The 47,863-nt window shown below is 64.1% G+C and carries 49 protein-coding genes and 5 tRNA genes; 44 read left to right on the forward strand and 10 right to left on the reverse strand.

Annotated elements, in window-relative coordinates:
- The 3 genes from DUGA2_RS30280 to clpB form a co-directional block, all read left to right on the forward strand.
- On the forward strand, positions 1 to 1,646 hold a 1,646-nt coding region (locus DUGA2_RS30280; RefSeq protein WP_070273046.1), incomplete at its 5' end, for a DUF349 domain-containing protein.
- Complete coding sequence (locus tag DUGA2_RS30285; RefSeq protein WP_070273047.1) at positions 1,643 to 2,110, forward strand: molybdenum cofactor biosynthesis protein MoaE; 468 nt, start codon at positions 1,643 to 1,645, stop codon at positions 2,108 to 2,110. The genes DUGA2_RS30280 and DUGA2_RS30285, both read left to right, overlap by 4 nt.
- 100 nt (positions 2,111 to 2,210) lie before the next feature.
- Positions 2,211 to 4,799: an ATP-dependent chaperone ClpB gene (gene clpB / locus DUGA2_RS30290; protein WP_070273048.1), complete on the forward strand. Its 2,589-nt coding sequence runs from the start codon at positions 2,211 to 2,213 to the stop codon at positions 4,797 to 4,799.
- Here the strand turns inward: clpB and DUGA2_RS30295 are convergent.
- A complete protein-coding gene (locus tag DUGA2_RS30295; RefSeq protein WP_070273049.1) occupies positions 4,796 to 5,719 on the reverse strand; it encodes a GGDEF domain-containing protein in 924 nt (307 codons plus the stop codon). The two genes, clpB and DUGA2_RS30295, sit on opposite strands and share 4 nt — an antisense overlap.
- A 98-nt stretch (positions 5,720 to 5,817) precedes the next feature.
- Positions 5,818 to 6,606 carry a helix-turn-helix transcriptional regulator gene (locus DUGA2_RS30300; RefSeq protein ID WP_070273050.1) on the reverse strand — a complete coding sequence of 263 codons (789 nt, stop codon included), beginning with the start codon at positions 6,604 to 6,606 and terminating at the stop codon, positions 5,818 to 5,820.
- A 93-nt stretch (positions 6,607 to 6,699) separates the two neighbouring features.
- Between DUGA2_RS30300 and DUGA2_RS30305 the strand changes: the two genes are divergently transcribed.
- The 4 genes from DUGA2_RS30305 (at position 6,700) to aceA (ending at position 10,761) form a co-directional block, all read left to right on the forward strand.
- The gene (locus DUGA2_RS30305) at positions 6,700 to 7,920 is read left to right on the forward strand and encodes an MFS transporter (RefSeq protein WP_070273051.1); all 1,221 of its coding nucleotides are present in this window, start codon (positions 6,700 to 6,702) and stop codon (positions 7,918 to 7,920) included.
- 36 nt (positions 7,921 to 7,956) lie between these two features.
- Positions 7,957 to 8,454, forward strand: coding sequence for a ribonuclease E activity regulator RraA (rraA, locus tag DUGA2_RS30310; RefSeq protein WP_070273052.1), 498 nt, complete (start codon positions 7,957 to 7,959; stop codon positions 8,452 to 8,454).
- Between the two features lie 123 nt (positions 8,455 to 8,577).
- Positions 8,578 to 9,180 (forward strand): PEP-CTERM sorting domain-containing protein, encoded by a 603-nt coding sequence (locus DUGA2_RS30315; RefSeq protein ID WP_070273053.1) that lies wholly within the window; start codon positions 8,578 to 8,580, stop codon positions 9,178 to 9,180.
- Positions 9,181 to 9,465: 285 nt separating this feature from the next.
- The gene (gene aceA, locus DUGA2_RS30320) at positions 9,466 to 10,761 is read left to right on the forward strand and encodes an isocitrate lyase (RefSeq protein WP_070273054.1); all 1,296 of its coding nucleotides are present in this window, start codon (positions 9,466 to 9,468) and stop codon (positions 10,759 to 10,761) included.
- Between the two features lie 45 nt (positions 10,762 to 10,806).
- Here the strand turns inward: aceA and DUGA2_RS30325 are convergent, their stop codons facing one another.
- Both DUGA2_RS30325 and DUGA2_RS30330 read right to left on the reverse strand, forming a co-directional pair.
- Positions 10,807 to 11,034 (reverse strand): hypothetical protein, encoded by a 228-nt coding sequence (locus tag DUGA2_RS30325; RefSeq protein ID WP_008449942.1) that lies wholly within the window; start codon positions 11,032 to 11,034, stop codon positions 10,807 to 10,809.
- Positions 11,031 to 11,288, reverse strand: a complete 258-nt coding sequence (locus DUGA2_RS30330) for a hypothetical protein (protein ID WP_008449939.1) — start codon at positions 11,286 to 11,288, stop codon at positions 11,031 to 11,033. The genes DUGA2_RS30325 and DUGA2_RS30330 overlap by 4 nt, the downstream gene beginning before the upstream one ends.
- A gap of 177 nt (positions 11,289 to 11,465) precedes the next feature.
- Between DUGA2_RS30330 and DUGA2_RS30335 the strand changes: the two genes are divergently transcribed.
- Positions 11,466 to 12,395, forward strand: coding sequence for a 23S rRNA (adenine(2030)-N(6))-methyltransferase RlmJ (locus DUGA2_RS30335; RefSeq protein ID WP_070273055.1), 930 nt, complete (start codon positions 11,466 to 11,468; stop codon positions 12,393 to 12,395).
- A gap of 104 nt (positions 12,396 to 12,499) precedes the next feature.
- Positions 12,500 to 13,768: an EAL and HDOD domain-containing protein gene (locus DUGA2_RS30340; protein WP_070273056.1), complete on the forward strand. Its 1,269-nt coding sequence runs from the start codon at positions 12,500 to 12,502 to the stop codon at positions 13,766 to 13,768.
- 7 nt (positions 13,769 to 13,775) lie between these two features.
- Here the strand turns inward: DUGA2_RS30340 and DUGA2_RS30345 are convergent, their stop codons facing one another.
- Positions 13,776 to 14,501, reverse strand: coding sequence for an SAM-dependent methyltransferase (locus DUGA2_RS30345; protein ID WP_070273057.1), 726 nt, complete (start codon positions 14,499 to 14,501; stop codon positions 13,776 to 13,778).
- Between the two features lie 8 nt (positions 14,502 to 14,509).
- Positions 14,510 to 15,100, reverse strand: coding sequence for a Maf-like protein (locus DUGA2_RS30350; protein WP_070273058.1), 591 nt, complete (start codon positions 15,098 to 15,100; stop codon positions 14,510 to 14,512).
- A gap of 128 nt (positions 15,101 to 15,228) precedes the next feature.
- Between DUGA2_RS30350 and DUGA2_RS30355 the strand changes: the two genes are divergently transcribed.
- From DUGA2_RS30355 to DUGA2_RS30490, 29 genes are all read left to right on the forward strand, one after another.
- On the forward strand, positions 15,229 to 15,726 hold the full coding sequence (locus DUGA2_RS30355; RefSeq protein WP_070273059.1) for a DUF177 domain-containing protein: 498 nt from the start codon (positions 15,229 to 15,231) through the stop codon (positions 15,724 to 15,726).
- Between the two features lie 198 nt (positions 15,727 to 15,924).
- Positions 15,925 to 16,107: a 50S ribosomal protein L32 gene (gene rpmF / locus DUGA2_RS33020; RefSeq protein WP_008449924.1), complete on the forward strand. Its 183-nt coding sequence runs from the start codon at positions 15,925 to 15,927 to the stop codon at positions 16,105 to 16,107.
- A 194-nt stretch (positions 16,108 to 16,301) separates the two neighbouring features.
- A complete protein-coding gene (gene plsX, locus DUGA2_RS30360) occupies positions 16,302 to 17,363 on the forward strand; it encodes a phosphate acyltransferase PlsX (protein ID WP_070273060.1) in 1,062 nt (353 codons plus the stop codon).
- A gap of 16 nt (positions 17,364 to 17,379) precedes the next feature.
- Positions 17,380 to 18,366, forward strand: coding sequence for a beta-ketoacyl-ACP synthase III (locus DUGA2_RS30365; protein WP_070273061.1), 987 nt, complete (start codon positions 17,380 to 17,382; stop codon positions 18,364 to 18,366).
- 100 nt (positions 18,367 to 18,466) lie between these two features.
- Complete coding sequence (fabD, locus tag DUGA2_RS30370) at positions 18,467 to 19,408, forward strand: ACP S-malonyltransferase (RefSeq protein ID WP_070273062.1); 942 nt, start codon at positions 18,467 to 18,469, stop codon at positions 19,406 to 19,408.
- Between the two features lie 43 nt (positions 19,409 to 19,451).
- Entirely contained in the window at positions 19,452 to 20,198 is a 747-nt protein-coding gene (gene fabG / locus DUGA2_RS30375; RefSeq protein WP_070273063.1) for a 3-oxoacyl-ACP reductase FabG, read from the forward strand.
- Between the two features lie 156 nt (positions 20,199 to 20,354).
- Positions 20,355 to 20,594 carry an acyl carrier protein gene (gene acpP / locus DUGA2_RS30380; protein ID WP_008449912.1) on the forward strand — a complete coding sequence of 80 codons (240 nt, stop codon included), beginning with the start codon at positions 20,355 to 20,357 and terminating at the stop codon, positions 20,592 to 20,594.
- Positions 20,595 to 20,624: 30 nt separating this feature from the next.
- Positions 20,625 to 21,872: a beta-ketoacyl-ACP synthase II gene (gene fabF, locus DUGA2_RS30385; protein WP_008449908.1), complete on the forward strand. Its 1,248-nt coding sequence runs from the start codon at positions 20,625 to 20,627 to the stop codon at positions 21,870 to 21,872.
- 163 nt (positions 21,873 to 22,035) lie between these two features.
- Positions 22,036 to 22,461 (forward strand): protein YgfX, encoded by a 426-nt coding sequence (locus tag DUGA2_RS30390; protein ID WP_070273064.1) that lies wholly within the window; start codon positions 22,036 to 22,038, stop codon positions 22,459 to 22,461.
- A 77-nt stretch (positions 22,462 to 22,538) separates the two neighbouring features.
- On the forward strand, positions 22,539 to 23,141 hold the full coding sequence (gene rpoE, locus DUGA2_RS30395; protein WP_008449903.1) for an RNA polymerase sigma factor RpoE: 603 nt from the start codon (positions 22,539 to 22,541) through the stop codon (positions 23,139 to 23,141).
- 87 nt (positions 23,142 to 23,228) lie between these two features.
- On the forward strand, positions 23,229 to 23,549 hold the full coding sequence (locus tag DUGA2_RS30400) for a sigma-E factor negative regulatory protein (protein ID WP_070273065.1): 321 nt from the start codon (positions 23,229 to 23,231) through the stop codon (positions 23,547 to 23,549).
- Between the two features lie 133 nt (positions 23,550 to 23,682).
- Positions 23,683 to 25,206 carry a DegQ family serine endoprotease gene (locus tag DUGA2_RS30405; protein ID WP_373994863.1) on the forward strand — a complete coding sequence of 508 codons (1,524 nt, stop codon included), beginning with the start codon at positions 23,683 to 23,685 and terminating at the stop codon, positions 25,204 to 25,206.
- 104 nt (positions 25,207 to 25,310) lie between these two features.
- On the forward strand, positions 25,311 to 25,553 hold the full coding sequence (locus DUGA2_RS30410; protein WP_070273067.1) for a glutaredoxin family protein: 243 nt from the start codon (positions 25,311 to 25,313) through the stop codon (positions 25,551 to 25,553).
- Positions 25,554 to 25,806: 253 nt separating this feature from the next.
- Positions 25,807 to 27,600, forward strand: coding sequence for a translation elongation factor 4 (gene lepA / locus DUGA2_RS30415; RefSeq protein ID WP_008449896.1), 1,794 nt, complete (start codon positions 25,807 to 25,809; stop codon positions 27,598 to 27,600).
- The gene (gene lepB, locus DUGA2_RS30420; RefSeq protein ID WP_070273068.1) at positions 27,597 to 28,514 is read left to right on the forward strand and encodes a signal peptidase I; all 918 of its coding nucleotides are present in this window, start codon (positions 27,597 to 27,599) and stop codon (positions 28,512 to 28,514) included. The genes lepA and lepB overlap by 4 nt, the downstream gene beginning before the upstream one ends.
- 38 nt (positions 28,515 to 28,552) lie before the next feature.
- A complete protein-coding gene (locus DUGA2_RS30425; protein WP_070273069.1) occupies positions 28,553 to 28,942 on the forward strand; it encodes a DUF4845 domain-containing protein in 390 nt (129 codons plus the stop codon).
- Between the two features lie 21 nt (positions 28,943 to 28,963).
- Positions 28,964 to 29,776: a ribonuclease III gene (gene rnc / locus DUGA2_RS30430; RefSeq protein WP_070273070.1), complete on the forward strand. Its 813-nt coding sequence runs from the start codon at positions 28,964 to 28,966 to the stop codon at positions 29,774 to 29,776.
- Positions 29,777 to 29,787: 11 nt separating this feature from the next.
- The gene (gene era / locus DUGA2_RS30435) at positions 29,788 to 30,690 is read left to right on the forward strand and encodes a GTPase Era (protein WP_008449886.1); all 903 of its coding nucleotides are present in this window, start codon (positions 29,788 to 29,790) and stop codon (positions 30,688 to 30,690) included.
- A gap of 9 nt (positions 30,691 to 30,699) precedes the next feature.
- Entirely contained in the window at positions 30,700 to 31,575 is an 876-nt protein-coding gene (recO, locus tag DUGA2_RS30440; protein WP_070273071.1) for a DNA repair protein RecO, read from the forward strand.
- Positions 31,576 to 31,596: 21 nt separating this feature from the next.
- The gene (pdxJ, locus tag DUGA2_RS30445) at positions 31,597 to 32,358 is read left to right on the forward strand and encodes a pyridoxine 5'-phosphate synthase (RefSeq protein WP_070273072.1); all 762 of its coding nucleotides are present in this window, start codon (positions 31,597 to 31,599) and stop codon (positions 32,356 to 32,358) included.
- Entirely contained in the window at positions 32,355 to 32,747 is a 393-nt protein-coding gene (gene acpS, locus DUGA2_RS30450; RefSeq protein ID WP_070273073.1) for a holo-ACP synthase, read from the forward strand. Before pdxJ ends, acpS begins: the two co-directional genes overlap by 4 nt.
- A gap of 21 nt (positions 32,748 to 32,768) precedes the next feature.
- A complete protein-coding gene (uvrC, locus tag DUGA2_RS30455; protein WP_070273074.1) occupies positions 32,769 to 34,637 on the forward strand; it encodes an excinuclease ABC subunit UvrC in 1,869 nt (622 codons plus the stop codon).
- A gap of 96 nt (positions 34,638 to 34,733) precedes the next feature.
- Complete coding sequence (pgsA, locus tag DUGA2_RS30460) at positions 34,734 to 35,318, forward strand: CDP-diacylglycerol--glycerol-3-phosphate 3-phosphatidyltransferase (RefSeq protein WP_008449877.1); 585 nt, start codon at positions 34,734 to 34,736, stop codon at positions 35,316 to 35,318.
- 54 nt (positions 35,319 to 35,372) lie between these two features.
- Positions 35,373 to 37,355, forward strand: coding sequence for a DUF6351 family protein (locus DUGA2_RS30465; protein ID WP_070273075.1), 1,983 nt, complete (start codon positions 35,373 to 35,375; stop codon positions 37,353 to 37,355).
- A 71-nt stretch (positions 37,356 to 37,426) separates the two neighbouring features.
- Positions 37,427 to 37,502 (forward strand) — tRNA-Gly (locus DUGA2_RS30470).
- Positions 37,503 to 37,566: 64 nt separating this feature from the next.
- Positions 37,567 to 37,642 (forward strand) — tRNA-Gly (locus tag DUGA2_RS30475).
- A gap of 45 nt (positions 37,643 to 37,687) precedes the next feature.
- A tRNA-Gly gene (locus DUGA2_RS30480) sits at positions 37,688 to 37,763 on the forward strand.
- Between the two features lie 55 nt (positions 37,764 to 37,818).
- Positions 37,819 to 37,892: transfer RNA gene (locus DUGA2_RS30485), tRNA-Cys, on the forward strand.
- Positions 37,893 to 37,909: 17 nt separating this feature from the next.
- A tRNA-Gly gene (locus DUGA2_RS30490) sits at positions 37,910 to 37,985 on the forward strand.
- A 44-nt stretch (positions 37,986 to 38,029) separates the two neighbouring features.
- Here DUGA2_RS30490 and DUGA2_RS30495 read toward each other — a convergent pair.
- On the reverse strand, positions 38,030 to 38,557 hold the full coding sequence (locus tag DUGA2_RS30495; RefSeq protein WP_070273076.1) for a hypothetical protein: 528 nt from the start codon (positions 38,555 to 38,557) through the stop codon (positions 38,030 to 38,032).
- Positions 38,558 to 38,569: 12 nt separating this feature from the next.
- A complete protein-coding gene (locus DUGA2_RS30500; RefSeq protein ID WP_229214811.1) occupies positions 38,570 to 38,989 on the reverse strand; it encodes a BON domain-containing protein in 420 nt (139 codons plus the stop codon).
- Between the two features lie 266 nt (positions 38,990 to 39,255).
- Here DUGA2_RS30500 and DUGA2_RS34935 point away from each other — a divergent pair, with 266 nt between their 5' ends.
- Positions 39,256 to 39,762 carry a KGG domain-containing protein gene (locus tag DUGA2_RS34935; protein ID WP_083296544.1) on the forward strand — a complete coding sequence of 169 codons (507 nt, stop codon included), beginning with the start codon at positions 39,256 to 39,258 and terminating at the stop codon, positions 39,760 to 39,762.
- A 76-nt stretch (positions 39,763 to 39,838) separates the two neighbouring features.
- The gene (locus DUGA2_RS30510; RefSeq protein WP_070273077.1) at positions 39,839 to 40,999 is read left to right on the forward strand and encodes a zinc-dependent alcohol dehydrogenase; all 1,161 of its coding nucleotides are present in this window, start codon (positions 39,839 to 39,841) and stop codon (positions 40,997 to 40,999) included.
- A 55-nt stretch (positions 41,000 to 41,054) separates the two neighbouring features.
- Here the strand turns inward: DUGA2_RS30510 and DUGA2_RS30515 are convergent, their stop codons facing one another.
- Both DUGA2_RS30515 and DUGA2_RS33885 read right to left on the reverse strand, forming a co-directional pair.
- Positions 41,055 to 41,561 carry a hemerythrin domain-containing protein gene (locus DUGA2_RS30515; protein WP_070273078.1) on the reverse strand — a complete coding sequence of 169 codons (507 nt, stop codon included), beginning with the start codon at positions 41,559 to 41,561 and terminating at the stop codon, positions 41,055 to 41,057.
- Between the two features lie 30 nt (positions 41,562 to 41,591).
- Positions 41,592 to 41,975: a hypothetical protein gene (locus tag DUGA2_RS33885; protein WP_141753433.1), complete on the reverse strand. Its 384-nt coding sequence runs from the start codon at positions 41,973 to 41,975 to the stop codon at positions 41,592 to 41,594.
- Between DUGA2_RS33885 and DUGA2_RS30525 the strand changes: the two genes are divergently transcribed.
- From DUGA2_RS30525 to DUGA2_RS30540, 4 genes are all read left to right on the forward strand, one after another.
- Positions 41,974 to 44,553: an excinuclease ABC subunit UvrA gene (locus tag DUGA2_RS30525; RefSeq protein ID WP_141753434.1), complete on the forward strand. Its 2,580-nt coding sequence runs from the start codon at positions 41,974 to 41,976 to the stop codon at positions 44,551 to 44,553. The genes DUGA2_RS33885 and DUGA2_RS30525 overlap by 2 nt on opposite strands.
- Before the next feature lie 49 nt (positions 44,554 to 44,602).
- Positions 44,603 to 45,043: an FKBP-type peptidyl-prolyl cis-trans isomerase gene (locus tag DUGA2_RS30530; RefSeq protein WP_070273080.1), complete on the forward strand. Its 441-nt coding sequence runs from the start codon at positions 44,603 to 44,605 to the stop codon at positions 45,041 to 45,043.
- 94 nt (positions 45,044 to 45,137) lie between these two features.
- Complete coding sequence (locus DUGA2_RS30535) at positions 45,138 to 47,438, forward strand: bifunctional diguanylate cyclase/phosphodiesterase (protein ID WP_070273081.1); 2,301 nt, start codon at positions 45,138 to 45,140, stop codon at positions 47,436 to 47,438.
- 2 nt (positions 47,439 to 47,440) lie between these two features.
- The coding region (locus DUGA2_RS30540; protein WP_141753435.1) for a response regulator at positions 47,441 to 47,863 on the forward strand (423 nt) is incomplete at its 3' end.

Consider the following 47,863-nt stretch of genomic DNA (forward strand, 5'->3'; position numbering starts at 1 on the left):
CGTCGGCACAGGCCGCGCGTCCACCGAAGCAGCCCGCCGCGCCCAAGGAAACCGACAAGAAATTCCTGGAAACGCTGGATGCGATGGACGCCGCGCTGGCGCAAGGCTTGCTGCACGCCGCCGCCGACCACGACAAATGGCTGAAGGAACACAAGACCCGCCTGACCCCGGCCCAGACCGACCGCCTGAACCACGTGCGCGCCGAGCTCAAACGCCTGGGCGACTGGGCGCGCTGGGGCGGCAACGTCTCGCGCGAGGAGCTGGTCAAGGCGGTGGAAGAACTGCCCGCACTGGGCCTGGCGATGAGCGAACTAGCGAAGAAGGTCGGCAGCATGCGCGAGCGCTGGAAGTCGCTGGACGCCGTCTCCGGCCATGCGCCGAAAAGCCTGTGGGAACGTTTCGACACCGCCTGCACCACGGCCTATGCACCGGCCGCCGCCCATTTCAAGCAACTGGCCGACGAACGCCACGCCAACGCCGCCAAGGCGCAGGCGCTGGTCGAGGAAACCCGCGCCATGGCCGCCAGCGCGGCGGGCGAGGGCGCGGACCTGAAGAACGTGGCCGCCGCCGGCCAACGCCTGCGTCAGATGTGGGGCCGTCTCGGCACCATCGACCGCAAGGAAAAACGTAAGCTGGATCAAGCTTTCGATAAGGCGCTCGGCCAGATGCTGGCGCCATTAGCCGAACAACGCAAGATCGAAACGGCCAAGCGCGAACAGCTGATCGCCGAAGCGGAGCAGATGCAGCCGGGCGACCGCCACACGCTGGACCACCTGCGCCGCCTGCAGGAGCGCTGGCAGGAGCAGGCCAAGGCGCTGCCGCTGGAGCGCAAGGCCGAACAGGCGCTGTGGCAGCGTTTCCGCGCCGCTTGCGACACCATCTTCAACAAACGCAAGGAAAGCGCCCACGCGGCCGACCACGAACGCAAGGCCCACCTGCACGCGCGCGAAGCGCTGTGCCTGGAACTGGAAACTGCCACCTTCAGCGGCGATGACAAGGCCCAGCTGGCGGCCATCGCCAAGACGCTGCGCGACGCGGCATCAAGCTGGCATGCGTCCGGCGGCGTGCCGCGCGCCGCCGAAGCCCGCATCCTGCAACGCTACAACGCGGCGCTGGCGGCGGTGCAGGGCCAGGCTGACGCGATCAAGCGCCGCGCCGGCGCCGCCCAGGCCAACGCGCTGCGCGACAAGCTGCGCCTGTGCCAGGCGCTGGAAAGCGCGATCGGCACGCCGGCCGACGGCGCCGCCATCGACGGTGCCGACTGGCAGTCCCGCTGGTCGGCGTTGCCGCCGCTGGCCGCCGAATACGAGCGCGCGCTGCACGGCCGCTTCAATGCCGCGCTGGCGGCTTTGGACGGCAAGCGCAGCGCCTACGCCGAGCAGCTGGAGCGCAACCGCGCCAAGCTGCTCGACGAAGTGCTGCGGCTGGAAATCGTGGCCGGCGTCGACAGCGGCGCCGAGTTCGCGCGCGAACGCTTGAAGATGCAGGTCGAAGTGCTGCAATCGTCGCTGAAGTCCGGCCAGAAGCCGCAGAGCGCCGGCAGCGCCTACCTGCAACTGTGTGCGATGCCGGCGCTGGCCGACGCCCGCACCGCCAGCCGCATCGAGCAGCTGTTCCGCCGCATCGGCGCCTCGGAGCGCGCATGAGCCTGGTCCAGGTCCGCGTCCAGGCGGAAGACTTCGATCTGAGCGCGGAACTGGCGCGGCTGCGCGCCGACAATCCCAAGGTCGGCGCCATCGTCAGCTTTGTCGGCACCGTGCGCGACCTGAACGAGGGCGCCAGCGTGGCGGAGATGGAGCTGGAGCACTACGCCGGCATGACCGAGCAATCCATCCTCGCCATCATCGGTCAGGCCAGGGCGCGCTGGCCGGTGTTCGGCGCGCTGGTGATCCACCGGGTGGGGCCGCTCAAGCCGCTGGAGCAGATCGTGCTGGTGGCGGTGACGTCGGCGCACCGCGGCGAGGCCTTCGCGGCCTGCGAATTCATCATCGACTACCTGAAGACCGAGGCGCCGTTCTGGAAGAAGGAGCAGACCCCCGGCGGCGCGCGCTGGGTCGACGCCCGCGTCAGCGACGATGTCGCGCTGAAAAAATGGAGCGTTCAGCCATAATTGATGTAGATCATGGATTTGTTAAATAAATAGGCGTCTCCTTGAAAACTGATCGCATATCCCTATGTATGCGATAAGTTAAATATATTGGAGCAATTCCATGCGGCAAGACAAACTCACCACCAAACTCCAGGAAGCCCTGTCGGACTCGCAGAGTCTGGCCGTAGGCAACGATAACCAGTACATCGAACCGGTCCACCTGCTGACCGCACTGCTGAACCAGAACGACGGCAGCGCGCGTTCCCTGTTGCAGCGCGCCGGCGTCAATGTCGGCGGCCTGACCAAGGCGCTGGGCTCCTCGCTGGAGCGGCTGCCCAAAGTCTCGGGCACCGGCGGCGATGTCCAGGCCAGCCGCGAGCTGGTCTCCGTGCTGAACCTGGCGGACAAGGAAGCGCAGAAGCGCGTCGACCAGTTCATCTCCAGCGAGATGGTGCTGCTGGCGCTGACCGAGGACAAATCCGACGCCGGCCAGTTGGCGCGCGAAAACGGCCTGACCCGCAAGTCGCTGGAAGCGGCCATCGACACCGTGCGCGGCGGCGCCAAGGTGGACAACGCCGAGGCCGAAGGCCAGCGCGAAGCCCTGAAAAAATACACGCTGGACCTGACCGAGCGCGCCCGCTCCGGCAAGCTCGATCCCGTGATCGGCCGCGACGACGAGATCCGCCGCGCCATCCAGGTGCTGCAGCGCCGCACCAAGAACAATCCGGTGCTGATCGGCGAACCCGGCGTCGGCAAGACCGCCATCGTCGAAGGCCTGGCGCAGCGCATCGTCAACAACGAGGTGCCCGATTCGCTCAAGGGCAAGCGCGTGCTGTCGCTGGACATGGCGGCGCTGGTGGCCGGCGCCAAGTATCGCGGCGAGTTCGAGGAGCGCCTGAAATCCGTGCTGAAGGAACTGGCCATGGACGAAGGCCAGACCATCGTCTTCATCGACGAGATGCACACGATGGTCGGCGCCGGCAAGGCCGATGGCGCCATGGATGCGGGCAATATGCTCAAGCCAGCATTGGCGCGCGGCGAGCTGCATTGCGTCGGCGCGACCACGCTGGATGAATACCGCAAATACATCGAGAAGGATGCCGCGCTGGAGCGCCGCTTCCAGAAGATCCTGGTCGACGAGCCGTCGGTGGAAGCCACCATCGCCATCCTGCGCGGCTTGCAGGACAAGTATGAGCTGCACCACAAGGTCGCCATCTCGGACGCCGCCATCATCGCCGCGGCCGAGCTGTCGCACCGCTACATCACCGACCGCTTCCTGCCCGACAAGGCGATCGATTTGATCGACGAAGCGGCGTCCAAGATCAAGATCGAGATCGACTCCAAGCCGGAGGTGATGGACAAGCTGGAACGCCGCCTGATCCAGCTGAAGATCGAGAAGGAAGCCGTCAAGAAGGAGAAGGACGAAGGCTCGCGCCGCCGTCTGGACCTGATCGACGAGGAGATCCTGCGCCTGCAGCGCGAGTTGAACGACTACGAGGAAATCCTCAAGGCCGAGAAGGCGGTGGTGCAGGGCAGCACCCACATCAAGGAAGAGATCGAGCGCATCAAGCTGCAGATGGAGCAGGCCACGCGCGACAGCAACTGGCAGCGCGTGTCGGAACTGCAGTATGGCCGCCTGCCCGAGCTGGAGGCGCAGCTGAAGCAGGCCGAGAGCGCGAACCTGACGGCCGGCGACGCCGCCAAGCCGAAGCTGCTGCGCACCGAAGTCGGCGCCGAGGAAATCGCCGAGGTGGTGTCGCGCGCGACCGGCATCCCGGTGTCGCGCATGATGCAGGGCGAGCGCGACAAGCTGCTGCACATCGAAGAGAAGCTGCACGAACGCGTGGTTGGCCAGGACGAGGCGATCGCCGCCGTGTCCGACGCGATCCGCCGTTCGCGCGCCGGGCTGTCCGATCCGAACCGTCCGTATGGCTCCTTCATGTTCCTGGGGCCGACGGGCGTCGGCAAGACCGAGCTGTCCAAGGCGCTGGCGGGCTTCCTGTTCGACACCGAGGAATCGATGATACGCATCGACATGAGCGAATTCATGGAGAAGCATTCGGTGGCCCGCCTGATCGGCGCGCCGCCCGGCTACGTCGGCTACGACGAGGGCGGCTACCTTACCGAGGCCGTGCGCCGCAAGCCGTACAGCGTGATCCTGCTGGACGAGGTGGAGAAGGCGCATCCGGACGTGTTCAACGTGCTGCTGCAGGCGCTGGACGACGGCCGCATGACGGACGGCCAGGGCCGCACGGTGGACTTCAAGAACACGGTCATCATCATGACGTCCAACCTGGGTTCGCACAAGATCCAGGCGATGGAGGATTCCGATCCCGGCGTGGTCAAGCTGGCGGTGATGGCCGAGGTGCGTTCGCACTTCCGTCCGGAGTTCATCAACCGTATCGATGAAATCGTCGTGTTCCACGGCCTCGATGAGAAGAACATCGGCGCCATCGCCAAGATCCAGCTGGCGATCCTGGAGCAGCGCCTGGCCAAGATGGAGATGACGCTGACGATCACCGAAGGGGCGCTGCACAAGATCGCCGAGGCGGGCTACGATCCGGTGTATGGCGCGCGGCCGTTGAAGCGGGCGATCCAGCAGCAGATCGAGAATCCGCTGTCCAAGCTGATCCTGCAAGGCCATTTCGGTCCGAAGGACATCATCCACGTCGACGCCGATCCTGTCAACGGCGAGCTGACCTTCAGCTAGGCGTCAAGGCGGACGATACGGTTGCGGCCGTCGCGTTTGGCGCGGTACAGCGCGTCGTCCGCCCGTTTCAGCACGTCCTCGAAAGAGCTGTCGCCGGGTAGCAGTTCGCTCAGGCCGCCGCTGATGGTGGCGCCGTCGCCCAGCGTGCCCGACGCGCGCAGGGCCGCCGGCACCTTTTGCCGCAGCCGCTCGGCGATCGGCAGCGCCTGATCGCAGCCGGTGTGCGGCATCAGGATCACGAATTCGTCGCCGCCCAGCCGGGCCGGGAAGTCGGTGGCGCGCAGCTCGCGCCGGCAGACCTCGGCCGTGGCCTGGATCGCCTTGTCGCCGCTCAGGTGGCCGTAGGTGTCGTTGATGTGCTTGAACTTGTCGATGTCGAAGATCAGCACCGCGGCCGGCGTCTGGTAGCGGGCGTACAGCTCGTAGTTGTCGGTGAGCGCCTGCATCAGCTTGCGGCGGTTGGCCAGGCCGCTCAAGGAATCGGTCTCGCTCTGCATGCGCAGCAAGGCTTCCAGCTTTTTGCTGGCGGTGATATTGCTGGCCACCCACAGCACCGCCTCTTCTCCCTGCACCCGGTACTCCAGCGCCTGCACGCGGCCTTCGAACCAGATCGTGTCTTCCGGGCCGTCGGCGTCGAGGCCTTTCACATCCTTGCGGTTCAACTGGTATTCGACGACGTGCAAGCCTGTCTTGGCCAGCGCGATGGCGATCTGCGCGATGAACCAGGCGGCCTTTTCGCCGTTCAGCACGTCCGGGATGCTCTTGCCGACCAGGGCGCTGCCGTCGTGGTAGTAGCGGGCGTCGGTGCCGCCGAACAGGGCGGCGTACTTGCCGCTGCGGGTGAGGATAAACGCCGGGTCCGGTAGCGCGGCGAGCAGGGCGGCAATCTGCGCGTTCGAGAAGAGCGACACGTCGGTCATGCGATACCGTTTTTCGAGTTGTTGAGTTTCCACTAATGTACCGTACTTTCGTCCAAGTCAACGTTAACGGTGTATTAAACGAAAACTTGACCGTTTATCTATTTTTCAGCGAAAAAAGATGTCGGCGTGCTGCCGAAGGTTTTCTTGAACATGGCCGAGAAGGCCGACTGGCTGGCGTAACCGAGCTGCGCCGCCACCTGCGACAGCGGCACGCCGCGCGCGATCAGCGGCGCCGCGTGCGCCAGCCTGGCCTGCTGGCGCCACTGGCTGAAGCGCATGCCCAGCTCGCGCTCGAACAGGCGGGTCAGCGTGCGTTCCGAGGCGCCGACCTGGCCGGCCCAGTCCGCCAGCGTGTACTCGGCGCCGGGATCGGCGACCAGGGCGTCGCACAGGGCCTTCAGACGCTTGTCGTGCGGCAGCGGCACGCGCAGCGGACGGGCGGCGCAGCGCGGCAATTCGTCGAGGATCATTTCGCCCAGCAGGCGTTCGCGGCCGGACTGTTCGTCCTGGTCGTGCTGCTCCAGCGCGGCCAGCAGCTCGCGCAGCAGGCCCGACACTTCCACCACCTTGCAGGCGTCCGGGAAGGGCGAGCGGCTGGCGTGCACGCACAGCGGACGCAGCCGGGTCGGCTCCAGCACGGTGATGGCGTGCTCGACGTCCGGCGCGATCCAGATGGCCCGCTGCGGCGGCACGATCCAGCTGCTGTGGTTGGCCGTCACGCGCATCACGCCCTGCATGGCGTAGGTGAACTGGCCCCACGGGTGGTCGTGCGGCTGCAGCACGGCGTCGGCCGGCAGGTCGCGGCCGGACATGGTCAGCGGCCGGGCGGCGGTGGGGAAGTCGCAGTTCCAGTTGAACTGGGTGTGCGTGACGACCGGTATCGGCATGGCGGGATTTCGATAAATGTTGACCTTCTATCTTAAATCAGACGCGGGCGAAATGCTTACACTAGGCCTTCTTTTTTAAAGCAGGGAGGCGGCATGAACGACACTTCGTTGCTGCGGCAGGACGCCCGGGTCATCGGCCTGGTCGGGCTGGCGCACGGCACTTCGCACTTTTACCACGTGATCCTGGCGGCGCTGATACCGTGGCTGAAGCCGGAATTCCACCTGAGCTATGCCGAGCTGGGCCTGCTGATGACGGTGTTTTTCACCGTCTCCGGCGTGGGGCAGGCGATGGCCGGCTTCGTCGTCGACCGCTACAGCGCGCGCGCCGTGCTGTTCGGCGGCATCGGGCTGCTGGGACTGTCTGCGGTGATGCTGTCGAGCGCACACAGCTATGCGCAACTGATGCTGGGCGCCTTGCTGGCCGGCTGCGGCAACAGCGTGTTCCATCCGGCCGACTACACGCTGCTGAACCAGCGGGTGTCCAAAGGGAGGTTGGCGCACGGCTTCTCGGTGCACGGCATCAGCGGCAATATCGGCTGGGCGATGTCGCCGCTGTTCCTGACCTTTGTGGCCAGCCGCACCGATTGGCGCACGGCGCTGCTGAGCGCGGCCCTGCTGCCGCTGGCGGTGCTGGCGCTGCTGGTCTGGAATCGCCACGCGCTGCGGCCCGGTTCGGCTTCGGCGCCTGCGGCCCCGGCCGGAGCAGGCCAGGGCGGGGCGTTCGGCTTCCTGCGCCTGCAGGTGGTGTGGATGTGCTTTGCCTTCTTCCTGATCTCGGCGGTGGCGCTGGCCGGCATCCAGAGCTTCGCCGCGACCAGCCTGGTGAGCCTGTACGGCATGTCGCTGGCCTGGGCCACCACGGCCTACACCGCCTATATGATCGCCTCGGCGGCCGGCATGGTGTACGGCGGCTTCCTCGCGGCGGGCAGCCGCAATCACGACCGCGTCATCATCCTGGCCTTCGGCACGGCGGCGCTGCTGTCGCTGGTGCTGGCCGCCGCCGTGGCCCCTGCGTGGATGGCGGTCGCGCTGATGGGATTGATCGGCCTGGCGACCGGCATTTCCGGCCCGTCGCGCGACCTGCTGATACGGGGCGCGGCGCCGGCCAACGCCACCGGCCGCGTGTTCGGCGTCGTGTATTCCGGCCTGGACAGCGGATTGGCGCTGGGCCCGCTGCTGTTCGGCGCGCTGATGGACGCCCACCATCCGGCCGGCGTGTTCATCGGCATCGGTGCGTTCCAGGCGCTGGTGATCCTGACCGCGCTCGGCGTCGGCAGCAAGACCCGCTTGGTCGCGGCCGCCAAAACAGCATAGAATCATTGTTTCCTTCACCATATGCACGGAACGACAATGAATTTCGCCACCACCGATTTATGCGACGACAACGCCAATCTGCTGGAGGACGGCCGCCTGGCCGTGCTGCCGCCGGTGTTCCGCCACTTTGGCAAGCAGGTGCGGTTTTCGGGCCGCGTGACCACGCTCAAGGTGCATGAGGACAACGCCCTGGTGCGCTCGGTGCTGGAAACCCAGGGCGGCGGCAATGTGCTGGTGATCGACGGCGGCGGCAGCCTGCGCCGCGCGCTGGTCGGCGGCCAGCTGGGCTTGCTGGCCCAGGACAATGGCTGGGCCGGCATCATCGTCGACGGCTGCATCCGCGACACCGACGAGATCAACTCCTGCGAAATCGGCGTGCGCGCGCTGGGCGCCCATCCGCAGAAGAGCAGCAAGAAGGGTGCGGGCGAGCGCAATGTGCGGGTGCACATCCAGGGCGTGCCGGTGCAGCCGGGCGACTGGATCTATGCCGACGCCGACGGCATCCTGGTGGCTCAGCAAATGCTAGTTTCATAATGTTTTCTTTAATGAAAGATTTGTGGTATTTTTGCAATTAATATTGACACTGTTGAGGCTGCATGTAAAAATTACAATGCATCAATTTTTGGTGCATAAGTGCAGGTTCATCAGGAGTCTTCCATGAAGAAACTTACTTTTGCAGTGTTATGCGCACTGGGGCTGTCCGCCCAGGCCGCACCGGTGACGTCGATCCCGGGCGGCACGGTTTTGCCTATGCCGGTATTACAGTATTTTGGCGCCGGTCCACAAGTTTTGGCGCCAGGCGTGATCTGGAGCAGCGCCAACAACAACTCGGTCTACGGCTACGACGCCGGCTACGGCTTTGCCAACAACGGCTTCTGGGCTGGCATGCCGATGGCCGGCACGAACGACAGCTCCAGCACGATGATGCTGGCGTTCTCGCAAGCCGTCAGCGGCGTTGGCGCTTTCCTCAATTACGCCGCACCGCGCGATTACGGTACGGCGACGATTGCGGCCTATGACTCGACATTTACGCTGATCGAGTCGACTACCTTGACCTTCCTGACCAATGGCGGCAACAACCAGGGCGAGTTCCATGGCTTCATGGAAAACACGCCGTCGATCAGCTACTTCACGATGACCGGCGCCTACATCGGTGCGACCGAGTTCACCGTGCTGGCCGTGCCTGAGCCGGCAACCTACGGCATGCTGCTGGCAGGCCTGGGCCTGGTGGGGATGGCTGCCCGCCGCCGCAAAACCTGATACCCATCGCACGACTGCGCCGACACCCCGCAAGCCGCAAGGCTTGCGGGGTGTTTGCTTTTCATCAGGCGCGGCGTTCATTTCACATTGCGGGAAGTGCTGGCGGCGCGTTGCGGAGTTCTCTTTCGTTTTGAGAAATATTGTTCCGCATCATGAAAAATGATAATTATCCCATTGATTTTTATGGATAAATATCTGCTTATATGTCTTATATAAGACTGTTTTCGCGGGCGAAAAAAAGTCTACTATTTGTATAACGGATTTCGTTTTAAATAGGAGAACGCCATGACAACTCGCGAACAGCAAATCGCCGCCCTGCAACAAGACTGGGACACCAACCCGCGCTGGCAGGGCGTCACCCGCAGCTACAGCGCCGAAGACGTGGTGCGCCTGCGCGGTTCCCTGCAGATCGAGCATACGCTGGCCAGGCGCGGCGCGGACAAGTTGTGGAACTTGCTCAACGACGAGCCCTTCGTCAACGCGCTGGGTGCGCTGACCGGCAACCAGGCCATGCAGCAGGTCAAGGCCGGCCTGAAAGCGATCTACCTGTCGGGCTGGCAAGTCGCCGGCGACGCCAACCTGGCGGGGGAAATGTATCCCGACCAGTCGCTGTATCCGGCCAACTCGGTGCCCATGGTGGTCCAGCGCATCAACAACACCTTCCAGCGCGCCGACCAGATCCAGTGGTCGGAAGGCAAGGATGAGATCGACTTCTTCGCGCCCATCGTGGCCGACGCCGAGGCCGGTTTCGGCGGCGTGCTCAACGCCTACGAGCTGATGAAGTCGATGATCGCCGCCGGCGCCGCCGGCGTGCATTTCGAAGACCAGCTGGCATCGGTCAAGAAGTGCGGCCACATGGGCGGCAAGGTGCTGGTGCCGACGCGCGAGGCGGTGGAAAAGCTGACCGCGGCCCGCCTGGCGGCCGATGTCATGGGCGTCTCGACGCTGGTGATCGCCCGCACCGACGCCGAGGCGGCAGACCTGCTGACCTCGGACGTGGACGGCAACGACAGTCCGTTCTGCACCGGCGAGCGCACCGTCGAGGGCTTCTACAAGGTCAGGCCGGGCCTGGAGCAGGCGATAGCGCGCGCGCTGGCCTACGCGCCGTACGCCGACCTGGTCTGGTGCGAGACCGGCAAGCCGGACCTGGCCTTCGCCAAGCGGTTCGCCGATGCCGTGCACGCCAGGTTCCCCGGCAAGATGTTGGCGTACAACTGTTCGCCCTCGTTCAACTGGAAGAAAAACCTGGACGACGCCACCATCGCCCGCTTCCAGAAGGAGCTGGGCGCCATGGGCTACAAGTTCCAGTTCATCACGCTGGCCGGTTTCCACGCGCTCAACTACGGCATGTTCAACCTGGCGCACGGCTATGCGCGCCGCCAGATGTCGGCCTTCGTCGAGCTGCAGGAGGCGGAATTCGCCGCCGCCGAGAAGGGCTTCACGGCGGTCAAACACCAGCGCGAGGTGGGCACCGGCTACTTCGACGCCGTCACCCAGTGCATCCAGAACGGCCAGTCGTCGACCACCGCCTTGCACGGTTCGACCGAGGACGAGCAATTCTTCGACAGGAAGGTGGCCTGATGCCGCGCACGCGGCGGTGATGCCTACGCGTGCGCGGCGCTTGCTTCAGGGCTGCTTGCCCAGGTGCTGATGCAGGTGCTGCTTCAGGCGCCGCTGGAAGTCATCCACGTCGTGGATGGTGGCCAGGTCGTCGTCGACCTCCAGCATATGGGTCTTGTGGCCCGGCGCGAACGACACGTTCACTTCCATCTGGCCTTGTTTCGCCGACAGGGAATGGCCCTGCACGGCGCCCAGGATGTTGTTCTGGTCGTCGGTTACGATGGTCATCTTCATGACATGCCTCCACCTTGCAGGTTGTGGAAGGCGCCGCCTATGCCCTGGTTGTGGATCTGGACGAAATAGGTGGCGTCGCCATTGTTTTCCTTGCGCTTGCTTTGCTGGTCGGCCATGTGGACCGCGCCCTGGTTGGGCGCCTTGACGTCGGCCGAGGCGAACTGCGTGCCATGGTCGCTGGGATAGCTGTAGCTCCAGAACGCCGTCTGCCCCGGCGCCAGGAAGGTCAGCGGACCTACGTTGTTGAATGCCATAATGTCCTCCATGAAAGGTCGCCGCGCCTGCGGATGCAGAACGGCCGTTCCATGTTAGTCACCATGGCGGTGCACGCTTTGATGCAAACGATATGGGCGCATTTTTGGCTGGCGGCGCTTTCTAGTGGATAATGCGGGATTGTTCTGCAACGCCACTATTTAGGAAGTACCAAGCTTATGTTGAGTTACCGCCACGCCTTTCATGCGGGTAATCACGCCGATGTGTTGAAGCATTTCGTGACCATCCAGTTGATGCAGTATCTGAATCAGAAAGATACCGCCTACAGCTACATCGACACCCACTCCGGCGCCGGCGTGTACGCGCTCGACGGCTCCTTCGCCTCCAAGAACGCCGAATACGACACCGGCATCGGCCCGCTGTGGGAGCGCACCGACATGCCCGCGCCGCTCAAGGAATACGTCGACCTGATCCGCGCCATGAACCCGAGCGGCAAGATGCGCTACTACCCCGGCTCGCCCTACATCGCCGACCAGGTCGCGCGCGAGCACGACCGCCTGCGCCTGTTCGAACTGCATCCGGCCGATTCCAAGCTGCTGGCCGATAACTTCCGCAAGCTCGACGAGCACGCCGCGCAGCAGGGCATCCGCCCGACCACGCGCGGCAAGCGCGTGCTGGTGACGCGCGGCGACGGCTTCCAGGCGCTGAAGGCGCTGCTGCCGCCGCCGTCGCGCCGCGCGCTGGTGCTGATCGATCCGCCGTACGAAGACAAGCAGGACTACAAAAAGGTCAAGGACACGCTGGCCGAGGCGCTGGTGCGCTTCCCGACCGGCACCTATGCGGTCTGGTATCCGCTGCTGCAGCGCATGGAATCGCGCCAGTTCGCCGACAAGCTCAAGCAGCTGCAATGCAGCGACTGGCTCAACGTCGTGCTGACCACCAATACGCCGATGCCGGACGGTTTCGGCCTGCACAGCAGCGGCATGTTCATCCTGAACCCGCCGTACACGCTGGAGCCGATGTTGAAGGAAGTGATGCCCTACCTGGTCAAGGTGCTGGGCAAGGATGCCGGCGCCCGATTCACGCTGGAAAGCGGCAAGCCGACGGGTACGCGCAACACTGCGGTGCGCCGGCCGGTCAGTCGCTAGAAAAATGTTGTCAGGACGGTATAGCAGGGTATAGTCTGCTAGTTAGCGGGTTGCCGCTTGAGACGGCAACCCGAATTAAGCAGATTGCAGATGGGGAGCTTCCCATGATGATGACGTCGTCAACGGTGCCGTCCAAGCTTGCTGACAACTTCTTTCTCGCGCGCCAGCCCATCCTCAACCGGGGACAGCGGCTGGTGGCATATGAGCTGCTGTTCCGCGACGCCCGCTTGCGCAACGAAGCCAGCATCACCGACGACGCCGAGGCCACCGCCACCGTGATCGCCCACGCCTCCGAGCTGGGCATGGAGCACGTGGTGGGCGACCAGATGGCCTTCGTCAACGTCGACGCCATCGGCCTGATGAGCGATTTCATCCGCTTCCTGCCGAACGACAAAGTCATCCTCGAAATCCTCGAAACCGTCAAAGCCACGCCGGAAGTGCTGGACCGCATACGCGAGCTCAAGCAGGCCGGCTTCAAGTTCGCGCTGGACGATGTGATCGGCCAGTCCGAGGACGTGCAGAAATTCCAGCCGCTGTGCGACGTCATCAAGGTCGACATCAAGGAAATGCAGCCCGGCACCTTGCCGGCGCTGGCGCGCGTGCTGAAGAACCCCAAGCAGAAGCTGCTGGCCGAGAAGGTCGAGACGATGGAGGAGTTCCAGCAATGCATGGAGCTGGGCTTCGAATACTTCCAGGGCTATTATTTCGCGCGGCCCGTCATCCTCAGCGGCAAGAAGATCTCGCCGTCGCAGCGCAGCGTGCTGCATTTGCTGGACCTGCTCAACACCGACGCCAGCAGCCATGAGATCGAACGCAGCGTCAAGCACGACGCGCTGATCACGCTGAACCTGCTGCGGCTGGTGAACACGCCGGCGGTCGGCGCGCGCTACCGCATCAACTCGGTCGGCCATGCGCTGATGGTGCTGGGGCGGCGCCAGCTCAGGCGCTGGCTGCAGATCCTGCTGTACGTGAAGGGCGGCGGCACGCAGGAGTTCACCTCGCCGCTGCTGCAGCTGGCCACCACGCGCGGCAAGACCATGGAATTGATGGTCGAACATTTGCGGCCGGGGCAGCGCGTCAGCGCCGACATCGGTTTCACGGTGGGCGTGATGTCGCTGATGGATACGCTGTTCTCGATCCACATGCGCGACGTGCTGGAAAGCGTCAACGTGCTGGACGAGGTGCGCGCCGCGCTGCTGCACCGCAGCGGCGACTACGGCAGCATGCTGAGCCTGATCGAGCACATCGAGCGCAACCGCGACGGCAAGCTGCTGGCGCAGATGCTGCACCAGCTGGAGCTGACGCCGGCCGAGCTGTACGCGATCCAGCTGGCCGCGATCGAGTGGGTGACGGACTACACCCGCGGCGTCTGACCCCGGATTACTGGCCCAGCAGCAGGAACACGGTGGGCTTCTTGTGGAAGTCCGGCGCCTTGGCGCTCTTCCATTGCGACGCGCTCATGGTGCGGATGGTTTCCGATGGCAGGCTGAGGTCGGTCGCCACGCAGAGCAGCGTGCCCGGCGCGCACGCCGCCGTCAACGCTTCCAGCATGGCGGCGTTGCGGTAGGGCGTTTCAATGAACAGCTGCGTTTGCTTTTCCTTGCGCGAGCGCTGTTCCAATTCCTTGATGCGGGTGGCGCGCTGCGCGGCGTCGGTCGGCAGATAGCCGTTGAAGGCGAAGCTCTGTCCGTTCAAGCCGCTCGCCATGACCGCCAGCAGCAGCGACGACGGTCCAACCAGCGGCCGCACCGGGATGTTGTGCTGATGCGCCAGCCGCACCAGGTCGGCGCCCGGGTCGGCCACCGCAGGCACGCCGGCTTCCGACACCAGTCCGCCATCCTGCCCGGCCAGCAGCGGCGCCAGCAGGCCCGCCAGCGCGGCGGCCGGGGTGTTGACGTTGAGTTCGGAGATGGCGATTTCCTGCAGCGGCTTGGCCAGCGGATGGTTGGCGTTGACCAGCTTGAGGAAGGCGCGCGCGGTCTTGGCGTTCTCGGCGACAAAGTAATCGAGTTGCGAAGTGATGCGCTGCACCTGTTCGGGCAGTACGGAGGAGAGCGCTTCAGTCTCGCCCAGGGTGTTCGGTATTAAGAAGAGGGTGCCGGTCATAAAAACAGTCAGGTAGTAAAGAAGGAAACGCCGATGTTGCGCAGCATGCCTGTCAGCGCGATCAAAGGCAAGCCGGTGAGGGCGGTCGGGTCGCTGCTGTCGATGCGTTCCAGGATGGCGATGCCGAGCGCCTCGTTCTTGGCGCTGCCGGCGCAGTCGTAGGGCTGCTCGATGCGCAGGTAGGCGTCCAGCTCGGCGTCCGGCAGGTCGCGGAACTTGACCACGGTCCGGATGTCTTCCACCTGTGCCGTGCCGTCGCGGCCATCCCACACGCACAGCGCGGTGTGGAAGATCACTTCGCGGCCGCGCATCTTCTGCAGCTGGGCCAGCGCGTTGGCATGGTTGCCCGGCTTGCCGATCTGCTCATCGTCCAGCGTGGCGACCTGGTCGGAGCCGATGACGATGCAGCCCGGCAGCTTGGCGGCCACGGCGGCGGCTTTTTCGCGCGCCAGGCGCAGCGCGGTGGCGCTGGGCGTCTCACCGGGCAGCGGGCTTTCGTCGATATCGGGCACCGCCACGTCGAACGGCAGTTGCAGCCGTGATAAGAGTTCGCGGCGATACGCGGAACTGGAGGCGAGTACGAGTAAACTTGATGTCATGAGGGGAATGTTATATGCTCTGTCGCCGGACGTGCCAGCGGCAAAAAAGAACGAAAAATACGCTAAGGCTTTGACTTGACGATGAAAACCCTGTTATTATCGCAGGTTTTCCGGGGAAATTTTCTGTAATGAATGCTATTGTGATCGACGCCTTTGAATTTTGTCGGAGCAACGGCAGCCAGCAAGGCGTGACGCCTGTTGCCGAAATGACCCGTTTGACCAAGGATTGTGCCGATACGTCGGGTACGATCGCCTGGAAAGCAGTAGGGGGCACCAGCAAGATGGGCTTCCCGCAGATGACGCTGTCGGTTTCCGGCACCGTGCAACTGGTCTGCCAGCGCTGCCTGACGCCTTACGCGCACACCATCGACGCACAAACCGTGCTGATGCTGGGCAAGGACGACGAGCAAGCGGACGAGATCGAAGAAATGATCAACGACGAGACGATCGATGTGATCGTCGGCAGCCGCAGCATGGAGCTGATGGACTTGGTGGAAGACGAAGCGCTGCTGGCCCTGCCGCATACGCCGAAACATGATGTCTGCCCCGACTCCGCTCTGCTGGACAAGGCAAAAAGCGCGAAGTTGTCGCCGTTCGACGCCCTCAAGGGCCTCAAATCCGAATAAAGCAGTACCGAATAAGTAGTGTTGTAAAGAACGTGTCAAACGCGTGTAGTAAATCGAGTATGGCAAGTCAGCAGTGAAATGTAGTAAATCTCAGTTTAACTATGCCGGTTCAGTTTTGCCGGCAGGATACTCGATTCGCATGTATTTGCTGGTCGAATGTGTTAAAATTTTAGAACTTATGTATTAGGAGTCATTAACATGGCAGTTCAACAGAACAAGAAGTCCCCTTCGAAGCGCGGTATGCACCGTTCGCACGATTTCCTGGTTGCTCCACAACTGGGTATCGAGCCAACCACCGGTGAAACCCACCTGCGTCACCACATCAGCCCTAACGGCTTCTACCGTGGTCGTAAAGTCCTGAAAACCAAAAACGACGAGTAATCGACGCTTTTGCTGGACCCGGAAATAGGCGGTGCTACGTGGATAACTCGCGGAGCATCGCTTTTTCTTTATCATCGGCTGCAATCCTCTTTTGCACACCGTCATTTTGAAACGCGTAGACCTGGATGTGGTTGGTCCGCAGCTTGCCGCAGCTTGCCCCGCATGGGCTGGAGCGTGGTACTGAATCAAAACAAATGACAATCAAAATTTCTATCGACTGCATGGGTGGCGATCACGGCCCGTCGGTCACTATCCCCGCAGCAGTTTCCTTCCTCAAACGTGAGCCTGACGCTGAACTGATCCTGGTCGGTTTGGAGGACGTCATCCGTGCGGAACTGAAAAAGCAGCACGCCGAGGCGCATCCGCGCATCACCGTGCAACACGCCTCCGAACAAGTCACCATGGACGATCCGCTCGAAGTGGCCCTGCGCCGCAAGAAGGATTCGTCGATGCGCGTCGCCATCGAGCAAGTCAAGGACGGCAAGGCCCAGGCCTGCGTCTCGGCCGGCAATACCGGCGCGCTGATGGCGGTGTCGCGCTACGTGCTCAAGACCATGACCGGCGTCGACCGTCCGGCCATCTGCGGCATCATGCCGAACCAGAAGAATGGTCCGACCTATATGCTGGACCTGGGCGCCAACGTCGATTGCGAACCGCATCACCTGCACCAGTTCGCCATCATGGGTTCGGTGCTGGTCTCGGCCATGGAAAAAATCGCCCGCCCCACCATCGGCCTGCTGAACGTCGGCACCGAGGACATCAAGGGCAATGAAGTGGTCAAGGCCACCAGCAAGCTGCTGCAGGCCGACCACGAGCGCGGCGCGCTCAACTTCCACGGCAACGTCGAAGGCAACGACATCTTCAAGGGCACCACCGATATCGTGGTGTGCGATGGCTTTGTCGGCAATGTGACCTTGAAGGCGGTGGAGGGCGTCGCACGATTCTTTGGCGACACCCTGCGCACGGAATTCAAGCGTAACCTGTTGACCATGCTGGGCGCTTTGCTCGGCGGTGGTGCGCTGAAGGCGGTCAAGGACCGCTTCCAGCCATCGCGCCACAATGGCGCCAGTCTGCTGGGCCTGCGCGGCCTGGTGTTCAAGAGCCATGGCGGCGCCGATGCCTATTCTTTTGAGTGGGCGATCCGGCGCGCGTATGATGCTGCAAAAAATGATGTGTTGGGGCATATCTCGGAAATGATCGCCGAGCTCATGCCGCGCAACACGGATACCCCGGAAGTACCAAGCTCAACTATTTAGTGGACGGTAGAACGGCATGACTTTGTACAGCAAAATTATAGGCACCGGCAGCTACCTGCCGGAAAAGCGTGTGACCAACCAGGACCTGGCTGATCAACTCGCCGCCAAGGGCATAGAGACCTCGGACGAATGGATCGTCAGCCGCAGCGGTATTTCGGCGCGCCACTTCGCCGAGCCTGAACAGAAATCGTCCGACCTGGCGGTCAACGCCGCCAAGAAGGCGCTGGAAATGGCCGGTCTGGAACCGAACGACATCGACCTGATCGTGCTGGCCAGCTCGACGCCGGACTTCTTCGGCAGCTTCCCCAGCACCGCCTGCATCGTCCAGAAAAAACTGGGCATGACCAACAACAGCGCGGCGGTCGACGTGCAAGCCGTGTGCAGCGGCTTCGTCTACGCCGTGTCCACCGCCGACGCCTTCATCCGCGCCGGCGTGCACAAGAACGTGCTGGTGATCGGCGCCGAAGTGTTTTCGCGCATCCTCAATTTCGACGACCGCACCACCTGCGTGCTGTTCGGCGACGGCGCCGGCGCCATCGTGCTGAGCGCCTCGGAAGAGCCGGGCATCCTGGCGACCAAGCTGCACGCGGACGGCCGTCATTCGGACATCCTCAGCGTGCCGGGTTCGGTCGATGGCGGCGCGGTTGCCGGCAGCGCCTTCCTGTACATGGATGGTCCGGCCGTGTTCAAGCTGGCCGTATCGGTGCTGGAGAAGGTCGCGCACGAAGCGCTGGACAAGGCCAATATGACGGCCGACCAGATCGACTGGCTGATACCGCACCAGGCCAACATCCGCATCATGAACAGCACCGCCAAGAAGCTGGGCCTGCCTGCCTGGAAGATGGTCGTCACCGTTGACCAGCACGGCAACACCTCGGCCGCCTCGATCCCGCTGGCGCTGGACGTCGCCGTGCGCGACGGCCGCATCAAGAAGGGACAGCACATCATGATGGAAGGCGTAGGCGGCGGCTTCACCTGGGGCGCGGTGTTGGCGCGTTTTTAAGGGCCTGAATTAGAATTAGAGTTCTAACGGACTCGGCGGTAGCAAAGCTGTCACGATGGCATGCTAGCGTAGCGTTCAATAAAAATGAGATGGATGAAGTATGACTAAATTTGCTTTTGTATTTCCAGGCCAGGGTTCGCAAGCGATCGCGATGATGGACGGCTTTGCCGGCAACCCGGTGGTGGCGCAGACCATCGCCGAGGCATCCGACGCGCTGCAATTCGACCTCGGCAAGCTGATCGCCGAAGGTCCGAAGGAAGAGCTGGACCTGACCACCAACACCCAGCCGGTCATGCTGACCGCTGCGGTCGCCGTCTACCGTGCATGGATCGCCGCCGGCGGTCCGCTGCCATCCATCGTTGCCGGCCACAGCCTGGGTGAATACTCGGCGCTGGTGGCTGCCGGTGTGATCTCGTTCAAGGATGCCGTGCCGCTGGTGCGCTTCCGCGCGCAGGCGATGCAGGAAGCCGTGCCGGTTGGCATGGGCACCATGGCCGTCGTGCTGGGCCTGTCGGATGATGATGTGCGCGCCGCCTGCGCCGAAGCCGCGGCCGCCGTGGCCGGTTCGGTGGTCGAGGCCGTCAACTTCAACGCGCCAGCGCAGGTCGTGATCGCCGGCGACACCGCTGCGGTCGAGCGCGCCTGCGAGATCGCCAAGGCCAAGGGCGCCAAGCGCGCCATGAAGCTGCCGGTGTCGGCGCCATTCCATTCGTCGCTGCTGAAGCCGGCTTCGGACCGCCTGCGCGACTACATGGAAGGCCTGACGTTCTCGGCGCCGCAGATCGCGCTGATCAACAACGTCGACGTCGCCGTGCTGACCGATCCGGCCAGCATCAAGGACGCCCTGGTGCGCCAGGCCGCAGCGCCGGTGCGCTGGGTTGAAACCATGCAGAAGGTCGCCGCCGAAGGCATCACGCAAGTGGTCGAGTGCGGACCTGGCAAGGTGCTGATGGGCTTGACCAAGCGCATCGACGCCACCCTGGTCGGCGACGCGATCACCGATCAAGCATCGCTGGAACGCGTGTTGACCCTGCTCAAATAAGCAGCCGGGTCTTCAGGCACACTCTAAACGTTTAAGGAACACCATGAATTTAGCAAATCAAGTTGCCCTGGTAACGGGCGCATCGCGCGGCATCGGCAAGGCCATCGCCCAGGAGCTGGCCCGTCAAGGCGCCCGCGTGATCGGCACCGCCACCACCGAAGCCGGCGCGGAAGCGATCTCGGCTTATCTGGCCGAGTTCGGCGCCGAGGCCGGCAAGGGCATGGTACTCAACGTCACCGACCCTGAGCGCTGCGCCGCCGTCATCGACGAGATCGGCAAAACCTGGGGCGCCGTCGGCATCCTGGTCAACAACGCCGGCATCACGCAGGACCAGCTGGCCATGCGCATGAAGGACGAGGAGTGGGACAGCGTCATCGCCACCAACCTGAGCTCGGTCGGCCGCCTGTCGCGCGCCGTCCTGCGCGGCATGATGAAAGCCAAGACCGGGCGTATCATCAACATCACCTCGGTGGTGGCGTCCTCCGGCAATCCGGGCCAGATGAACTACGCCGCCGCCAAGGCCGGCGTCGAGGGCATGGGCCGCGCGCTGGCGCGCGAGATCGGCAGCCGCAACATCACCGTCAACAGCGTGGCGCCGGGCTTCATCGACACCGACATGACCAAGGGCCTGGGCGAAGAGCAGCACGCCGCCCTGTTGACGCAGATTCCGCTGGCACGCCTGGGCAAACCCGAGGATATCGCCGCCGCCGTCGCCTTCCTGGCGTCGCCGCAAGCAGCGTATATTACCGGCACCACCCTGCACGTGAACGGCGGGATGTATATGAACTGATGCGTTCCGGTGGCGTAAAATCCACCGGTTCTCGTCTTTTAGCAGTGATTTCGGATTAGTTGTGGGCAAATACGCAGCAGCTACCGAAATTAGTTTTTCAGTGCGCAAACCTGATAAAATGCGCGCTTTCCGTAACAAACAAAATGGAGCCATAACATGTCGGATATCGAACAACGCGTTAAGAAAATCGTCGCTGAGCAACTGGGCGTCGCCGAAGCAGACATCAAGATCGAATCCTCGTTCGTCGACGACCTCGGCGCTGACTCCCTGGACACCGTTGAACTGGTGATGGCCCTGGAAGACGAATTCGAAATGGAAATCCCTGACGAACAAGCAGAAAAGATCACCACCGTGCAGCAAGCGATCGACTACGCTACCGCCCACGTCAAGGCGTAATTTCTGCCCGATCGACTTTAGGAGAATCGCTTGAGAGGTTCTAAAAACCGTCGTGTTGTCATCACCGGCCTGGGCGCCGTGACTCCGGTCGGCAATACCGTTGCCGAATCGTGGGCCGCGATCACCGAGGGTAAATCCGGGATTGCCAACATCACCAAGTTTGATGCGCAAGCTTTCACCACCAAGTTCGCCGGTGAAGTCAAAGGCTTCAATATCGAGGATTACATCCCCGCTAAGGAAGCGCGCCACATGGATACCTTCATCCATTACGGCATGGCGGCCGGCATCCAGTCGGTGCAAGACTCCGGCATAGTCGTCACCGAAGAGAATGCCGATCGCATCGGCGTCATCATCGGTTCCGGTATCGGCGGCCTGCCGCTGATCGAAGCCACCAAGGAAGAGTACGACAAGCGCGGTCCGCGCCGTATCTCGCCTTTCTTCGTGCCTGCCTCGATCATCAATATGATCTCGGGCAACCTGTCGATCAAGTACGGCATGCGTGGTCCTAACCTGTCGATCGTCACGGCCTGCACCACCGGCCTGCACTGCATCGGCGCGGCCGCCCGCATGATTGAGTACGGCGATGCCGACGTCATGGTGGCCGGCGGTGCGGAATCGACCGTATCGCCACTGGGTCTGGGCGGTTTCGCCTCGGCCCGCGCGCTGTCGACCCGCAACGACGATCCAGCGACCGCGTCCCGCCCATGGGACATGGACCGCGACGGTTTCGTGCTGGGCGAAGGCGCCGGCGTGATGGTGCTCGAAGAGTACGAGCACGCCAAGGCCCGCGGCGCCAAGATCTACGCCGAGCTGCTGGGGTTCGGGATGAGCGCTGACGCTTATCACATGACCTCGCCATTGGAAGATGGCAGCGGCGGCAGCAAGTCCGTGATTGCAGCGCTGGCCAACGCCGGCATCAATCCGGACCAGGTGAACTACCTGAACGCACACGGTACGTCGACCCCGCAGGGCGACGTGGCGGAAGTGCAGGGCATCAAGCGCACCTTCGGCGCGCACGCCAAGAACATGGTGATCAATTCGACCAAGTCGATGACCGGTCACTTGTTGGGCGGCGCCGGCGGCCTGGAAGCGGTGTTTACGGTGCTGGCGGTACACCATCAGGTGTCGCCTCCGACCATCAACATCTTCAACCAGGACCCTGCTTGCGACCTGGACTTCTGCGCCAACGTGGCCCGTCCGATGAAGATCGAGTATGCAGTCAAGAACTCGTTCGGCTTCGGCGGCACCAACGGCAGCCTGGTGTTCGGTAAGATCTAAAGTCCGTAAAAGTTCGACTCCGCGTTGAACTAATCCACGCCAGCCCTGTCCAAACAGGGTGAGCGTGGATTCGGCGCCGGCATTCGCCGGCGCCAGAATTGCCCGGCCTTCGCGGCCGGCGCTTCCGAATGTAATCCCCTGTGTTGTTGTGCGTCCGCTGCCCATGTCGATTGCGGTCTCTGTCATCGTTCGCCCCTCGTCCGGCCTGCGCGTGCTGCATGCCGGCCTGTGCTGTTGCGTGATGGCCTCGGCCGCAGCCTGTCCGGGCTGGTGCGCGCCGCTGCTGTGCGTGCTGGCCGGCTTGCTCGGCTGGCGCGGGCGGCCGCATCGTAATGTGTGCCAGCTTGATATTTCCGGTGTCGGCCAGTTGCGGCTGGCGGTATACCGGGAAGACGGGTTGGCGCTGCGCCTGCTGCAAGGTTCGACCATATGGCCGGGCTTGCTTCTATTGCGGCTGGGCGGCGACGGCGGCAGGGTGCAGGTGCTGATAGTGCTGCCCGACAGCGTCACGCCCGCCGACTGGCGCGCCTTGTCGCTGGCCTGCCGGGCCATCACCGCACGTGCTGAAATAAAAACGCGAACACTGTGAACTTCTTGCAGCGGGCTAACTCTATAGCATATGGCTACAGAATTCGGCCACGCTGCAGGCCATCGAGGAATGCAGGAGTGACGACAGAACGTGAGTGTGACCAGGTGCTGGTGGACCGGGTGCGGGATGGTGACAAGCAGGCGTTTGATTTGCTGGTGGCGAAGTACCAACGCCGGCTGATGCGCCTGCTATCGCGCATCGTCCACGATCCGGCCGAAGCCGAGGATGTGGTGCAGGAGACATTTATCAAGGCCTACCGCGCGCTGCGGCATTTCCGTGGCGACTCGGCCTTCTATACCTGGCTCTACCGCATCGGCATCAACACCGCCAAGAACTTCCTGGCCACGCAGGGCCGCCGCACGCCCACGTCGACCGAAGCCGACGCCGAACAAGCCGAAGCCTTTAACGATGGCGAGCATTTGCGCGACATCAATACGCCGGAGTCCATGCTGGCGAGCAAGCAGATCGCCCAGACCGTCAACGCGGCGATGGATGCCTTGCCCGTGGATTTGCGTACCGCGATCGCCTTGCGCGAGATCGAGGGACTGAGCTATGAGGAGATCTCCGACATCATGGCCTGTCCCATCGGTACTGTGCGCAGCCGTATCTTCCGCGCCCGCGAAGTCATCGCCGAAAAATTGAAGCCTTTGTTGGACTTGCCTGTTGACAAGCGCTGGTAAGGCGGGAATGATGGCAAGTGTTATTGGCAACTGGCAATGCGCCTGCGGCTGGCGCGGCGGACGTGTTTTGACATGGCGGGATACGCGATGGATACCCAGAAAAGACTGCACGAAAACATCTCGGCGCTGGCCGACGGTGAGCTGGCGGACAGCGAGCGCGAGCTTGCCCTGGCGGCGCTCGACACGGCGGAAGGGCAGGCGGCCTGGCGTGCCTACCATCTGGCCGGCGACGTGCTGCGCGACCAGGCCGGCGGCGCCCTGAGCGCCGGCTTCAGCGCCTCGCTGGCGGCCCGCCTCGCGGCCGAGCCTGTCTACACGGCCGGCGCCGCGCCGGCCGAACGCGCGGGCGACCCGTCGGCGCCCGCACCCGACCAGGCCGAATCGCCGGCCGACGTCATCTTGCCCTGAAACGCATACGCTTATAACATCTGCGAGCGCGCCATCAGGCGACTTTTCGCTTACCATACGCTAGCCTCAGCCACGTGCAACCTTGCCGGCTGGGTACTTGCGTTCCGGAACTTTACAAAGACTGATACTTTCCATGAAAAATAATTTCGCTGCTGGTAGTAAAACTCTTTCCGCGCTGCTGGTCAGCGCAAGCGTATGGATGTCGCCGGCCGTGCTCGGCATGGCCCCGGCGATGGCCGCCGCGCCGGTCACGGGCGCCGTCATCGGCCTGCCCGATTTCGCCGACCTGGTCGACCGCGTCGGCCCGGCCGTGGTCAACATCCGCACCACCGAACGTCTCAAGCTCGGCGGTCGCGGCAATGCCGACGGCCAGCCGGGCGAAGAGGAAATGCAGGAATTCCTGCGCCGCTTCTTTGGCGGCGCGCTGCCGCAGCCGGGCAACCCGGGCGGCAGGGCCGTGCCGCGCGGCCGCCGCCAGGCGCCGTCCGACGAGCCGGTGCAGCGCGGCGTCGGTTCCGGCTTCATCCTGTCGGCCGACGGCTATGTGATGACCAACGCCCATGTGGTCGACGGCGCCGACGAGGTGTTCGTCACGCTGACCGACAAGCGCGAGTTCAAGGCCAAGGTGCTGGGCGCCGACGCCCGCACCGACGTGGCCGTGCTGAAGATCGAGGGCGACAAGCTGCCCTTCCTGGTGATGGGCGATTCGGACAAGATCCGCGTCGGCGAATGGGTGATCGCGATCGGCTCGCCGTTCAACCTGGAGAACACCGTCACCGCCGGCATCATCTCGGCCAAGCAGCGCGACACCGGCGACTACCTGGCGCTGATCCAGAGCGACGTCGCGGTCAATCCCGGCAACTCGGGCGGCCCGCTGATCAATATGCGCGGCGAAGTGATCGGCATCAATTCGCAGATCGCCACGCTGTCGGGCGGCTCCAACGGCATCTCCTTCGCCGTGCCGATCGACGAGGCGATCCGCGTGTCGGAGCAGTTGAAGAAAAACGGCAAGGTCACGCGCGGCCGCATCGGCGTGCAGATCGGCGAAGTCAGCAAGGAAGTGGCGGAGTCGCTGGGCCTGAAGAGCGCGCAGGGCGCCGAAGTGTCGCTGGTCGAGCCGGGCGGTCCTGCCGACAAGGCCGGCATCAAGGCCGGCGACATCATCCTCAAGTTCAACGGCGTGCCGGTGAACCGTTCCTCCGACCTGCCGCGCCTGGTTGGCGGCACGGCGCTGGCCAGCAAGGCCACCGTCACCGTGTGGCGCAAGGGCCAGCAGCTGGACTTGCCTGTCACCGTGGCCGAGCTGGAAGGTGACAAGGTCGCCAAGGCCGGCAAGGGCAAGGGCAAAGGTGGCGCGGCAGAGCCGGAAGCGGCCAAGGCCAATGCGCTGGGCTTGAAGGTCAGCGACCTGACCGCCGAGCAGAAGAAGGAATTGGGCGTCGACGGCGGCGTGGTGGTCGATGCGGCCGAGGGCGTGGCCGGCCGCGCCGGCGTGCAGGAGGGCGATGTGCTGCTGCAACTGAACAACATCGAAGTCAAGGACGCCAAGCAGTTCAACGCGGCCGTGGCCAAGCTCGATGCGAAGAAGCCGTCGGTGCTGCTGGTGCGCCGCGGCGACGTGGCGCAGTTCGTTTCCGTGCGCCCTAGCGCGAAGTAATCGGCTGATTGAGCCGCGCAGCACCCCGCGAAGGTCGGGGTCTGACCCCGTACGGGGTCAGACCCCCGGTCGCCGCAGTGCGGGGTGAGCGGCGACCGCATACCATGCATTTCACCCTCTATTCCCGCAGCTACTGCCACCTCTGCCAGGACATGCTGGACGCCCTGATGCGCCTGCAAACCCCGTCCCGGCCCATCACGGTGGATGTCATCGATGTCGATGCCGACGACGCCCTGGTGGCCCGTTTCGACGAACTGGTGCCGGTGCTGTACGCCGACCTGTCCCAGCCCGAGCTGTGCCACTACTTCCTCGACGAAGCCAAAGTGCGCGAAGTGCTTAATAAATAAGCATTTTCGCCGCGTTTTTTGCCTCAAAGCCTTAAGCAATATGCATTTCGCACTGCATAAGTCGGCCTTTCCCCTCTGAAATCCGGTAAAATGCGGGGGGTAGAAAAGCTTCCGTTTTGCTTTTAGTGGCTGTCATCAAGGCGCTCGCCAGGGCATTACCGCCCCGCTCGGAGCGCTTTTTTCGTATTGCGCGCAGCGGTTGTCAGCTGTGTTTGCGCCCCGTCGTTTCAAACCCGTTTTTGAATATTTGTTAATGAACAACATACGCAATTTTTCCATCATCGCCCACATCGACCACGGTAAATCCACCCTGGCGGACCGCATCATTCAATTGTGCGGTGGCTTGTCCGAACGCGAGATGGAGTCGCAAGTGCTCGATTCGATGGATCTGGAGCGCGAACGCGGCATTACGATCAAAGCCCAGACCGCAGCCCTGCAATACAAGGCCCGCGACGGCATCGTCTACAACCTGAACCTGATCGATACCCCCGGCCACGTCGACTTCTCGTATGAAGTGTCGCGCTCGCTGTCGGCTTGCGAAGGCGCGCTGCTGGTGGTCGACGCCTCGCAAGGCGTGGAAGCCCAGACCGTGGCCAACTGCTACACCGCGCTCGACCTGGGCGTGGAAGTGGTGCCGGTCCTGAACAAGATCGACTTGCCTAACGCCGATCCGCCGACCGCGATCGCCGAGATCGAAGACGTGATCGGCATCGAAGCCGGCGACGCCGTCCACTGCTCGGCCAAGACCGGCCTGGGCGTGGAAGACGTGCTGGAATCGATCATCGCCAAAGTCCCGCCGCCGAAGGGCGACCCGGACGCGCCGCTGCAAGCGCTGATCGTCGACTCGTGGTACGACCCGTATGTTGGCGTGGTCATGCTGGTGCGCGTGATGAACGGCACCCTGAAGCCGAAAGACAAGATCAAGCTGATGGCCACCGACTCGCTGCAGCTGGTGGAAGACGTCGGCATCTTCGCGCCGCGCTCGGTTTCGCTGCCGCAGCTGTCGGCAGGCCAGGTGGGCTTCATCATCGCCGGCATCAAGGAACTGAAGGCCGCCAAGGTGGGCGACACCGTCACCCTGGCCAACCGTCCCGCGCCGGCGCCGCTGCCAGGCTTCAAGGAAGTGCAGCCGCAAGTGTTCGCCGGCCTGTTCCCGGTAGAAGCCAACCAGTACGACGCGCTGCGCGACTCGCTGGAAAAGCTCAAGCTGAACGACGCCGCGCTGATGTACGAGCCGGAAGTATCGCAGGCGCTGGGCTTCGGCTTCCGCTGCGGCTTCCTCGGCCTGCTGCACATGGAAATCGTCCAGGAACGCCTGGAGCGCGAATTCGACATGGACCTGATCACCACGGCCCCGACCGTGGTGTACGAAGTGGTCATGCGCGACGACAGCATCATCAAGGTCGACAATCCGTCCAAGATGCCGGAGCCGACCAAGATCAACGAAATCCGCGAGCCCATCGTCACGGTCAACCTGTACATGCCGCAAGAGTACGTCGGCTCAGTGATCACGCTGTGCATCGGCAAGCGCGGCGTGCAGATGGACATGGCTTACCATGGCCGCCAGGTCAAGCTGGTCTATGAAATGCCGATGGGCGAGATCGTGCTGGACTTCTTCGACAAGCTGAAATCCACCTCGCGCGGCTACGCGTCGATGGACTACGAGTTCAAGGAATACCGCGCCTCCGACGTGGTCAAGGTCGACATGCTGATCAACGGCGAGAAGGTCGATGCGCTGGCCATCATCGTCCACCGTTCCAACTCCGCCTACCGCGGCCGCCAGGTGGCCGCCAAGATGCGCGAACTGATCCCGCGCCAGATGTTCGACGTCGCGATCCAGGCCGCCATCGGCGTCAACGTGATCTCGCGCGAGAACGTCAAGGCGCTGCGCAAGAACGTGCTGGCCAAGTGCTACGGCGGCGACATCAGCCGTAAGAAGAAACTGTTGGAAAAGCAAAAAGCAGGTAAAAAACGCATGAAGCAAGTGGGCTCGGTAGAGATTCCACAAGAAGCGTTCCTGGCAATCTTACAAGTGGACGACAAATGAACCTGCAAGTGATCTTAGGTAACTTTGCTTTAATCCTGTTCGTGCTGATGGTGATCACCGGTGTGATCTGGTTCCTGGACGTGTTCTACCTGGCCAAGCAGCGCCGTGCCGCCGCCGACCGCGCGCTGGCCGACTACGACGCCCGCAACGCCAAGCTGACCGCCGACGGCATCAAGGTCGACAACCTGGGCAACCGCGCCGCGATCGAAGCGAACCTGCTGCGCCAGCCGACCTGGATCGAGTACTCGGGCAGCTTCTTCCCGGTGATCGCGCTGGTGTTCTTCCTGCGCTCCTTCCTGTTCGAGCCGTTCAAGATCCCGTCGTCGTCGATGGTGCCGACCCTGCTGGTGGGCGATCTGATCCTGGTGAACAAGTTCACCTACGGCATCCGCCTGCCGGTGCTGAACCAGAAGATCGTGCAGATCAACAACCCGCAGCGCGGCGACGTCATGGTGTTCAAATATCCGCTGGATATGACCCAGGATTACATCAAGCGCGTCATTGGCGTGCCGGGTGATAAAATCACGTATGAAAACAAGCGCTTGACGGTCAATGGCGTGGAAGTGAAGTACACGCCGCTGGACGACTACCTCGACGACGAACACTTGCAGTACAACAAGCAGTTCCAGGAAAACCTGACCGGCGTCAGCCACCGCATCCTCAACAACGAGGCGGCGCCTACGTTGAGCCTGGATGGCGTGAAGAAGTTCCCTTACAGCGAAAACTGCACCTACAAGTACGAAGGCTTTACTTGTGTTGTTCCGCAAGGCAACTACTTCATGATGGGCGACAACCGCGACAACAGCGCGGACAGCCGCTACTGGGGCTTTGTGCCGGACAAGAACATTGTCGGTAAAGCCATCGTCGTGTGGATGAACCTGGGCAATCTGCGCCGCATCGGCAGCATCAACTAATCATCCGCTCAGCGCACACTCGGTCGAAAGGGAATAAGATGCAATCAGGCTTGAAACGGCAGAACGGCATTTCCCTGGTCGGCCTGATCTTCGTGCTGGCCGCGCTGGGCTTCATCGGCGTGCTGGCGCTGAAGATCGTGCCGACCTACACCGAGTACCGCGCGATCCAGAACGCCATCGTCACGGCCAAGGCCACCGGCGGTTCCGTGCTGGAGATGCAGAAATCGTTCGACGCCAATGCGACCACCGGCTACATCAGCTCGATCACCAGCCGCGATCTGCTGATCGCCAAGGAAAACGGCGAGTTCGAAATCAGCTTCGCCTACGAAAAGAAAATCCCGCTGGTCGGACCGGCCAGCCTGCTGTTGGAATACCAGGGCACGACGTCGAAAAGCGGCGTGCCGGCCCCGGCCAAAACCGATCAATAAAGTAAAGAACCGTACAGAACAATGAATCTTCAGTTATTGCAAAACCGTTTAGGCTATACGTTCCAGGATGCTGGCCTGTTGCAGCAGGCCTTGACGCACCGTAGCCATAGCAGTTTGCATAATGAACGACTGGAATTCCTGGGCGATTCGATCCTGAACTGCGTGGTGGCGTCCATCCTGTACGAGCGCTTCGTGGCGATCGACGAGGGCGACCTGTCGCGCCTGCGCGCCAACCTGGTCAAGCAGCAATCGCTGTACGAGATCGCGCAAAAGCTGGAGCTGTCGCAGTTCCTGCGGCTGGGGGAGGGGGAGTTGAAGTCGGGCGGTTTCCGCCGTCCTTCGATCCTGGCCGACACGCTTGAGGCGCTGTTAGGCGCCATTTTTTTGGATGGCGGCTTCGACCCCGCGCGCGACGTGATACGGGCCTTCTACATTCCCATCCTGGAATCGGTCGACCCGCAAACCCTGGGCAAGGACGCCAAGACCCTGCTGCAGGAATTCCTGCAAAGTAAAAAGATTTCCCTGCCGCTGTACAATGTGGTGGCCACCCATGGCGCCGCGCACAGCCAGGAATTCGAAATCGAATGCCTGGTGCCCAAGCTGGGCATCCAGGTCTACGGACGCGGCGGCAGTCGCCGCGCCGGCGAACAGGCCGCCGCCAAACTGGCGCTGGAAGTGGCCGAGCAAGCGTTGGTCAAGACCCCGGCCGCCGGCCGCAAGGCCAAGCCACGCGCTGCCCAGCTGAAGCTGGCCGGCATCGCCACCGTGCAGACGACCGAGGCCGCGGTTGACCATGAACCGTCGCCGCCGCCTGCCAAAGCAGCAAACAAGTAAAGAGAACTGAAATGAATACCGAAACGACCTCCGCCAACTTCCGTTGTGGCTATATCGCCATTGTCGGCCGCCCCAACGTGGGCAAATCGACCCTGATGAATACCCTCATCGGCGCCAAGGTCAGCATCACCTCGCGCAAGGCGCAAACCACGCGCCACCGCATCACCGGCATCCAGACCCATGACGACGCGCAGTTCATCTACGTCGACACGCCGGGCTTCCAGACCCGCCACTCGAACGCGCTGAACAACACGCTCAACAAGACCGTCACCAACACGCTGATCTCGTCGGACCTGATCCTGTACGTGATCGAGGCGGGCACCTTCGGCCCGGCCGACCAGCAAGTGATGGATCTGCTGCCGAAAGAAGTGCCGGTGATCCTGGTGATCAACAAGGCCGACCGCGTGCGCGACAAGGCCGCGCTGATGCCGTTCGCCCAGCAGGTCGCCTCCAAGCATGAGTTCGCCGCCATCGTGCCGGTGTCGGCCAAGCTGCGCTTCCAGCTGGACGGCCTGGAAAAAGAGATCAAGAAACTGCTGCCGGAAAACCAGCCCATCTTCGGACCGGACGACATCACCGACCGCAGCGAGAAATTCCTGGCGTCGGAAATCGTCCGCGAGAAGCTGTTCCGCCTGGTCGGCGACGAGCTGCCTTACACCAGCACCGTGCTGATCGAGCAGTTCGAGCAAGAGGGCGACCTGCGCCGCGTGTTCGCCGCCATCCTGGTCGAGCGCGACACGCACAAGTCCATGGTCATCGGTAACAAGGGCGCGCGCCTGAAGGAAGTCTCGACCCAGGCCCGCCTGGACATGGAACGCCTGTTCGGCGGTCCGGTGTACCTGGAAATCTGGGTCAAGGTCAAATCCGGCTGGGCCGACAACGAAGCGGGTCTGCGCGCCTACGGCTACGAATAAAGAGAGGCGATGTCCACCACCACGCTAGACGCCGACATCGCAGCGGCACCGCAGCAGGCCGGGCCTGACGCGGAGCGTGAAGTGGTGCCCGCCCCGGCGCCGGCCCTGGCGCCAGCCGCCACCGCCGCCGCGCCGGCCAGGCGCCCGCGCGCACCGTCGCGCGAACGCACCATCGGCACCAAGGTCGCCGGCCAGCCGGCCTTCGTCCTGCACAGCTATCCCTACAAAGAAACCAGCCTCATCATCGACCTGTTCACGCGCGACTTCGGCCGCGTGGCCTTGATCGCCAAGGGCGCCAAGCGGCCGCACTCGCAATTGCGCGGCGTGCTGCAAACCTTCCAGCCGCTGTCGTCGAGCTGGGTGGGCAAATCCGAACTGCGCACGCTGACCGACGCCGAATGGGTGGGCGGCATGCTGCCGCTGGAGAAGACCGCGCTGCTGTGCGGCTTCTACCTCAACGAGCTGCTGGTCAAGCTGCTGGCCCGCGACGACGCGCACCCGCGCCTGTTCGACCACTACGTCGCCACGCTCAACCAGCTTGCCCACAACGAACCCGCGCCCATCGTCTTGAGAAAATTCGAACGGGCCCTACTTAAAGAGACAGGCGTCGCCGCCGACCTGACCCGCTGCATCGAAACCCGCCGCGCCGTGCAGGCCGACGTGGTCTACGTGGTGGACCCGGAGCGCGGCCCGCGCCCCGAGCGCGCCGCCGATCCGTGGCCGCGCGTGGCCGGCAAGACACTGCTCGACATGGAAAGCGAAGACTACCAGGACGCCGCCACGCAAGCGCAGAGCAAGCAGCTGATGCGCTTCCTGCTGGCGCACCACCTGGGCGGCGCACCGCTGAACACGCGCCAGATCCTGATCGACTTGATGCAGTTATAACTAGATAAACGGTATAAACTAATGAGCTTCCTGCAACCCTCCGGCACCATCATCGACCTCGGCGTGAACATCGACCACGTCGCCACCTTGCGCAACGCGCGCGGCACCACGTACCCGGACCCGATCCGCGCCGCGCTGCTGGCCGAGCAGGCCGGCGCCGACTGCATCACGCTGCACCTGCGCGAAGACCGCCGCCACATCAAGGACGCCGACGTCATCGCGCTGGCGCCGCAGCTGCTGACCCGCATGAACCTGGAAGCGGCCGTCACGCAAGAGATGATCGACTTCGCCTGCCGCATCAAGCCGGCCGACGTCTGCCTGGTGCCGGAGAAGCGCACCGAAGTCACCACCGAAGGCGGCCTCGATGTCGTCACCCATTTCAACGCCGTGCAGGCCGCCGTCAAGCAGCTGCAGGCCGAAGGCATACGCGTCAGCCTGTTCATCGACGCCGACGAAGCGCAGATGAACGCCACCGCCGAAATCGGCGCGCCCGTCATCGAGCTGCACACCGGCCGCTACGCCGACACCGAAGGCGCCGAGCAGGCCGCCGAGCTGGAACGCATCCATCGCGGCGTGCTGTATGGCGTATCGAAAGGCTTGAAGGTCAACGCCGGCCACGGCCTGCACTACACCAACGTGCAGGCGATTGCCGCGATCCCCGAGATCGCCGAGCTCAATATCGGCCACGCCATCGTCGCCCACTCGGTGTTCGTCGGCTGGGAAAACGCCGTGCGCGAGATGAAGGCCATCATGGTCTCGACCCGCCTGGGCGCAAGAAAATGATATACGGCATAGGCACCGACATCTGCAAAATCCCCCGCATCGAGGCGGCGCTGGCGCGCCATGGCGACCGTTTCGCCGCCAAGATCCTCGGCCCGCAGGAGATGGAAAAGTATTTGGCGCGCAAAGCCAAGCACGCGGCGCGCGGCATCCGCTTCGTCGCCACGCGCTTCGCCGCCAAGGAGGCGTTCTCCAAGGCTATCGGCCTGGGCATGCGCATGCCGATGACGTGGCCGGCCGCGCAGATGCTCAACGCGCCCAGCGGCAAGCCTATGATCGTGTGCAGCGGCGTGTTGAAGGACTTCATGGAAAAGAATAAGCTGTCGGCCCAGGTGACGGTCAGCGACGAGGAAGAATACGCCGTCGCCTTCGTCATCGTCGAACAGGCGTAACGAGACCGCAGTGGGAATAGTATGAGTGAACTGGATGTGGAAACTAGCGCGCCCGACCCGCGCGAACAGGTGCTGGCTACCGTGGCCAAGCTGCCCAACCTGCCGGGTGTGTACCGCTATTTCGACGCCGACGACAAAGTGCTTTACGTCGGCAAGGCGCGCGACCTGAAGAAGCGCGTCTCCAGCTATTTCCAGAAAAACCTCAGCAGCCCGCGCATCGCCATGATGGTCGAGCGCATCGCACGGCTGGAAACCACCGTCACCCACAGCGAAGCCGAAGCGCTGATCCTTGAGAATAACCTGATCAAGGCCCTGAGCCCGCGCTTCAACATCCTGTTCCGCGACGACAAATCCTATCCCTACCTGAAGATCACCGGCGGCGACGCGCCCCGCATGGTCTACTACCGTGGCGGCGTGGACAAGAAGAACCAGTATTTCGGCCCGTTCCCCAGCTCATGGGCGGTCAAGGAATCGATGCAGATCTTGCAGAAGGTGTTCCTGATCCGTACCTGCGAGGACAGCGTCTATTCCAACCGCACGCGCCCATGCCTGCTGCACCAGATCGGCCGTTGCAGCGCGCCGTGCGTGGACCTCATCAGCAAGGAAGACTACAAGGTCGACGTCGACAACGCCGCGCGCTTCCTGCGCGGCCGCCAGAGCGAGGTGATGGCCGACCTGGAAAAGAAAATGCACGGCTACGCCGCCGAGCTCAAATTCGAGCAGGCCGCCGGCGTGCGCAACCAGATCCAGTCGCTGTCGCGCGTGCTGCACCAGCAGAGCATGGAGACCACCGGCGACGCCGACGTCGACATCATCGCCGTGCTGGTGCAGGGCGGCCGCGCCTGCGTCAACCTGGCGATGGTGCGCGGCGGCCGCCACCTGGGCGACCGCGCCTACTTCCCGGGCCACCTGGGCGACGCCGAGGCGATCGCCGAGCAGGCCATCGAAGTCGAGGTGCTGGCGGCCTTCCTGGCGCAGCACTACAGCGAGAAGTTCATCCCCGGCACGCTGATCCTCAACATCGAGTTCGACCACCCGGCGCTGATGCAAGCCTTGCAGGAGCAGTGCGGCCACCGCATCCACCTGATCTTCCAGCCGCAGGACCAGCGCCGCAAATGGCTGGAGCTGGCGCAGAAAGGCGCCGAGATCTCGCTGGCGCGGCTGCTGTCGGAGCAGGGCTCGCAGCAGTCGCGCACGCGCGCGCTGGTGGAGGCGCTGCAACTGGAGCCGGAAGACATCGACGCGCTGCGCGTCGAATGCTTCGACATCTCGCACACGCAGGGCGAGGCCACGCAGGCCTCGTGCGTGGTGTTCCATCACCACCAGATGCAGAACGGCGAGTACCGCCGCTACAACATCAACGACATCACGCCCGGCGACGATTACGCGGCCATGCGCCAGGTGCTGTTCCGCCGCTACGAAAAGGTCGCCAACGGCGACGGCGTCATGCCGGACGTGGTGCTGATCGACGGCGGCAAGGGCCAGATCGAGATGGCGCGGCAGGTGTTCGCCGAGCTGGGGCTGGACATCAGCCTGATCGTCGGCGTGGCCAAGGGGGAGGGGCGGCGCGTGGGCCTGGAGACGCTGATGTTCGTCGACGGCCGGGCCTCGCAGGAGCTGGGCAAGGAATCGGCGGCGCTGATGCTGGTGGCGCAGATCCGCGACGAGGCGCACCGTTTCGCCATCACCGGCATGCGCGCCAAGCGCGCCAAGACTCGCCAGACCTCGCGCCTGGAGGAGATCGAGGGCATCGGCGCCAAGCGCCGCCAGCGCCTGCTGGCGCGCTTTGGCGGCCTGCGCGGGGTGGTCGACGCCAGCGTCGAGGACTTGAAGCAGGTCGAAGGGATCTCCAGCGCGCTGGCCGAAGAGATCTACAAGCAGTTGCATTAGGGCGTGCACAGCAACAGTGCGCTGGTTTAATGTGCGGCGGCAAGGTAGACTAGCGGCGCATTAACAATTTTCACGGCCGCACTAATTTTCGAGCTTATGCCCTTCAATATACCGATACTGTTGACCTGGTTGCGCGTTGCGCTGATTCCGCTTGTGGTGGGCGTCTACTATCTGCCCACCACGGTCCTTCCCGTTGCGGATCAAAACCTGGCGGCCACGCTGGTGTTCATCGTCGCCGCCGTCACCGACTGGTTCGACGGTTTCCTGGCCCGCCGCTGGAACCAGACCTCGGCCTTCGGCGCTTTCCTCGACCCGGTCGCGGACAAGCTGATGGTGGCGGGGGCCTTGCTGGTGCTGGTGCAGCTCGACCGCGCCAATGCCGTGCTGTCGTTCGTCATCATCGGCCGCGAGATCGCCATCTCGGCGCTGCGCGAGTGGATGGCGCAGATCGGCGCGTCGAAATCGGTGGCCGTCAGCTCGCTGGGCAAGATCAAGACGACGGCGCAGATGATGGCCATCCCGCTGCTGCTGTTCCATGACGTGCTGTGGGGCGCCATCGACACCCAGTTCTGGGGCTCGCGCCTGCTGGAAGTGGCGGCCGTGCTGACGGTGTGGTCGATGTTCTACTACCTGCGCCTGGCCTGGCCGCTGATCAAGGAAAAAGCGGGCACGCTGAACTAGTAACAAAATGCTATGATCTGGTGAGGCTTACCACACCAGATCAGGAGCAGCCCCATGGCGTTCTGGAGATTCCTGGCCGCTTGCGCGGCAACCGCAATCTGCCTGGCAGCGCAGGCGCAGCAGCAACAACCCTTCGTCTGCCGCACGCAGGAAGCAGGCCTGGGCCAGCCCAGCGTCGACAACCAGGACGGCGTCGGCCACCCCGTGGTCGACGAAGCCAGCGGCGCCATCGTCGGTTACAGCCGCCATTGCAGCATCGCGACGCGGGTCGAATACTTCTATCTCGCCGGCAGCCGCTTCAAGCCTTTCGATCCCGCCACCGGCTACGCCACGCCTCCACCAGACCTGACGACCTTCAAGCGCAACGGCGTGGCCGTGCCGTTCGTGGTGCGGGTTGAAGTCGGCACCATCAACCGTTTCGTCTACACCATCGCCATGCTGGCGCCTGCGGCCGGGCCCGAGCCGGCGGCCTGGAACCGCAAGCTGGTGTACTGGCTGGGCGGCGGCGTCGGCATCGGGCACCATCAAGGCTCGCCGCTGTGGTTCAAGCCCGGAGGCCTGAGCGGCAACGAGCGCCAGTTGATGATCCCCATGCTGGAGCAGGGCTACGCCATCGTCAGCTCGACCGGCAATGAGGCCGGCGTTCATTACAACATGCGCCTGGCCGGGCAGACCGCCATGCTGACCAAGGCCCGCTTTGTCGAAGCCTATGGCGCGCCGCTGTTCACCATCGGCCTGGGCGGGTCGGGCGGAGCGGTGCAGCAGTACCTGTTCGCGCAAAACCATCCAGGCCTGCTCGATGGCGGCATTGCGCTGCAGTCGTATCCGGACATGATCACGCAGACCATCCCGATCTCGGATTGCCCGCTGCTGAGCCAGTACTTCAAGGACGAGGTGGCGCTCGATCCCGCGTCGCCGTGGGTCAGGTGGACCCATCAAATCGCCATCGAAGGCATGAACGCCAGCGACAGCGCGCGCCACGCCTGGACCGGCGGCGTCGGATCGACCGAGTGCATCAACGGCTGGAAGATGGCGATCGTAACGGTGCTCAACCCGCGTTACAAGGATGATCGCTACGACCTCGCCGCGACCTTCTACCGCTATCCGGCCGGGGCGTTCGACCAGGTGAAATGGACGCACTGGAACGACCTGGCGGACATCTACGGCACCGACAGCCAAGGCTACGCCCCCATCTCCATCGATAACGAGGGCGTGCAGTACGGCTTGAAGGCGCTGGCGCAGGGCGCGATCGGCGTCGATGAATTCCTGCGCCTCAACGCCTGCGTCGGCGGCTGGAAGGAGCAGGCCGACTTCGTCGATTGGCAAGGCAAGGACGACCCCTACGACAGCCGCAACATGCTGCGCAGCGCCACCTGTCGCGATCCGGAGGGCGCGCCTGCGCCACGCCGCAGCGGCAGCGTCGAGGCGATGCGTAAAGCCTACAGTTCGGGCCAGGTATACACGGGCCTGCGCCTCGGTATTCCGATGATCGATCTGCGGCCTTATCTGGAGCCGGAACTGAACATGCACAACGCGCGCCAGGCCTTCTCGGCACGGGCGCGCCTGCTGGCCGCCAATCGCAACGAGGCCAAACGGCAGGCGATCTGGTTCACCCGCTCCGAGGCCGACATGCAGGGCAGGGTGCTGGAAGCCTTGTCGACCATGGATCGGCTGCTGAGCGGCGGCCCGGCGCCGGCCGAATTCACCGACCGCTGCATCGATACCGGCGGCGCCGTCATCGCCGCCGGGCCATCGGTGTGGGACGGCATCCTGGACGCCAAACCTCCCGGCGCCTGTACCAAGGCCTTCCCGCTGTTTTCCAGTCCGCGCATGGTGGCGGGGGAGTCGATCAAGGGCGACGTCTTCAAGTGCGCGCTGAAGCCGGTCGCGCAGGCGCTGCGGGACGGCAGCTATCCCGCTAACGTGGAATGGACGGCGCAGCAGAAGGCCAGGCTGCAGCGGATATTCCCGCGTGGCGTCTGCGATTACAGCCAGCCGGACCAGGGCCTGCCGCAGGTTTTGGAGCGGAATCGATAAGATTGGCATCGAGGCCATTGACAGGCGTCATGGATCCTCTATAATGCTGGCCTGTTGTTGATGACAGCGACGCGGGAGTAGCTCAGTTGGTAGAGCGCAACCTTGCCAAGGTTGAGGTCGAGAGTTCGAGACTCTTCTCCCGCTCCAAGTTATCAAAAGCAAGTAGCACTGGCAATAACGGCAGCTAGCTGCTAGAATGTTGGACTCCAATGCGGGAGTAGCTCAGTTGGTAGAGCGCAACCTTGCCAAGGTTGAGGTCGAGAGTTCGAGACTCTTCTCCCGCTCCAGTTTCTTTGAGGCTGGTTGGCGTAGTAAAAATATGTAACTCCAATGCGGGAGTAGCTCAGTTGGTAGAGCGCAACCTTGCCAAGGTTGAGGTCGAGAGTTCGAGACTCTTCTCCCGCTCCAGAATTCCGGATCGCAGCGCGTAACCCCGCTGTCGTCTTAGTAAAAAGTTTCCTCTGGCGAGGTAGCAAAGCGGTTATGCAGCGGCCTGCAAAGCCGTCTAGGTCGGTTCGACTCCGATCCTCGCCTCCAGACAATTTGAACTCCAAGCGGGAGTAGCTCAGTTGGTAGAGCGCAACCTTGCCAAGGTTGAGGTCGAGAGTTCGAGACTCTTCTCCCGCTCCAGTATCTAGAAGGGCAGCCATTGTGGCTGCCCTTTTTGCATTTTCTTAGCTATTCGAAGGCACGCTGGCCTCGGACGTGGATTTGATATCGGTGGCGTTGCCACGCTCGAAGATATCCTTCGCCAGCCTCTCCTGTTCGGACTTCTCCGTGTGGACCGAGATCAGCACATTGCCGCCGCGGATCTTGCCGTCGTACAGCTTGGCTTCGTATTCCGGAATGCCCATCCCTACCAGGCCGCCGATGATGCCGCCGGTGGCGCCGCCGATGGCTGCGCCACCCAGGGCCGCCATGATCGGACCGGCGGCGATGAACGGGCCGATGCCCGGAATCGCCAGCGAGCCGATGCCGGCCAGCCAGCCGAGCACCGCACCGGTGCCCATGCCGGCAATGCCGCCCGTCGCCGCGCCTTCCGGCATTTTGGTGTTCTGCTCGTGCGCGAAATCACGGCTGCCGCTTTTGTCCGGGAACAGCACGGAAATTTCATTGGCGGAGAAGCCGGATTCCTTCAGGTTGCGCACGATGTTTTCGGCATGGGCGTGGTCTTGCGCGATGCAATATACTGCTGTATTCATGATGTACTCCAGTTAGTTGGTTTTGATGTCGACTTTGTTGTCGACGCTGCCGACGCCGGCCACGGATTTGGCGAGGGTTTCGACCTTGCTCTTTTCATCCTCGCTTTTCACGGGACCGCGCAGCGTGACCACGCCGCCTTGCGCCAGGATCTTGATGTTGTGGGCGTAGACCGATAACGATTTGTCCTTGACGATGGTGCGGCGTACCGCCGCCAGCAACTCCCGATCGCTCTTGGCGTTCGACTGCGCCTGCGGCGTCTGGGCCGTATCGCCTTTGTCGCGGCGGTTCATCCTGGTGTTGTCCGCGCTTGGGCTGGCTTGGCCCTGGACGGCTTGCGTGTCGTTATGGACGGCCGTTTGGGCCACCGCCAAGCTGCCGCCCAGCATGGATCCCAGCACCACAATGAGCATCTTCCTCGATAAATATTTCATATGCGCCTCTCGGTGATTCGCTTTCGCGGACTTCGATCATCGTGGGGCCGTGGTGCGCCGTCTGTTATGCGGGTAACACTGGGCGAAGGCGGGGGAATGTTAATTGTCGTGTAGGGGAAAGTATCAATCTTCGCGGGATGGAATCCTACGCCCGCACCAGAACGGGGCGCAAGCCCCGGCCCGGCCAGCCTCATATGATGATCTCACCGGCGAACTAAACCAAATAGGGCGGCGGCTACGATAAATCTACTATTCAGGAGTTCATCATGACTGCATCGAATCAAGGTGGTAACAAGTCCGAAGACAGCAGCAAATCCCATGCTTCCCAATCCACCGCTTCCAAGCAGAGCGGCGAATCCGGCGCGCGCGGCTCGGCCGGCAAGGATGACAAAGACAGCGAGTCCGGCGCCGGCGGCCGCGAGTCGTCGCAGCGCGGCGGCAGCAAGCAGTCGGGCGGCGACAGCGATTCGCAGGGCGGCGGCCGCGGCTTCGCATCGATGGACCCCGAGCGCCAGCGCGAGATCGCCGCTGAAGGCGGACGCGCCGCCCACGCCGCCGGCAACGCGCACGAATTCACGTCGCAAGAAGCCCGCGAGGCAGGTGCGATGAGCCACAAGAACGACGGCAATCAGCAGAGCGACAGCGGCGACGGCGGTTCGCGCGCCGGCGGCAGCCAGGCGTCGAAGCAAGGCGGCAAGGACGGCGATTCGTCCCGCAGCGCAACCAGGGGCGACACCACCGGCAGCGGCTCCGGCGGCTCGCGCTCGAAATAAACCCCGGCATAAGTAGCGCCGTGTTTGATACCGCCCGCCCTTCGCGGGCGTTTTGCCATCCATTTGGGAGAATCTCATGCGAGCCCTTGTCTATCACTCTGCCCACGACGTCAAAGTAGATTCCGTACCCGATCCGGTGCTGCAACAGCCGGACGACATTATCCTGAAAATCACCGCCACCGCGATCTGCGGTTCCGACCTGCACCTGTATCGCGGCAAGGTGCCCGGCATGAAGGAGGGCGACATCATGGGCCACGAGTTCATGGGCGTCGTGGTCGATGCCGGACCCGCCGTCACCACGCTGCGCAAGGGCGACCGGGTGGTGGTGCCGTTCGTCATCGCCTGCGGCAGTTGCTTCTTCTGCGACATGTCCTTGTTTGCGGCATGCGAGACCACCAATCCCGACCGCGGCACGATCATGAATAAAAAGTCGCTGCGTCCGGGCGCGGCCTTGTTCGGCTTCAGCCACATGTACGGCGGCGTGCCCGGCGGCCAAGCCGAGTATGTGCGGGTGCCGAAAGCCAATGTCGGCCCGATCAAGATTCCGGATACGCTGGAGGACGAGAAGGTTCTTTTTCTGAGCGACATACTCCCCACCGGCTACCAGGCAGTGCTGAACGCCGGCGTGGGGCCCGGTTCCAGCGTGGCCATCTTCGGCGCCGGCCCGGTAGGCCAGATGGCGGCCGCGTGCGCGCACATGCTGGGCGCCGGGCAAGTCTTCATGGTCGACCATCACGACTACCGGCTGGAATTCGCACGCGCCACCTATGGCGTGATCCCGGTTAATTTCGACCAGGTCGACGCCGCCGAATGCATTATCGAAAACACTGGCTTCCGCGGCGTCGATGCGGTCATCGACGCGGTCGGTTTTGAAGCCAAGGGGAGTGCGCTGGAGACCGCGCTGACGGCGCTCAAGCTCGAAGGCAGTAGCGGACAGGCGCTGCGCCAGTGCATTGCTGCGGTGCGGCGCGGCGGCACGGTCAGTGTGCCCGGCGTGTACGCCGGCTTCATTCATGGATTCCTGTTTGGCGATGCGTTTGAAAAAGGCATAGGCTTCAAGACAGGCCAGACCCATGTGCAGCGCTATATGCCGGAGCTGCTGGCGTTCATCGAGCAGGGCAAGCTGAAGCCCGAGGTGCTGATTTCGCACCGCATGGCGCTCGAACAGGCGGCCGAGGGATATAAAATGTTCGACAAGAAGGATGACGCCTGCCGCAAGATCGTCTTGCGGCCCTAGCTGCGCAGCCGGGCGGCGCCACAGCCGCCCGGCGTTGGCTTAGTGGCTTAATGGCTTAATGGCTTAGCGGCAGGCTGATTTCTTCCTTGCGCGCGGCAATCGCTTCGCCCAGCGCCGTCAAGTCCAGCTTGGCCTTGCGGGCCTTCGGGAACATCTCCGATTCTTCTTCCTTGACGTGGTGCTCGATTTGCTCGGACAGCACCTTGATCTTGGCGTCGTACAGGTCCTCGCCGGGCTTCATGTTCAGGATCTGGGCGATCAGTTCCTTGGCGCACGCGTGTTCGACGGTCGCTTCGTCGACCAGGTCCTCGGCGTCGCCAGCGGCTGCGCGCACTGCGGTGTAGAAAATTTCCTCTTCGGCGGTGGCGTGCTTGGTCAGTTCGAGGCAGATCTGGGTCGCCAGTTTTTTCTTGGCGGCGACGGAACGGTCGCTGAGGCTGTCGTATTCTTCAAACAGTGCTTTCACATTGCGGTGGTCGGCGGTCAGCAACTTGATCGCATCGACGGACTCGCCGGACGCTTGCTTGCCTGGTTGTTCAGTTTGGGTAGCAGTGGTTTTCATTTCGATTGCCTCATGGATGTGGTGGCGGGATTACTTCGCTTTGGCGCCGGACGCGGGCTTGGCGGCGGTGCTTTTGTTGCCCGACGATGCAGATTGGCTGTTGCCGGCGCCGGTGGATTTGCTGCCGGTGCTTTTCGCGCCTTTGGCTTCTTCCAGTTTGCTGTTGCCGCCGTTTTTGCCGCCTTGGGTAGGTTTGCTCATGATGATCTCCAAAAGTCTATGTTGCTGGTTGTGGCAGCGTGCGCTGCCGTGATTCATAGTAGTTGAGCTTTTTTTCTCTTTCTGTAGGAGCCTCCCTCGCAGCGGCGTAGGTGCCCGGATGGTGGCATGTTGATGCTCCGGTGCGCTGCCGTACATACCGGAGCGGGCATATCGGCCCATGCTCGCCAGCATGCCGATCAAGGACCATTCCATGCCCCGTTCCACTTCCCCCACGCCCGCTGCCGAGGGCTACGTGCGCGTGCGCGGCGCGCGCGAGCACAATCTGCAAAACGTCGACGTCGATATTCCGCGCAACGCGCTGGTGGTGTTCACCGGCGTGTCGGGCTCGGGCAAGTCCTCGCTCGCCTTCGGCACGCTGTACGCCGAGGCCCAGCGGCGCTATCTCGAATCGGTGTCGCCCTATGCGCGGCGCCTGTTCCACCAGATGCCGGTGCCCGAGGTCGACCTCATCGATGGCTTGCCGCCGGCGGTGGCCTTGCAGCAGCAACGCGGCACGCCGACCACGCGCTCGTCGGTCGGCAGCGTCACCACCTTGTCCAATTCGCTGCGCATGCTGTACTCGCGCGCGGGCGACTACCCGGCGGGGCAGGCGTTGCTGTATGCGGAATCCTTTTCGCCGAACACGCCGCAGGGCGCCTGCCCGCAATGCCACGGCCTGGGGCGGGTGTACGAGGCGACCGAGCAGTCGATGGTGCCCGACGACAGCCTGACGATACGCGAGCGCGCGGTGGCGGCCTGGCCGACCGCCTGGCATGGCCAGAACCTGCGCGACATCCTGGTCACGCTGGGGCATGACGTCGACAAGCCGTGGCGCGAGCTGCCGAAGAAAACGCGCGACTGGATATTGTTCACCGACGAGCAGCCGACCGTGCCGGTGTACGCCGGCCTGACGCCGGCCGAAGCGCGCCGCGCGCACAAGCGCAAGGAGACGCCCAGCTACCAGGGCACGTTCACCGGCGCCCGCAAGTACGTGCTGCAAACCTTCGCCGGCACCGAAAGCGCGATCATGAAGAAGCGCGTGGCGCGCTATCTGGTGAGCACGGACTGCCCGCTGTGCCAGGGCAGGCGGCTGCGGGCCGAGGCGCTGTCGGTGACGTTTGCCGGCCACGATATCACCGGCATCGGGCGCCTGCCGCTGCAACGGCTGGCGCAGTTGCTGCAGCCGTTTGCGCAAGGCCGGCCGGGGCGCGGCAAGGATAGCCGGCGCCACCCGGAAAAAGCCATCGTCACGCAGCGCATCTCCGCCGACCTGCTGGCGCGGCTGGAGGTGTTGCTGGACCTGGGGCTGGGCTACCTGAGCCTGGAGCGCGGCACGCCGACGCTGTCGCCCGGCGAACTGCAGCGGCTGCGCCTGGCCACGCAGGTGCGTTCCAGCCTGTTCGGCGTGGTGTACGTGATGGACGAGCCGTCGGCCGGCCTGCATCCGGCCGACACCGAAGCCTTGCTGCGGGCGCTGGAGCGCTTGAAGGCGGCCGGCAACTCGCTGTTTATCGTCGAACACGCGCTGGACGTCATCCGCCGCGCCGACTGGATCGTCGACGTCGGGCCGCGCGCCGGCCAGCACGGCGGCCAGGTGCTGTACAGCGGCGCGCCGGCCGGGCTGGCCGCCGTGGCCGAATCGCGCACCGCGCCCTACCTGTTCGCCACCGCGCCGCCCGCCGCGCGCAGCCCGCGCCCGCCGCAGGGCTGGCTGCGCCTGCGCGGCATCGTGCGCAACAACCTGGCCGGGCTGGACGCCGATTTCCCGCTGGGCGTGCTCACCAGCGTCAGCGGCGTGTCCGGTTCCGGAAAATCCAGCCTGGTCAGCCAGGCGCTGGTGCGGCTGGTGCAGGCCGGGCTGGGGCAGCAGGTCGCCGACGAGGCGGAGCACGACGGCGTCGCAACCGCGCTGGAGCACGCCGGCGGCGACGAGCTGCAGGGACGGGTGGCGGCCGGCATGGACAGCATCCGGCGCCTGGTGCAGGTCGATCAGAAGCCGATCGGCCGCACGCCGCGTTCCAACCTGGCCACCTACACCGGCCTGTTCGATCACGTGCGCAAGCTGTTCGCCGCCACCGGCGCGGCGCGCTCGCGGCGCTACGACGCCGGACGGTTTTCCTTCAACGTCGCCAAGGGGCGCTGTGCGCACTGCGCGGGCGAAGGCTTCGTCATGGTGGAGCTGCTGTTCCCGCCCAGCGTGTACGCGCCCTGTCCCGAGTGCGGCGGCGCGCGCTACAACCCGCAGACGCTGGCGGTGCGCTACCGCGGCCACCATATCGCCGACGTGCTGGCGATGACGGTGGACGCCGCCTGGGAGTTTTTCGACGACACGCCGCCGCTGCGGCACGCGCTGGACGTGTTGCGCGCGGTGGGGCTGGGCTATCTGCGGCTGGGCCAGCCGGCGACGGAGCTGTCCGGCGGCGAGGCGCAGCGCATCAAGCTGGCCACCGAGCTGCAGCGCGCCAGCAACGGCGGCACGCTGTACGTGCTCGATGAGCCGACCACCGGCCTGCATCCGGCCGACATCGACTTGTTGCTGCGGCAGTTGCATGGCTTGGTGGCGTCGGGCAACACCGTGGTGGCGGTCGAGCATAACGTCCAGGTGCTGGCGGCCAGCGACTGGGTGATCGATGTCGGACCCGGCGCCGGCGACGAGGGCGGCCGCATCGTCGCCTGCGGCCCGCCCGGCGAGGTGGCGGCCAGCGCCGCCAGCCGCACGGCGCCGTATTTGCGCGACGCGCTGGCGGGACGGCGGGCGATCAGCCATAATCGCGCCGGCGCACGGGATTGACAAGGCCCGGCGCGACCTCTCTTTGGCATTTTTTAAACGAAAGAACACCATGAAACAGCTGCTGTCCTCCTGCGTTATCGGCCTGACCCTGACTTTCGCCCTGGCGGGCTGCGACCGCGCCAAGGCGCCGCAAGCGCCTGCGGCCGCTGCCGTGCCTATGCAAAAGATCGATACCGTGGCCGGCACCGGCAAGGAAGCGGTGGCCGGCGCCACCGCCGTCGTCAACTACACCGGCTGGCTGTACCTGCCCGACGCGCCAGCCCGGCACGGCGCCCAGTTCGATTCCTCGATCGGCCGCGAGCCGTTCAGCTTCCCGCTCGGCGCCGGCCGCGTCATCCCGGGCTGGGACGAGGGCGTCAAGGGCATGAAGGTCGGCGGCAAGCGCACGCTGATCGTGCCCGCCGCCATGGGCTATGGCGAAAACGGCGCCGGCCCGATCCCGCCGAACGCCGACCTGATCTTCGACGTGGAGTTGCTGGACGTCCGCTGAGCCCCCCGACGCTCGATTCCCGATGGTAAGTTGCTCAAGGAATATGTTACCCTCACCGCCATACTGGTAAGAACTGGACCGGGGGCAGGCGACGATGACACAAGGCGACAAACATCCCGTCGGAGAACGATATATCGACCGCACCGAAGCGCCTGTGCGGGCCTCCGGCCGGCTGACGCTGATCTTGCTGGCGCTGTCCCTGCTGCTGTTGGTGGGGGCCGCCGTGTACGGCCTGTTCAACGACTACCGCAATATGCTTGACCGCGAGGGCAAGGCCACCGCCAACCTGGCCGACGGCGTGCAGGTCTACGTGACGGAAACGCTGAGGCAGTCCCTGTTCAGCCTGGAGGGCGTGGCCAAGGACCTGGAGGGCGCAGGCGACAGCGCGACCGCAGACCGCCTCGCCGCCCTGCGCGGCGCCATGCGCTACGATCCCGCGTCGGCGGTGCTCGGCCTGCGCGCCGCGCACGACCTGCTGATGGTCGACGGATCGGGCCAGCGGCTGGACTGGCCGGCGCTGAAGGCCGCGCTCGATACTGCGCTGACGGCCAACAGCGGGCGCAAACTGGCGGTGCTGCCGGTCGTTTATGTGGCGGAATTGCACGACTGGTATCTGCCGGTGCAGCTCGACCTGACGGCGCGGGTGCTCGGGGTGGACGCCGCGTTCGCGCTGATCGCCGCCCGCAAGCTGGTGGAGGCGTCGGCCAGCGTGCGCCTGCTGCCCGGCGCCTATCTCTCCGTGGTCAATCCGGACGGCTACCGCCTGTTCCAATATTATGTGGATACGCAAGCGATCAAGGGCGAGCAGGGGCGCGTGTCCCCCGGCTCGGTGGCGCAGCTGCGCAGCGGCAAGCTCGACAGCTTCCAGGCGGTCAGCAGCCTGACCGGCCGGCCGACCCTGTTCGGCATCTCGATGTCGAAGCAATTGCCGCTGGCGGTCAGCGTCGGCATACAGCTGGATGTGCTCGAGCAGGCATGGCTGAGGCGCTCGCTGGGCCAGATGCTGCTGGTGCTGGTGACGTCGATTTCCGGCATCTACTTCGCGCTGCGCCTGATGACGGCCAGCCGCAAGGAGCGCGATTACCTGCGCCGCCAGGAGTACCTGGCCAACCACGACAGCCTGACCGGCGTGCTGAACCGCTACGCCTTCCAGCGGCGGCTGCGCCAGTGCCTGGACGAAGCGCAGCCGCAGCCGCTGGTGGTGCTGCTGCTGGGCCTGAACCGCTTCAAGGAAATCAACGACACCCTGGGCCACCTCGCCGGCGACGTCGCCCTGGCCGAGGTGGCGCGGCGCATGCAGGCCGCCTTTGGCACCGAGGCCGGCTTTGTCGCGCGCCTGAGCGGCGACGAGATCGCCGTCGCGGCGCCGCTGCGGGCCTGCGCCGGCGGCGTCGACGGCCTGTGCGCCAGCGTCGCCGCCGTCATCGGCTCCGGCATCACCGTCGACGGCATCGCGCTGGAACTGGACGCCAGCGTGGGCGTCGCGGTGTTCCCCGACGACGCCCGGACGCCGTCGGACCTGCTGCGCTGCGCCGACATCGCCATGTACGCCGCCAAGCGCGACATGCGTTCGCACGAGCGCTATACCGAGGCGCTGGACCACTACACCGCCGCCAGCCTGGCGATGAAGACCGACCTGTCGCAAGCGCTGCGCGAGGGCGGGCTGTCGCTGGCCTACCAGCCCAAGGTCGACCTGGCGAGCGGCGCGCTGGTCGGCGTCGAGGCGCTGTCGCGCTGGGTCCATCCGGACAAGGGCGCGGTGTCGCCCGCCGTCTTCATTCCGCTGGTCGAGACCACGGAACTGATCCATCCCTTCACCCGCCACGTCATGGGCGAGGCCGTTGTGCAATGCCGGCGCTGGCTCGACGCCGGCCACCGCGTGCCGGTGGCGGTCAACATCAGCGTCAACAACCTGATGGACGCCAGCTTCGTCGACATGGTGCGGGCGCTGCTGGCGCAGCACGCGGTGCCGGCCGGCCTGCTGGAACTGGAGCTCACCGAAGGGGCGCTGATGCGCAATCCGGAGACCGCGCTGCGCCGGCTGGCCGAGCTGCGGGCGCTCGGCCTCAAGCTCTCCATCGACGACTTCGGCACCGGCTACGCCTCGCTGGCCTACCTGAAGAAGCTGCCGGTCGACAGCCTGAAGATCGACAAGTCCTTCATCCTGGGGCTGGCCGGGGACGAGGCCGACAAGCGCATCGTGCGCTCGACCATCCAGCTGGCCCACAGCTTCGGCATGGTGGTGGTGGCCGAGGGCGTCGAGACGCAGGAGGTCGCGGACCTGTTGCGCAAGAAGGGCTGCGACCTGGTGCAGGGCTATCTGTACGCCCGGCCCCTGCCGGCGGCGGACCTGGCGGCGCAATGGCTTGAGGTGGTGACTGACACGGGAGGATAGACATGGCGCAGGTGCTCAAGGTGCTGGTGGTGGACGATGTCGAAACAATGCGCAAGGTCACGGCGGGGCAGCTGGCCGCGCTGGGCTGCGGCTCCCCGGACGTGGCCGGCGACGGCGCCGAAGCCTGGCGCCTGCTGGAGCGCAACCGCTACGACCTGGTGATCTCCGACTGGAACATGCCGGCCATGACCGGCATCGCCCTGTTGCAGCTGATGCGGGCCAGCCCGCGCCACGCGCACACGCCGTTCATCATGATCACCGCCGAGGCCGAGCGCAGCCGCATCGAGGCGGCCATCGCCAGCGGCGTCAGCGATTTGCTGGTCAAGCCCTACACGGCCGGCCGGCTGGCCACCAGCATCCAGCGCGCGATGGCGCACCAGATCGCGCCGCCGGCGCCGGAACACGCCGCCACGGCGGCGCGATCT

It is taken from the genome of Duganella sp. HH101 (assembly GCF_001758795.1).
GTDB classification, from domain to species: Bacteria; Pseudomonadota; Gammaproteobacteria; order Burkholderiales; family Burkholderiaceae_D; genus Rugamonas; species Rugamonas rivuli.

Bases quoted from the DNA above. Each gene is read 5' to 3' on its own strand.
- DUGA2_RS30285 (WP_070273047.1), top strand. From the start codon at position 1,643: ATGAGCCTGGTCCAGGTCCGCGTCCAGGCGGAAGACTTCGATCTGAGC.
- clpB (WP_070273048.1), top strand. From the start codon at position 2,211: ATGCGGCAAGACAAACTCACCACCAAACTCCAGGAAGCCCTGTCGGAC.
- DUGA2_RS30295 (WP_070273049.1), bottom strand. From the start codon at position 5,719: ATGACCGACGTGTCGCTCTTCTCGAACGCGCAGATTGCCGCCCTGCTC.
- DUGA2_RS30300 (WP_070273050.1), bottom strand. From the start codon at position 6,606: ATGCCGATACCGGTCGTCACGCACACCCAGTTCAACTGGAACTGCGAC.
- DUGA2_RS30305 (WP_070273051.1), top strand. From the start codon at position 6,700: ATGAACGACACTTCGTTGCTGCGGCAGGACGCCCGGGTCATCGGCCTG.
- rraA (WP_070273052.1), top strand. From the start codon at position 7,957: ATGAATTTCGCCACCACCGATTTATGCGACGACAACGCCAATCTGCTG.
- DUGA2_RS30315 (WP_070273053.1), top strand. From the start codon at position 8,578: ATGAAGAAACTTACTTTTGCAGTGTTATGCGCACTGGGGCTGTCCGCC.
- aceA (WP_070273054.1), top strand. From the start codon at position 9,466: ATGACAACTCGCGAACAGCAAATCGCCGCCCTGCAACAAGACTGGGAC.
- DUGA2_RS30325 (WP_008449942.1), bottom strand. From the start codon at position 11,034: ATGAAGATGACCATCGTAACCGACGACCAGAACAACATCCTGGGCGCC.
- DUGA2_RS30330 (WP_008449939.1), bottom strand. From the start codon at position 11,288: ATGGCATTCAACAACGTAGGTCCGCTGACCTTCCTGGCGCCGGGGCAG.
- DUGA2_RS30335 (WP_070273055.1), top strand. From the start codon at position 11,466: ATGTTGAGTTACCGCCACGCCTTTCATGCGGGTAATCACGCCGATGTG.
- DUGA2_RS30340 (WP_070273056.1), top strand. From the start codon at position 12,500: ATGATGATGACGTCGTCAACGGTGCCGTCCAAGCTTGCTGACAACTTC.
- DUGA2_RS30345 (WP_070273057.1), bottom strand. From the start codon at position 14,501: ATGACCGGCACCCTCTTCTTAATACCGAACACCCTGGGCGAGACTGAA.
- DUGA2_RS30350 (WP_070273058.1), bottom strand. From the start codon at position 15,100: ATGACATCAAGTTTACTCGTACTCGCCTCCAGTTCCGCGTATCGCCGC.
- DUGA2_RS30355 (WP_070273059.1), top strand. From the start codon at position 15,229: ATGAATGCTATTGTGATCGACGCCTTTGAATTTTGTCGGAGCAACGGC.
- rpmF (WP_008449924.1), top strand. From the start codon at position 15,925: ATGGCAGTTCAACAGAACAAGAAGTCCCCTTCGAAGCGCGGTATGCAC.
- plsX (WP_070273060.1), top strand. From the start codon at position 16,302: ATGACAATCAAAATTTCTATCGACTGCATGGGTGGCGATCACGGCCCG.
- DUGA2_RS30365 (WP_070273061.1), top strand. From the start codon at position 17,380: ATGACTTTGTACAGCAAAATTATAGGCACCGGCAGCTACCTGCCGGAA.
- fabD (WP_070273062.1), top strand. From the start codon at position 18,467: ATGACTAAATTTGCTTTTGTATTTCCAGGCCAGGGTTCGCAAGCGATC.
- fabG (WP_070273063.1), top strand. From the start codon at position 19,452: ATGAATTTAGCAAATCAAGTTGCCCTGGTAACGGGCGCATCGCGCGGC.
- acpP (WP_008449912.1), top strand. From the start codon at position 20,355: ATGTCGGATATCGAACAACGCGTTAAGAAAATCGTCGCTGAGCAACTG.
- DUGA2_RS30390 (WP_070273064.1), top strand. From the start codon at position 22,036: ATGTCGATTGCGGTCTCTGTCATCGTTCGCCCCTCGTCCGGCCTGCGC.
- DUGA2_RS30400 (WP_070273065.1), top strand. From the start codon at position 23,229: ATGGATACCCAGAAAAGACTGCACGAAAACATCTCGGCGCTGGCCGAC.
- DUGA2_RS30405 (WP_373994863.1), top strand. From the start codon at position 23,683: ATGAAAAATAATTTCGCTGCTGGTAGTAAAACTCTTTCCGCGCTGCTG.
- DUGA2_RS30410 (WP_070273067.1), top strand. From the start codon at position 25,311: ATGCATTTCACCCTCTATTCCCGCAGCTACTGCCACCTCTGCCAGGAC.
- lepA (WP_008449896.1), top strand. From the start codon at position 25,807: ATGAACAACATACGCAATTTTTCCATCATCGCCCACATCGACCACGGT.
- lepB (WP_070273068.1), top strand. From the start codon at position 27,597: ATGAACCTGCAAGTGATCTTAGGTAACTTTGCTTTAATCCTGTTCGTG.
- DUGA2_RS30425 (WP_070273069.1), top strand. From the start codon at position 28,553: ATGCAATCAGGCTTGAAACGGCAGAACGGCATTTCCCTGGTCGGCCTG.
- rnc (WP_070273070.1), top strand. From the start codon at position 28,964: ATGAATCTTCAGTTATTGCAAAACCGTTTAGGCTATACGTTCCAGGAT.
- era (WP_008449886.1), top strand. From the start codon at position 29,788: ATGAATACCGAAACGACCTCCGCCAACTTCCGTTGTGGCTATATCGCC.
- recO (WP_070273071.1), top strand. From the start codon at position 30,700: ATGTCCACCACCACGCTAGACGCCGACATCGCAGCGGCACCGCAGCAG.
- pdxJ (WP_070273072.1), top strand. From the start codon at position 31,597: ATGAGCTTCCTGCAACCCTCCGGCACCATCATCGACCTCGGCGTGAAC.
- acpS (WP_070273073.1), top strand. From the start codon at position 32,355: ATGATATACGGCATAGGCACCGACATCTGCAAAATCCCCCGCATCGAG.
- uvrC (WP_070273074.1), top strand. From the start codon at position 32,769: ATGAGTGAACTGGATGTGGAAACTAGCGCGCCCGACCCGCGCGAACAG.
- pgsA (WP_008449877.1), top strand. From the start codon at position 34,734: ATGCCCTTCAATATACCGATACTGTTGACCTGGTTGCGCGTTGCGCTG.
- DUGA2_RS30465 (WP_070273075.1), top strand. From the start codon at position 35,373: ATGGCGTTCTGGAGATTCCTGGCCGCTTGCGCGGCAACCGCAATCTGC.
- DUGA2_RS30495 (WP_070273076.1), bottom strand. From the start codon at position 38,557: ATGAATACAGCAGTATATTGCATCGCGCAAGACCACGCCCATGCCGAA.
- DUGA2_RS30500 (WP_229214811.1), bottom strand. From the start codon at position 38,989: ATGAAATATTTATCGAGGAAGATGCTCATTGTGGTGCTGGGATCCATG.
- DUGA2_RS34935 (WP_083296544.1), top strand. From the start codon at position 39,256: ATGACTGCATCGAATCAAGGTGGTAACAAGTCCGAAGACAGCAGCAAA.
- DUGA2_RS30510 (WP_070273077.1), top strand. From the start codon at position 39,839: ATGCGAGCCCTTGTCTATCACTCTGCCCACGACGTCAAAGTAGATTCC.
- DUGA2_RS30515 (WP_070273078.1), bottom strand. From the start codon at position 41,561: ATGAAAACCACTGCTACCCAAACTGAACAACCAGGCAAGCAAGCGTCC.
- DUGA2_RS30525 (WP_141753434.1), top strand. From the start codon at position 41,974: ATGCCCCGTTCCACTTCCCCCACGCCCGCTGCCGAGGGCTACGTGCGC.
- DUGA2_RS33885 (WP_141753433.1), bottom strand. From the start codon at position 41,975: ATGGAATGGTCCTTGATCGGCATGCTGGCGAGCATGGGCCGATATGCC.
- DUGA2_RS30530 (WP_070273080.1), top strand. From the start codon at position 44,603: ATGAAACAGCTGCTGTCCTCCTGCGTTATCGGCCTGACCCTGACTTTC.
- DUGA2_RS30535 (WP_070273081.1), top strand. From the start codon at position 45,138: ATGACACAAGGCGACAAACATCCCGTCGGAGAACGATATATCGACCGC.